This is a genomic window from Streptomyces sp. NPDC003327 (assembly GCF_053589515.1).
The window spans coordinates 1-51,578 of sequence record NZ_JBSFSA010000045.1; the positions used below are offsets into that span (position 1 = coordinate 1).

A 51,578-nucleotide genomic window follows, 5' to 3' on the forward strand; every position below is an offset into this window, starting at 1 on the left:
CGGCGCCAGTGCCCGAGGGGCCAGGCGATCACGACGGCGCGGCCCACGACCTGCTCTTCCGCGACGGTGCCGTGGTCCTTCTCGTCGAGTGGCCGGCCCCTGCCACCGAGGAGAATCCCCATGGCGCGACGCCCCGAACCCCGCAAGCCCGTGAAGTCCCGGCCCAACCCGCTCGACGCGGCCGGGATCACGTACATCGACTACAAGGACACCGACCTGCTCCGGAAGTTCATCTCCGACCGCGGCAAGATCCGCAGCCGTCGCGTCACGCGCGTGACGGCCCAGCAGCAGCGGGCCCTCGCCGCCGCGATCAAGAACGCCCGCGAGATGGCCCTGCTGCCGTACGCCGGGCGCTGACGGCGACGCCACCGCCGCGGAAGGACCGTGAGGGTCCGGTTCCTCCGCGGCGCACCGCCGGGTGAACGCCCGGCAAGTGGGGGCCGCACAGGGGTTGTCAGTGCAATTTCACATTACTATGTTACACCGCACACGGATTGATGAGTCTCCGTCAAGTTCCGTGCGAAGCACAACGGTTCCCGGTTCTCACGCCTTCTGGGCGTACCCCCACGACCTCTGGAGCTCTGTTGTCCATCCACAGACGTGTGCGCTCGACCCTGCTCACCTCGACCCTCACCTCGACCCTGCTCACCTCCGCCCTCGCGGTGACCCTCCTGGCCGCGTCCCCGCAGACGGGTGCCCTCGCCGCAGACGCGGACGCTCACACTTCGGCCGCGACGACCGCCGTACCGACCGCCGTTGCCGCCGCCGCGCGATCCGGCGCCCCCGGCCCCCTGGCCGGACGCGGCAGCCACCCCTTCGACGAGGTGGAGCACTTGGCCGTCGCGCCCCGCGCCACCGTCGCGCCCGCGCCCGCCCCCGGCGGGCACGCGGCCGGCCGGATCCCCGGCCGCGCCCCGGCCGCCGTCACCGTCTCCCGGGCCGGCGCCGGGCCCGCGACGACCGCGACCGGTGTCCCCTGCACCCTCGACGGGATCACGGGCCTCGCCCCCGAGCGGTTCGCCGACTTCCTCGCCGACCCCGCCGTCACCGCCGACGGCTGTCTGCGCGGGCTCGTCTGGACCTGGGACGCCCGCCTCGCGCCCGTCCTGTCCGACGCGCACGTCCAGGCCGTCGCCCGCCGCATATCCGGCCTCGCCGCCACCCACGACGGCCGCAACTCCTCCCACCTGGAGGAGATGTTCACCGTTCTGCACGCCGCCGCGTACCACGACTTCTCGCGCCCGGAGATCGACCTCACCGACGCGCCCACCGTGGACGCGATCCGGCGGGCCGTCGCCGCCTTCGGCGCCGCGCCCCGCACCTTCGACGTCACGCGCAGCAACGCCGCCACCCTGCGCGAGGCCCTCTACGCGGCCAGCGCCCCGGGGCTGCGCCAGCACCAACTCGGCCTGATCAAGCGGGTCCTCGCCACCTTGGACCCGGCGCACCCCGCCACCCACCTCGACCCCACGTGGGCGGGGGCCGCGCTCGCCGCGCTCTCCGTCAACTACCTGGGCGTCTACCCGGGCAACCAGGACGCCGCCTTCCACGCGGCGGCCGCCGCCGACCCCTCGTACCGCGCCGCGTTCAAGGCCTTCGCCGGATACGCCCACCTCAAGGGCACCGCCAACGACTGGGTCGCCCGCGACGCCCTGAGCGAGTACGGCCGCTTCGGCCAGATCACCGGCCTGCGGACGGAGATCACCGCCGAACTCGGCGTGGTCCTGGGCCAGGTGGTGAACACCTTCGGCCGCGGCAGCGCCCCCTGGGCCGCCGTCGTCTCCTGGCTCAACGTCTACGAGGCGTGCAAGCCGTACGGCGTGTGCAAGGAGGACATCGAGGCGCAGATCTTCCCGTACACGTACACCTACGACAACGGCGCCCTCAAGGTCCGCACCGGCCTCGACCGGGCCACCGTCGACCAGCTCTACTACGCGAGCAAGCAGGTCAAGGCGCAGTTCCACCGGGTGCTCGGCACCGAGCGGCCGCTCGCCGGCGACCCCAACACCACCCTCACGGTCGTCCTGTACGCCTCGCGCGCCGACTACGAGAACTACCACCCCGTCCTGACCGGGATGGACACGAACAACGGCGGCATCTACATCGAGCGCGGCGCCACCTTCTACACCTACCAGCGCCGCGTCCCGCAGGACTCCTCCCTCACCCTCGAGGAGCTCTTCCGCCACGAGTACACGCACTACCTGAACGGCCGGTGGGCGGTCCCCGGCTTCTTCGGCGAGGGACCCTGGTACCAGGGCGACCGCACCACCTTCATGGACGAGGGCACCGCCGAGTTCTTCGACGGCGCCACCCGCGACGACGGCATCGCGGTCCGCAAGTCCCTCGTCCGGTCCGTCATGAACGACACGGCGGGCGGCGGCCCCCGGATGACCCTGCGGCAGATCCTCAACGCCACGTACGACGGCGACGGCTTCCGCTTCTACGCCTACGCCGGGACGTTCTTCGAGTTCCTGTGGACCGAACGCCCCTCGCTGATCCGCGAGATGTACACCCACCTGCGGAACAACGACGTCGCCGCGTACGACGCCTGGCGCGCCCGCCTCGGCGCGGACGCCGCCCTCCAGAGCGGCTACGACCGGTTCCTCGACGCCCAGATCGCCCGGGTCGACGAGCTCTTCGTGCCGCACACCACCTTCACGCCCAACGAGCGGCTGCGCGACGCGGCCGTGGAGGCGGTGCGGTCCTCCTTCGCCGCCGCCACCTCCAACACGCCCACCTGCGCCGAGACCGGCGACCCCGGCAAGCGCCGCTTCCTCTGCACCGGCCGCATCACCGCGAACCTGGCCAACTGGGCCAGCGCCGACCAGAACTTCAAGGACATGTCCGAGACGGTCGACTACTTCATACTCGACCGTGCGGGCGCCGCGTCCACGAACCTGGCCGACATGAACTGCTCCTTCGGACCCGTCGAGATCTGGTCCACCAAGGTGGCGGGCACGTCGTCCTACAGCTGTGAGGGCCCCCTCCGCAGCTGACCCGCACGCGCCGGGCCGGCCGCGCCTCCCAGGAGCGGCCGGCCCCGGCGTCCGTCCCGTCCGCGCACCCACCGCCCCGGAGGCCGTACGCCATGCGCACCACCCCGCACCCCCCGCCGCCGCGACCGGGACGGGGGGTGCGGCCGTGACCCGGCCCCTCGCCCTCGACGGCCCGGCCCTGGCCCGGCTGCTCGGCCCCGCGGGCGGCGCCAGGGCCGGCGCCGCGGCCGATGTCACGACCCGCGCCGCGCCCGGCTTCCTGGTGGACGTCCTCGCCGACGTCCTGCGTGCCGGACTCGACCCCGACGCGGGACCGGCGCGCGCCGCCGTTCCCGTACCGGCCGGCCACCTCCTCCTCATGCCCGCCGCCCTCGGGTCCTTCACGGGCGTGAAGGTCGCCGGTGTCGCCCCCGGCAACCCGGCCCGCGGTCTGCCCCGGATCATCGGCTCCTACCTCCTCCTCGACGGCGCCACCCTGGAGACGCTCGCCGTCCTCGACGCCGCCACCCTCACCGAGCTGCGGACCCCGGCCGTCTCGGCCCTCGCCGTCCGCCTGCTGACGCCCGCCGACCGGCCCCTGCGCCTCCTCCTCTTCGGCACCGGCCCCCAGGCGTACGGCCACCTGGCGGCGGTCCGCGCCGTGCGCGAGGTCGCCGAGGCCGTCGTCGTCGCCCGCGACCCGGCCAAGGGGCGCGCCCTCGCCGCCCACGCGCGGTCCCTCGGCGTCCCCGCCCGCACCGGCACCGCCGACGAGGTCGCGGAGGCCGACCTCGTCGTCTGCTGCACCTCCTCGCGGGCACCGCTGTTCGACGGCGCCCTGGTGGCGACCGGCGCGACCGTGGTGGCGGTCGGCTCGCACGAACCGGACGTCCGGGAGACCGACTCCGCGTTCGTCGCCCGCGCCGAGGTCTGGGTCGAGGCCCGAGGGGCGGCGCTCCGCGAGGCCGGGGACCTCGTCCTGCCCCTGGCGGAGGGCGTGATCGGGCCCGACCACGTGGCGGGCGACCTCGCCGACCTGGTCAACGGCCGCCGCGAGCCGTCGGCCGGGCGCCCCCGCTTCTTCAAGAGCGTCGGCATGGCCTGGGAGGACCTGGCGGTGGCGGCGGCCCTGTACCGGGCCCACGGGGAGCGGGGCGCCGCCCCAACGGGCGAAGAAGCCAAGGGTCTTGGCACACGGAGTGCCATGTGAAATATTACTGAGGTGCCCACGGGAGAAACCTCGGACGTCATCGTCGTCGGCGCCGGTGTCGTCGGCGCGGCCTGCGCCCACTACGCGGCCCTCGCCGGTCTGACCGTCACCGTCGTCGACCGCGGTTCCGTCGCGGGGGGCACGACCGGAGCGGGCGAGGGCAACCTCCTCGTCTCCGACAAGGAGCCGGGTCCCGAACTCCAACTCGCCCTCCTCTCCACGGCGCTGTGGCGAGGCCTGGCCGAGCGGCTCCCCCCGTCCGTCGAGTACGAGGCGAAGGGCGGCCTCGTCGTCGCCTCCGACGAGACGGGGCTCCGTGCCCTCCGCGCGTTCGCCGCCCGCCAGGAGAAGGCGGGCGTCGTCACGCACGAGGTGCCGGGTGACCGGCTCCACGACCTGGAGCCCCACCTCGCACCGGGCCTCGCCGGCGGCGTCCACTATCCCGAGGACGCCCAGGTGATGCCCGCCCACGCCGCCGCGCGGCTGCTCCGAGCCGCCGGCGACCGTGTCCGCACCGCGCTGGGCGAGGAGGTCACCGGCCTCCTCACCGGCGCGGGCGGAGTGGTCCGCGGCGTGCGGACCACCACCCGCGACCTCCACGCCCCGTACGTCGTGAACGCGGCCGGCACCTGGGGCGGCGCCCTCGCCGCACGCGCCGGCGTCCACCTGCCCGTGCTGCCCCGCAGGGGCTTCGTCCTCGTCACCGAACCCCTGCCGCGGGTGGTGCGCCACAAGGTGTACGCCGCCGACTACGTGGCCGACGTCGCCAGCGGCTCCGCCGCCCTCCAGACCTCCGCCGTCGTCGAGGGCACCCCCGCGGGGCCCGTCCTCATCGGCGCCAGCCGCGAACGCGTCGGCTTCGACCGGACCCTCTCCACCGAGGCCCTCCGCCGCCTCGCCGCCGGAGCCCTCGCGCTCTTCCCCGTCCTCGGCACCGTGCGGGCCGTCCGGACCTACCCCGGCTTCCGCCCCTACCTGCCCGACCACCTGCCCGCCATCGGACCCGACCCGCGCCTCCCCGGACTGCTGCACGCCTGCGGCCACGAAGGCGCCGGCATCGGACTCGCCCCCGTCACCGGACAGATCGTCGCCGCCTGCCTCACCGGCGCCGAACCTCCCCTCGACATCCACCCCTTCCGACCCGAGCGCTTCACCGCCACCGCCACCGCCACCGCGGACTGAACCGCCCGCCCCGACCCGAGAGGAGCGCCCGTGGCCCGCACCCCCGCCGACCTCGTCGGGGCCCGGACCCAGTCGCCGTTCGAGATCACCTTCGACGGCCGGCGCGTCACCGCCCTGCCCGGCCAGAGCATCGCCGCCGCCCTCTGGGGCGCGGGCATCCTCGCCTGGCGCACCACCCGGAACGGCGGCAGACCGCGCGGCGCCTTCTGCGGCATCGGCCAGTGCCACGACTGCCTCGCCACCGTCAACGGCCGCCCCAACCGGCGCGCCTGCCTGCTCCCCGCCCGCCCCGGCGACACGGTCACCACCCAGGAGGGCCACGGCCATGACCGCCTCGGCGACTGAACCGGACGGCGACCGCCACCCCGCCACCCCTTACGACCTCGCGGTCGTCGGCGCGGGCCCCGCCGGACTCGCGGGCGCCGTCACCGCCGCCGAACTCGGCCTGCGCGTCGCCCTGGTGGACTCCGCCGAGCGGCCCGGCGGCCAGTTCTACCGCCATCCGGCGCCCGCCCTCGGAGCCGTACGGCCCGAAGCCCTGCACCACGACTGGGCCGCCTTCACCGCGCTGCGCCGACGCCTCGCGACCGGCCGCGTCGACCATCTGGGCGGACACCACGTCTGGACCCTCGTCCGCGAGGCCGACGCCACCTGGACCGCGCACGCGGTGACCGGCGCCGACGGAACCGCCGAGGCGCCCGTACGGATCAGGGCCCGCGCCGTGCTCCTCGCCACCGGCGCGCACGAGCGCCACCTCCCGTGCCCCGGCTGGACCCTGCCCGGCGTCGTGGCCGCCGGGGGAGCGCAGGCGATGCTGAAGTCCGGGCTCGTCCTGCCCGGCAGGCGGGTCGTCGTCGCGGGCGGCGGCCCCCTGCTGCTCGCCGTCGCCGCCTCGCTCGCGGCGGCGGGCGCCCGGATCCCCGCGGTCGTGGAGGCCGCCGGATACCTGCGGTACGCCCGCGCGCCCCGGGCCCTTCTCGCCAACCCGGGCAAGGCCGTCGAGGCCCTCGTCCACGGCGCCGCCCTCGCCCGCCACCGCGTGCCCGTACGGCTCCGCAGCGCGGTGACCGAGGTGCACGGCACCGACCGGGTGGAGGCCGTCACCGTCGCCCGCCTGGACCGCGACTGGCGGCCCGTACCGGGGACGGGCCGCCGGATCGCCTGCGACGCGCTCGCCGTCGGCTACGGACTCGTGCCGCAGATCGAACTGGCCACGGCCGTCGGCTGCGCCACCCGGACGCTGCCCGACGGCACCGTGGGGCTGGCCCTCGACGACCTCCAGGAGACCACCGTGCCCGGCCTGTGGGCGGCGGGCGAGACCGGCGGCGTCGGCGGGGCCGCGCTCGCCCGCACCGAGGGCGAACTCGCCGGCCGGGCGATCGCGGCCCGGCTCCTCGGCCGCCCCCTCGACGCCCGGACGCTCGCCGGACCGCGCCGCCGCCGGGACCGGATGCGCGCCTTCGCCGACGTGATGGCCGCCGCGCACGCCCCCGGGCCCGGCTGGACCGGGTGGCTCGGCGACGCCACGGAGGTGTGCCGCTGCGAGGAGGTCCCGGCGGGCCGGGTCCGCGAGGCGGTCGCCGAACTCGGCGCGCACGACGCCCGGACCGTCAAGCTGCTCACCCGGGCCGGCATGGGCTGGTGCCAGGGACGGATGTGCGGTGCGGCCGTGGCATGTCTCGCGGCGGGCGGCGGCTGCCCCGAACCGGCAGCCGAACGCCGCCCCCTGGCCGTCCCCGTACCGCTGGCGACGCTCGCCGCACTCGACGGACCGTCGGAGACCCCGACGGAGAACCGGAAGGAGCCCCCGGCCGGGCCGCAGGTCGGCGAACTCGCCTGACCGCCCACGCTGTTCGGACCCGAAAGTCGGCGACGACCTCTTGTGGAGGTGCCGCCGCCTCTTAGTAAAATGTCACACACTACAGAAAGGTCGTCCGCGATGAACGCCACCACCTGGAGCGCCGAACGTCCCTGGCGCGGCATCATGGTCGCCACCGCCCTGCCCTTCAGGGAAGACCTCTCCGTCGACCACGACGCCTACGCCGAACACGTCGCCCGACTCGTCGCCGACGGCTGCGACGGCGTCGTCCCGAACGGCTCCCTCGGCGAGTACCAGACCCTCACCGACGACGAGCGGGCCCGCGTCGTCCGCACCGCCGTCGAGGCCGCCGGCGACGGCGCCCGCGTCATGCCGGGCGTCGCCGCCTACGGCAGCGCCGAGTCCCGCCGCTGGGCCGAGCAGGCCGCCGAGGCCGGCTGCGGCTCCGTCCTGCTCCTGCCGCCCAACGGGTACCGCGCCGACGAGACCGCCGTCCTCGCCCACTACGCGGAGGTCGCCGAGGTCGGCCTCCCCGTCGTCGCGTACAACAACCCCATCGACACCAAGGTCGACCTCACCCCCGGCCTGCTCGCGCGGCTCCACCGCGAGTGCGGCGTCGTCGCCGTCAAGGAGTTCAGCGGCGACGTCCGCCGGGCCTACGAGATCGCCGAACTCGCCCCCGAACTCGACCTGTTGATCGGCGCCGACGACGTCCTCCTGGAACTCGCCCTGGCCGGCGCCGTCGGCTGGATCGCCGGCTACCCCAACGCCTTCCCGGCCAGCTGCGCCGCGCTCTACCGGGCCGCCGTCGCCGGCGACCTCGCCACCGCCCGGCCGCTCTACTCCTCCCTGCACTCCCTGCTGCGCTGGGACTCCAAGGTGGAGTTCGTCCAGGCCATCAAGTTGTCCATGGACATCACCGGCCGCCGCGGCGGGCCCACCCGGCCGCCGCGCCACCCGCTCACCGGCGCTGCCGAGGCCGCCGTGCGCACCGCCACCGAGAAGGCCGTCGCCGCGGGCCACCGCTGACCACCCGCCCGAACCCCTCCGAACGGCCGCCGCGCCCACCGCGGGCCCCGGCCCCCCGGCCGTCCGGCGCCCGCCCCCCTTCCGCCCACCGAGAGGAACCCCGTGCGCACGCGTCACGTCTTCCACGCCGTCGACTCGCACACCGAGGGCATGCCCACCCGGGTGATCACCGGAGGCGTCGGTGTCATCCCCGGTGCCACCATGGCCGAGCGCAGACTCCACTTCCTCGCGCACCTGGACCACCTGCGGACGCTCCTCATGTACGAGCCCCGCGGCCACGCGGCGATGAGCGGCGCGATCCTCCAGCCGCCCACCCGCCCCGACTGCGACTACGGGGTTCTCTACGTCGAGGTCTCCGGGCTCCTCCCGATGTGCGGCCACGGAACGATCGGCGTCGCCACCGTCCTCGTCGAGACCGGCATGGTCCCCGTCACCGAACCCGTCACCACCGTCCGGCTCGACACCCCGGCCGGGCCGGTCGCCGTCGACGTCCGGGTGGAGGACGGCGCCGCCACGTCCGTCACCCTCACCAACGTCCCCGCCTTCTGCGCGGGCCTGGACCGCGCCGTCGACGTCCCCGGCCTCGGCAAGGTCCGCTACGACCTGGCGTTCGGCGGCAACTTCTACGCCTTCGTCTCCCTCGACGACCTCGGCCTGCCCTTCGACCGCGCCCGCAAGGACGACCTCCTCGCCGCCGGACTCGCGATCATGGACGCCGTCAACGCGTCCCCCGACCGGCCCGTCCACCCCACCTCGCCCGAGATCGCCGGACTCAAGCACGTCCACCTGACCGCGCCGGGCTCCGACGCCCACCACTCCCGCCACGCCATGGCCATCCACCCCGGCTGGTTCGACCGCTCCCCGTGCGGCACCGGCACCAGCGCCCGCATGGCCCAGCTCCACGCCCGGGGCGAACTCCCGCTCCACCGCGACTTCGTCAACGAGTCCTTCATCGGCACCCGGTTCGTCGGACGGCTCACCGCGGAGACCGAGGTCGCCGGGATGCCCGCCGTCGTCCCGACGGTCACCGGCCGCGCCTGGATCACGGGCACGGCCCAGTACTTCCTCGACCCCGACGACCCCTTCCCCGCCGGCTTCCTCCTGTGAGAGGTCAGCCGCCCGCCTGGGGTGCGGCGGCGGGCAGGGGCGCCGTCAGCGCCGACCGCACCTCGGCGGCGAGGGCGACCGGGTCGCCCGTCGGACGGGTCGGGTACGTGCCGTGGCCCCGCGCCCAGGCGTCGTCCCGCGCGAACCAGTCGATCGGGACCGGCGCCGTACCGGTGGCGAGGGCGTGGTCGAGGCCCTCGAAGTAGGCCGCCCAGCGCGGGGCGTACACGTCCCTGACCAGCCCCGCCCACTCGCGGTTGGCGTAGTCGCGCAGTCCGCCCGTCTCGCTCGGACCCCGGTCACCCCAGGTCGTCAGGATGGAACGGGCGTCGTACTCCAGCCGGTCGCTCTCGGCGGTGTCCGCCCCCCACGAGCGGGCGGCCGCGAGCCACGGCCCGAGGAGGAACCGCCGGTCGGAGGCGACCAGCCGCCCGAGCAGCTCCGCGTCCGCGTTCCACCGGCGCACCAGGGCCCGGAACCCTTCCAGGTCACCCGACTCGTACGCGGCCCGGACGCGCGGCAGCAGCACCCGCCCCCGGTTGGTGAGCGCCTGGCGGGCGACGTCCACCAGGTCGAAGCGGTACGCGTCCGTGCCCCGCAGCTTCGGGGCCACCCGCAGCAGCTCGTCGAGCGCGCGCTCCACCGTCGCCGCGTCGTACCGCATCGCCGTCGGGCTCCAGCGCGCCGCCCGCGTCGCCGTCAGGCTCGGCCGGGCGGCGATCAGCCCGTCCTGCGGTTCGCTCCACGTGCCGGACGGGGTGCTGTACGGGCCGCGGCGCAGTTGCTCCCACGCGGCGGCGGCGTGCGGGTCCGCCCCGCCGTAGCGCCGGGCCGCGTACCCGGCGAACCAGCTCTCCTGGTCGATCGGGCCGGGCTCCCAGGCGAGTTCGGTGAACAGGTCGAACGCCGCCGGGTTCCCGCCGGTGCCCTCCGGGAGGTACGCGATCCCGCGCAGCGCGCTGCCGGGTTCGCTCCGCCAGGCGTGGAAGCGGCTCACCCACACCGCCGTGTTGGCCCCGAGGGTCGTGTGGCCGCCGAAGTTCGGGATCGCGCCGAAGGCGTACGGCGCTCCGCCCCACTGGGCCTCGCGGTCCAGCCCGTCGTAGCGGTCGGAGAGCCCGTCCACGATCAGCACCCGGGCGCGGTCGACGCCGCTGAGCAGGGCGGCCGTCGGGTTCTTCTGCCAGCCGAGCATGACCCAGGTGGCGCCGGGGCGCGCGGTGTCCAGGGCGCGCTGGACGGCCCCGGCCGCCGCCGCGACGTTCACGGACCCGGCCTGTCCGCCCTCGTGCAGCATGTCCATCTTGAACATGTCGGTGTCCCCGAACCGCTCCCGCTGGTGGCGGTAGTAGGCCGCGGCGAGCCGGTCGAAGACCGGACCGGTCGGATCCAGCCAGTCGGGCCGGTCGAACCCCACCCACCGGCCCTGCGGGACCGTCACCGCGCCCTCGTTCCGGGCGGCGAAACCCGGCGGCACGGTCCCGAAGAACCCCGGCAGGACCGGCGTCATGCCGAGCGAGCGCAGATGGTCCGCGATGCGCGCGCCCAGCTCCGCGCGGGCCTCGACGAGCCGTGCCGAGACCGGTCCCGCGAACCCCGACATGTTCTGCAGCAGCCACCAGGCCTGGTGCGCGGGGCCGGGGATCCAGCCGCGCAGCTCGGCGGCGTCGTAGTCGAACTCCTGGAGCGCCCGGTAGGAGGAGTACTCGGCTCCCGTCGGGACGAACACCTCGTTCACCCCGTGCAGCGCCATGAGGTCGATCTCGCGCCGGTACGTCGCGAAGTCGCGGTACGCGCCGGAGTAGCCCTCGTCGGTGTCGTTCAGGGCGTACCGGTGCGGCACGGTCGCCGACCGGGTCAGCGTGCCGGGGACGGCCGGCAGCGTGGCCGGCAGCCGGCCCAGGCTGTCGCCCGGCCATCCGATGTCGACCCCGGCGACCCGCTCCAGGTACCAGCCGACCCCGGTGAGCAGCGTGGCCGGCGAGGTGCCCCGCACCCGGATCGCCCCGGCCGGGCCGGAGACCGTGAAGGAGTCGGCCGCGGCGGGCTCGTCGTGCGGCAGCAGGGTGAACTGCCCGGCGGCCCGCGGCCCGAGCAGCCGCTCCAGGGCCGCGCGGGCCGGTCCCGTGTCGAAGCCGGGCGCGGCGACCGGCCGGGGGGAGGGGATCGGCCCGGAAGCGGGACGGGGCCCGGGGGCGGCGCCGCCCCGTGGGGACAGAGTGCCGGGCGCGGCGACCGTCACGGCGGCGACCGCCAGGACGACGAGGACGTGACGGCATCGGAGGAGGAGGCGGCGGCCCATCTGGCTCCCTGCGGGACGGTGACGAGGCATCGCCGCCCACTGTGCGCGCCGCCGCGCCGCCGGGGACGCAGGCGGAGCCGACGATCGCCGGGCACTCATACGGACGGGTGCGGCCGCCGCTCGTCCGGCGCCCGCACCCGGTCCCGTACGACCGCGTGCCCTCCGCGGCCCGCTCCGTGCGGCCGCGCCGGTGTCGTGCCCCCGCGGCCCGCTCCGTACCGCCGCGGTCGGTGCCGCGGTCGTCAGCTCATGACGCGGGGCCGAAGCGGAACACCCGCTCCGACCAGGAGCCGTCCGTCTCCGCCGCGTCGAGGGCCGCGGTGATCGTCCGCTCCTCGAAGGCGAAGTGCGACTCCATGATCGCGGTCAGGCCGTCGAGCTCGCCCGCGACGGCCCGCAGGTCGGCGCCGCTCGACGCGGCGGCCCCGTCGGCGAGTGCGCGCACCCGCGTCAGGATCGAGGAGATCAGCTCGTGGTCCTCGACGAGTTTCGCGATCGTCGGTGCGAGGTCGGGGCGTTCGCGGACGAGGTCGGCGAACATGCCCTCGTCCTCGCCCTCGTGGTGGGTGGTCAGCGCACTGCAGAAGGCCAGGCAGTGCGTGCGCAGGGCGGCGTCGTCGAAGCCGCTCCGGCCGAGGTTCGACCGGATGTCGCCGATGCGGCGACGGAGTTCCTGATGCGCGTGGGTGAGCTGGCGGCTCAGGGCAGCGGCACGGCTGCCGTCAGGGGATGCCACGGAGGTGGCCCTTTCGTTCCGCACCTCCATGCCTGACGCGGTCCGCCACCGGCACGCGATGCCGACGCCATCCGATCACGCCGCCAGCGGCCCTCGCAAGGTCGGGAACCAGCCGGGGATCAGGCCTCCTCGGAGCCCCGCGGGCCGAGGATCCTCCGGTCCTCCGCGGTGATGCGGACGTCGTTGATGCTGGCCTCGCGGCGCCGCATGAGGCCGTGGTCGTCGAACTCCCACTGCTCGTTGCCGTGGCTGCGCCACCACTGGCCGTCGGCGTCGTGCCACTCGTACTCGAAGCGCACCGAGATGCGGTTGCCGGTGTAGGCCCACAGCTCCTTGCGCAGCGCGTACTCCTGCTCCTTGGCCCACTTGCGGGTGAGGAACGCGACGATCTCGGCGCGGCCGGTCAGGAACTCGTCGCGATTGCGCCAGACCGAGTCCGGTGTGTAGGCGAGCGAGACCCGCTGCGGATCGCGGCTGTTCCACGCGTCCTCGGCCGCCTGGACCTTGGCCGCCGCGGTCTCCGCGGTGAACGGGGGGACGGGCGGACGGAGTTCGGGCACGGGTTGCTCCTTTGACGGCCGGTCAGGCGGGCTCCAGGCCGAGCCTAGGCCGCCCGGATCGGGGCGGTCAACACCGTTCAGTCGCGGAACTGTACGGTTCAGTGCATGCTTCGGGCCGGGTGAAGGTGGCGACCGCCGACCCCTCGCCAGTTACTCGCCGGTACGAAATGATGGAGGCGACCATCCACACGGCCCGGAGGCTGAGGCAGCGGTGACGACATCCGACGAACGACCCACCACGGTGCACGCCTTCCGGGACGACGCGCTGGGCGAGCACGACGCCGTCGGCCTCGCCGAGGCGATCCGGCGCCGCGAGGTCGGCGCCGCCGAGGCGGCCAGGGCCGCGGCCGCACGCGTCCGCGCGGTCGAGGACCGGCTCCACGCCGTGCAGGTGCACACCGACGTGCCCGACGGCGCCACCGCCGAAGGCGGGGTTTTCGCCGGTGTCCCGACCTTCGTCAAGGACAACACCGACTACGCGGGACTCCCCACCGGCCACGGCAGCGCCGCCTTCACCCCGAGGTCCGCCCGTCGCCACGCCCCCTTCGCCCGCCAGCTCCTCAGCACCGGCGTCACCGTGCTCGGCAAGACCCGGCTGCCCGAGTTCGGCTTCAGCCCGACCACCGAGTACGAGGACGCCGAGCCGGTACGCAACCCGTGGCACACCGGCCACTCCGCGGGCGGTTCCTCCGGCGGCAGCGCCGCGCTCGTGGCCGCCGGAGCCGTCCCCCTCGCCCACGCCAACGACGGCGGCGGCTCCATACGCATACCCGCCGCCTGCTGCGGGCTCGTCGGCCTCAAACCGACCCGCGGCCGCGTCGTCCCGAACGCCCAGAGCCGCCAACTCCCCCTGGACATCGTCTCCGACGGCATCGTCAGCCGCTCCGTACGGGACGCCGCCGCGTTCCTCGCGGGAGCGGAGACGTACTGGCGCAACCCGAAACTGCCGCCCCTCGGCCGTGTGGAGGGCCCCACCGGGCGCCGGCTGCGCGTCGGCTTCCTGGTGGACTCGCCGACCGGCGTCCGCGTCGACGACGCCACCCGGACGGCCGTCACGGAGACCGTGGCGACCCTCGAACGCCTCGGCCACACCGTCGAACCCGTCGAGGTGCCCATCGACCCGCGCTTCACCGACGACTTCCTCACCTACTGGGGCATGCTGTCGTTCCTCCTCGGCGCCACCGGCCGCACCCTCGCCGCCGACTTCGACCGGCACCGCATGGACGGACTCAGCCGGGGGCTGCGCGAGCAGTACCGGCAGGCCTGGCGGCGCACCCCGGGAGTCCTGCGCCGACTGGGCCGCACCAAGGTGGCGTACGCGGCGGCGTTCCGCGGCCACGACCTCCTGCTGTCGCCCGTCCTCGCGCACACCGCGCCCCCGATCGGGCACCTCTCGCCGAACGTCCCGTACCCGGCCCTGATCGAGCGGATCCTCGCCTACGTCGCGTTCACGCCGGTCGACAACGTCGTCGGCACGCCGTCGGTCTCGCTGCCCTCCGCCACCGCGACCGACGACGGACTGCCGGTCGGCGTCCTGTTCTCGGGCCGCCCCGGCAGCGAGCGGACCCTCCTGGAGATCGCGTTCCAGCTGGAGGCCGACCGCCCCTTCCGGCGCATCCAGGACGTGGCCGCCGTTCGGGACGGCGTCGGATAGCCGGCGCCCTTCCCGGCGGACGCGGGTGCGGGTGGCTCCCGGGGCGCGAGCACGGGCGTACGGTGGAGCACCCGTTCGGACCAAGACGACCGGGCGCGGCCGTGTCCGCCGGCGCCGCGGGTCCGTTGGGGAGGGTATGACCACGTCACGACGCCTCTCCTCCGTCCTCGCCGTCGCCGCCGCCTTCTCCTGCATCGGTGCGACCGCCTCCACCGCCGTCGCCGCCACGAGCCCGCTCGGACCGCCGATCAGCCCGGTCGCCGAGCTGGACGCCCTCACGACGACGGGAATCCCCGAGGAGTCCCGCGGGGAGTTCCCCGGCATCGCCGAGCAGCTGGGCGGTCTGAGCCGGGTCCACGAACTGCACCAGCTCCACCAGCTCACGGACCAGGCCGCGCCGGTGATGGGCCTGCTGCCGGAGATCTCCGCCTGACCGTCGGCGCCCCCGTCCCCGACGGACGGGCCGCCGCGTTCGACGCGTGCCCGCGACGGGCCGCCCCTCCCTGGGGGCGGCCCGTCGCCGCGTGGCGGCGTGCCCGTGTCCCCCGTCTCCTTCACGGAGGGCCGGTCTCCTTCGTGGAGGCCGCCCTCGACCCGGCTCCTCGTGATGGGCATGTCACCGGGACCGCATAGCATGACCGCCCATGAGCACCAGTGACGACGACGGAAGACCCCTGGTCGACGGACGGTTCCGGCTGATCTCCCGGCTCGGGAGCGGTGGCATGGGCACCGTCTGGCGGGCGCGGGACATCGCCCTCGACCGTGACGTCGCCCTCAAGGAGGTGCGCCCGCCCGACCCCGCCGTCGAGGAGGCCGATCCCGGGCTCGCCGCGCAGCTGCGGGAGCGTGCCGTGCGCGAGGCGCGGGCCCTGGCCCGGCTCTCCAACCCGCACGTCGTGACGATCCACCACATCGTGGACCCGCTGGACGGCTCGCACCCGTGGATCGTGATGGAACTCGTCGAGGGCCGCTCGGTGTACGAGCGCCTCGCCGAAGGGCCCATGTCCGTCCCGGAGGCCGTCACCCTCGGCCGGCAGGTGCTGTCCGCGCTGCGCGCCGCGCACGCCGCCGGCATCCAGCACCGCGACGTGAAGCCCGCCAACGTGCTGCTGCGCCCCGACGGCAGCGCCGTGCTCACCGACTTCGGCATCGCGGTGCTCAACGAGGCGACGTCCCGCCTCACCTCGACCGGCGACCTCATCGGCTCGCCCGAGTTCATCGCCCCCGAACGGGTCCGCGGCGAGGAGGGCAACCCGGCATCCGACCTGTGGTCGCTCGGCATGCTCCTGTACGTGGCGGCCGAAGGCCACCATCCGCTGCGCCGGGCCACCAGCCTCGCGACCGTGGTCGCCGTGCTCGACGACCCGATCCCCCCGCCCGTGCGCTCCGGAGCCCTCGCGCCCGTCCTCGGCCGGCTCCTGGTGCGCGACCCGGCCCTGCGGCCCGACGGCGCCCTCCTTGAGCAGCTGCTCGCCGAGGCCGCGGCCCGCGAGGACGGCACGGCGGCCCCGGCCGACGCGGTGCCGCGGGTCGCGCCGCCCGCGGGGGCCTTCGGCCCGGCTCCGTACGCGCGGCCGGTCGCCCCCGCCCTCCCGTACCCCTCCTACGGCATGCCCGCGACGCCCTCCGGGGGCGGCTTCGGCCCGCCCGTGCCGCCGGCCGCCCGGGCGCGGCGGCGCGGCGTCCTCCTCGCCCTGGCGCTCGTGCTCGCGGCCGCGGCCGTGGTGACCGTCGTCAAGACCCTGCCCGACGGCGGCACCGGGGGCGACGGGGCGAAGGGCGGCACGACCCCGACGGGCGGCTCCACGGCGACCAGCGGTACGAAGCCGAACGGCGAGCCCTCGTCGTCGCGCTCGGAGGCCCCGCCCGCGACCACCGGGAGCCTGCTCACCCCGGCGAACGCCCGCGCCGTCATCGGGGCCTTCCGCGACGCGGCCGGCGGGACCACCACCATCGCCGACCTGACGCTCTACGAGGACTACGCCCTGGCGTCGATCCCGACCAGGCCGGGGGCCAAGAGCTACGACCGGTACGAGTACCGCGACGGCGCCGTCCGCAACCTCGGCCCCGGCGGCACGATCGGCGACCAGCCCGACGACCAGGTCTTCGACGTCGCCACCATGCCGTGGGGCGACCTGACCACCCTGGGCAAGCGGGCCGACCGCGAACTCGCCGTGGAGGAACCGAACCTGCGGTACGTCCGCGTCGAGCGCTGGAGCTTCAACGACAACCGGCCGACCCTCATGTACTACCTCACCAACGAGTACAGCGCCGTCGGCTACCTGGCCGTCGACGCCAACGGCAAGGTCGTCCACACCCTGAAGGGCGACTGACGGACCCGCTGAAGAGCCGGGGGCCCTCGGGCTGACAGGTCAGGGGGGCGGAGCCCGCATCGTCCGCTCCGCTCCGGGCGTTCACTCGTCACGGTGGACGCGGGCGCACCCGCCCTCCGCCGCCGGGGCCTTCGGGCACGGTGGGGCCATGCGCCTTCGCCGTACGACGGTCGTCCTCCTCGCCGCTCTCGTGACGAGCGGCTGCACGGCCGTCCCGCACAGCCCCGAGCCCCGCCCGACCGCGGCGCGGCCCGCAGCGCTGGCGCCCGCCGGTGACCGGACGGCCGAGCCGACGACCGCACCGACGACCGCGCCGCTCACCGAGGCCCCGGCGCGCGAGGAGCTCGCGACGACGGGGCCGAGCCCCGGCACACCGATGCCGTCGAACCGGCCCGCGCGCACGGGGGAGACGGGCGGGCACGGGGCCGGAGCCGGGCAGCCGGACGCGCGCAGGACGCCGGCGACGGCCCGCCGCGGCAGCGCGACCACCGCCCAGGCGCCCGTACCGTCGCACCGGTCCGTGCCCGCGCCCGTCCGTACGCACCGCCCGACCGGCGGCCCCGTCCTGCCGCCGGAGATGCGGAGGCTCTGCCGGCAGGCGGAGGCGATCGGGGCGCCCATGGGGGCGGCCGAGCTGTGCCGGAGGACCTACGGATGAACGGATCGGCGCCTGGCCGGATGAGGTGAGCCGCGTCTCACCGGAGCCCGTCGATCTTGCTATGCAACGAGTTGCATAGCAAGATCGGGGCCATGGCGCTCGAACACGCGATCCTCGTGTCACTCCTTGAGAAGCCCGGATCCGGATACGAACTGGCCCGGCGCTTCGAGCGGTCCATCGGCTACTTCTGGACCGCCACCCACCAGCAGATCTACCGCGTGCTCAAGCGCATGGAGAACGACGGCTGGGTCGAGGCGCGGGAGGTCCCGCAGCAGGGCCGCCCGGACAAGAGGGAGTACTCGGTCGCCGACCTCGGGCGGGCCGCGCTCTCCAGCTGGCTGCACGAGCCGATCGAACCCGAGAGCGTCCGGCACGACCTGGCCGTCAAGATCCGCGGCGCCGCGTTCGACGATCCCGCCGCGCTCGTCCGCGAGGTCCTCCGGCACCGGCAGGCGCACACCGACCGCCTCGACCACTACCTCTCGGGCGAGGCGCGTGACTTCCCCGCGCCGCCGACGGGCGCCTTCGAGGGGGTGCCCCTCGACGCCGAGCGGGAGCTGCAGCACGTCGTGCTGCGCGGCGGCATCGCGTACGAACGCATGATGATCGCCTGGCTCGACGACGTCCTCGCCACGCTCGGCCGCTTCGGTCCCGCGACCTGACGCCCACGGCGTCCACCCAGCGCCACCGCGTCCACCGCGCGCACCCGTCCGTCACACCCACACCCACACCCGCACCCTCACCCTCACCCTCAGCCGAAAGGCGGCACCCATGGCCGACGCGCTGCTCTTCAACCCGCGCACCTACGACCCCGCGCACTTCGACCCCGCGACCCGCAGGCTGCTGCGCGCCACCGTCGACTGGTTCGAGGAGCGCGGCAAGCGCCGGCTGATCGAGGACTACCGGACCCGGGCCTGGCTCGGAGACTTCCTCGCCTTCGCCGCCGAGGAAGGGCTCTTCGCGACCTTCCTCACCCCGGCCTCGGCCGCCGGCGAGGGGGAGGGCGACGGCGCGGGCGACAAGCGCTGGGACACCGCCCGCATCGCCGCGCTCAACGAGATCCTCGGCTTCTACGGACTCGACTACTGGTACGCCTGGCAGGTCACGATCCTCGGACTCGGCCCCGTCTGGCAGAGCGACAACGGTGCGGCGCGCGCCCGGGCCGCCGAACTCCTCGACCAGGGCGAGGTGTTCGCGTTCGGCCTCTCCGAGAAGACCCACGGCGCCGACATCTACTCCACCGACATGCTCCTCACGCCCGACGGCGAGGGCGGCTTCCGCGCCACCGGCTCCAAGTACTACATCGGCAACGGCAACGCCGCCGGTCTCGTCTCCGTCTTCGGCCGCCGCACCGACGTCGAGGGCCCCGACGGCTACGTCTTCTTCGCCGCCGACAGCCGCCACCCGGCGTACCACCTGGTCAAGAACGTCGTCGACTCCTCCAAGTACGTCAGCGAGTTCCGCCTGGAGGACTACCCGGTCGCCGCCGAGGACGTCCTGCACACCGGCCGCGCCGCCTTCGACGCCGCGCTCAACACCGTCAACGTCGGCAAGTTCAACCTCTGCACCGCCTCGATCGGCATCTGCGAGCACGCGATGTACGAGGCCGTCACGCACGCGCAGAACCGGATCCTGTACGGCCGTCCGGTCACCGCGTTCCCGCACGTGCGGCGCGAGCTGACCGACGCGTACGTCCGTCTCGTCGGCATGAAGCTGTTCAGCGACCGCGCCGTCGACTACTTCCGCACCGCCGGTCCCGACGACCGCCGCTACCTCCTCTTCAACCCGATGACGAAGATGAAGGTGACCACGGAGGGCGAGAAGGTCATCGACCTGATGTGGGACGTCATCGCCGCCAAGGGCTTCGAGAAGGACAACTACTTCGCCCAGGCGGCGATCGAGATCCGCGGGCTGCCCAAGCTGGAGGGCACGGTCCACGTCAACCTCGCGCTGATCCTGAAGTTCATGCGCAACCACCTCCTGGAGCCCGTCGCCTACGAGCCCGTGCCGACCCGCCTCGACGCGGCCGACGACACGTTCCTGTTCCGCCAGGGACCGGCCCGCGGCCTCGGCTCGGTCCGCTTCCACGACTGGCGCCCCGCCTTCGACGCGTACGCCCACGTCTCCAACGTGGCCCGCTTCCGCGAACAGGCCGACGCCCTCTGCGCGTTCGTGACCACGGCCGCCCCCGACGAGAAGCAGAGCCGCGACCTCGACCTGCTCCTCGCCGTCGGCCAGCTCTTCGCCCTCGTCGTGCACGGCCAGCTCGTCCTGGAGCAGGCCGCCCTCACCGGCCTCGACGAGGACGTCCTCGACGAACTCTTCGCCGTGCTCGTACGGGACTTCTCCGCGCACGCCGTCGAGCTGCACGGCAAGGACTCCGCGACCGAGCAGCAGCAGACCTGGGCCCTGGGCGCCGTCCGCCGCCCGGTCGTCGACGAGGCCCGATCGGACCGCGTCTGGCAGCGCGTCGAGGCCCTGTCGGGCGCCTACGAGATGGCGCTCGAGCCCCGCTCCGACGTCTCCTGACGCTACTCACCGCGTCTGGCGTCGAGCACCTCGTCGAGCGTCGTGGCCGCCATGATCAGCGACAGGTGGGTGAAGGCCTGCGGGAAGTTGCCGAGCTGCTCTCCCGCGGGCCCGATCTCCTCGGCGAAGAGCCCCACGTGGTTGGCGTACGTGAGCATCTTCTCGAAGGCGAACCGGGCCTGGCGGACCCGCCCGGCGCGGGCCGCCGCGTCCACGTACAGGAAGGTGCAGAGGCTGAACGTGCCCTCGCCGCCCGCCAGGCCGTCGGGGGAGGCGTGCGGGTCGTAGCGGTGGACGAGGCTGTCCTTGACGAGCCCGGCCTCGATCGCGTCCAGGGTGCCGAGCCAGACCGGGTCGGTCGGGCTCAGCAGCCCGGCGCGGGGGATCAGCAGCAGCGAGGCGTCCAGGACGTCCCCGCCGAAGTACTGCACGAGCGCCCGGCGCCGGTCGCTCCAGCCGCGGTGCATGACCTGCGCGAAGATCTCGTCCCGCATGGCGCGCCAGGTGTCGAGCGCGGCGGGGCGGCCGAACTCCTCCGCGAGGCGCAGCCCCCGGTCGAAGGCGACCCACGACATCACCCGGCTGAACGTGAAGTCCCGCTGCCCGCCCCGGGTCTCCCAGATGCCCTCGTCCGGCGTGTCCCAGGACTTCGCCAGCCAGTCGAGCAGCGCCGACACGGCCTGCCAGCCCTCGTACGTGGGCTGGGTGTCGAGGCCGCGGCCCTGCGCGAGGGCGTAGAGCACCTCGCCGTAGATGTCGAGCTGGAGCTGGTCGGCGGCGGCGTTGCCCACGCGTACCGGCGCGGAGCCGCGGTACCCCTCGAAGTCCTCCAGGATCTCCTCCTGGAGCCACGGGTCGCCGTCCACCCGGTACATGATCTGGAGCGGTCGGCCGCCGGCCGTCGGCGCGGCGGACCGCTCCGCCACGCGGTCCGTGAGCCAGGAGGTGAAGGCCGCGGCCTCCTCGGTGAAGCCGAGGTCGAGCAGGGCCCGCACGGCGAGGGAGCCGTCGCGGATCCAGGTGTAGCGGTAGTCCCAGTTCCGTTCGCCGCCGACGGACTCGGGCAGTCCGAGGGTGGCGGCGGCCACGGGCGCGCCCGTCGGCAGGTAGGTGAGCAGTTTCAGGGTGATGGCCGAGCGGTGCACCATGTCGGGCCAGCGGCCCCGGTACCGCGCGGTGCGTACCCAGCCCTGCCAGTAGTCCACGGCGTCCCAGAGCGCCGCCTCCACCTCGTGCGGTTCCGGCAGCGGCGGGGCGGGCGCGGCGGGGCCCGCCACCGTGAAGGCCGCGCCGGCCACCTCGCCCTCGGTGAGCGTGAGGCGGCCGCGCACGTCGTACGGGCCGTCCCGCTCCATCGGGATGTTCGACTGGAGGAACGCCGAGATGCCCGGGGCCCGGAAGGAGGCCGTACGGCCGTCGAGGCTCGTCTCGTGCGGGTCGTGGCCGAAACCGAACCGTGGCCGGCACTCCATCGTGAAGGTCACGGCGCCGCGGGTGCACCGCATCACCCGGAGCAGCGCGTGGCGCTCGGTGGGCCGCCCCACCCGGTCGGGCGGCATCCAGTCCATCAGCTCGCCCACGCCGTCGGGCGACATGAACCGGGTGACGAGGACGGCGGTGTCCGGGTAGTAGAGCTGCTTGACCGTCACATCGGGTGCCACGACGGCGAGTTGGAAGTGGCCGCCCCGGTCGTGGTCGAGCAGCGAGGAGAAGATCCCGGGCGAGTCGAAGCGCGGGGCCGCGAACCAGTCGACCACGCCCTCGTCGGAGACGAGCGCGGCGGTCTGCAGATCGCCCACGAGGCCGTGGTCGGCGATGGGCGGGTAGCGCCTCATGCCCTCCACTATCGGTGAGAACGCGCGCGCGGGCTCGGCGGCCGCCCCGGGATGCCGGGGCGGCGGGGGAGGCGCACCATGACGGGGGAGGGCCCAGCAGGTGGCGGCCCGCCGTTGTGGGGCCCCGCGGGCCGAGGGGCTCAGTAGGGCTGTCCGAGCGCCCGCACCTCCCTCAGCAGCGTGGCGCGGTCGATGGCGTCGCACCCGGTCGCCGGTACGGTGCAGGCGTAGGCGCCTGCCACCGCCCCGTACAGGGCGCAGCGGTCGAGGCTCTCGCCGGTCAGCCGCCCGTAGAGGAACCCGGCGGCGAAGGCGTCCCCCGCGCCGTTGGAGTCCACCACGGGGGCGCGGGGCGTGACGGCCGGCACGTGCACCGGGCGGCCCCCGGCGGAGGTGAGCAGGTGGGCGCCCTCGGCCCCCGCGGTGACGACCACGACCTCCGCCCGGCCGCGCTCCAGGACGTCCCGCATGGTCCGCTCCGGGTCCTTCAGCGCGGCGGCGGAGACGAAGACGATGTCCGCGGCGAGCGCGAAGGGCTCGTGGTACGGGTTCTCGCCGTCCCAGTCGTGCAGGTCCGTGGAGAGCGTGAGCCCCGCCTCGCGCAGGACGGGCAGGGCGTGGGCGCAGGGCTGGGTGAGGGAGACGTGGGCGTGGCGGCTCGTCGCGGCGAGGGCCCGCACGGTCTCCTCGGGCAGCCGGTCCGAGTCCCGCCAGCGGTCCGCGTCGTAGAGGGAGAGCCGTCGGCCGTCGGGCGCCACGAGGTTGACCGCGCGCTTCGTGCCGGCGGGCAGCGGCACCTCGGTGAACGGGATGCCCCGCTCGCGGTGGAAGGCGCGGACGAGGTCTCCGGCCGGATCGTCGCCGATCATGTCGATGTGGTGGGTCCGCAGGCCGAGCGAGCCGAGCCCGAGGGCCACGAAGTCCCCGGTCTGCCCGGCGCGCGTCTCGATGCCCGGCCGGATCATGTAGCTGTCGGCGTACGGCAGCGGAAGCTCGGGGACGTACACGATCGTGTCGACCCCCGCTCCGCCGAGGACGAGGACGTCGTACGTGCTGCCGCTGCTCATCGCTGCCCCTCTCGTCCGCGCCCGGGCGGGCGCGACAACCGGCCGTGGCCACGGGCGAGTCAAGCAGCCGCCCCCGAGCGGGGCAAGAACATGCGGAAAATTGCCGCAAAGCTTTGCGCGGGGGCAGGCGTTGCCGGGTGGCGGGCCGGGAGTCCCCGCAGCTCAGACCGTGGATGGGGGCGGGACGGGGCACCTCTGCGGACCTGGTAGATTGATCCATGTCGCCGCGCGGGAACACCCCGAACGGATGACGAAACACCTGTCCGGGTGGCGGAATGGCAGACGCGCTAGCTTGAGGTGCTAGTGCCCTTTATCGGGCGTGGGGGTTCAAGTCCCCCCTCGGACACGATCGGTTCGCCGACGTCGTGGTGGTCGAGAGCGGTCTCGGCCACCACGTCGCTTTTTCCGGTGCTTCGCGGACCTGGCCGGGCCCTTCGTATGAGTGTGCGCTTGTCGGTCGTGCGTCGCGGGCGACGCCCGGCTCTGGGCCCGCGTCGCCGCCCGCCTCGACGACGGCACCGCCCCGCACGACGAGGCGACCGGCCCCGAGGAACTGCTGCGGGCGGAGCTCGCCGAGCTCGTGCGCGAGGCCGGGAAGCTGCTGGCTGACGTCCCCCTCGACGGGGAGCCCCGCGGCGACGCCGAGGCCGTGTTCGGTGCCGACCTCGCCGCCGAGCGCACCCCCGCGTACCTCACGGTGCTCCACGCCTCCCTCTTCGCCGCCTACCAGGAGCTGGTCGGCGGCCCGGCCGGGCCCGGCGCGGACGCTGCCGGAAGGACCGGCGGCCGAGGCCGTGGAGCGGTTCGAGGAGCGCGCCGCGCGGCTGCGCGCCGAGGCGCGGCCAGGAGGCGCGCGCTCGGAGCTCGTTGCTCCACGAGGAACGGTCGCGCCTGTGGTACTGCCTTACGGAGACTCCGTCTCGTTTGTCCCGTAAGCGTAGGAAAGGTGCGTCTGTGTCGCAGCACGAGCAGGGTCCGGACCGCCGTCCGGACGGCACCGCGCGGGGCAGTGGGGTGGGCCTGCCGGTGACGGCGGACCTCCTCCCCGGCCGCCCCGACCACCACGGCGCCCGCACCGACCGGATCGTGTTCGGTGTCAGCGCCGTCCTCACCCTGGCCTTCGTGGTGTGGGGCGCCACAGCCACCGACAGCCTGCAGAGCGTCTCGGGCTCGCTCCTCGACGGCCTGATCCGCGACGGGGGATGGGCGTTCATGCTCGCCGCCTCCGGCTTCGTCGTCTTCGCCCTCTGGCTGGCCGTCAGCCGCTACGGCCGGATCACCCTCGGCCGGGAGGGCGAGGGCCCCGAGTTCCGGACCGTGTCCTGGATCGCGATGATGTTCAGCGCCGGCATGGGCATCGGCCTGATGTTCTACGGGGTGAGCGAACCCCTCGCCCACTACGCCACCCCGCCGCCGGGCACCCGGCCCCTGGACTCGGCCGAGCGCATGCAGACCGCCATGGCGACCACGCTGTTCCACTGGACGCTCCACCCGTGGGCGATCTACGCCGTGGTCGGACTCGCCATCGCCTACTCGACGTTCCGGCGCAGGCGCCGCCAGACCATCAGCGCCGTCTTCGTCCCGCTGATGGGCGAGCGGCTCGCGTACGGCGGTCCCGGCCGGTTCATCGACATCCTGGCCATCTTCGCCACCCTCTTCGGCTCCGCCGCCTCGCTCGGCCTCGGCGCCCTGCAGATCGGCAGCGGCTTCGAGGAGCTGGGCTGGATGGCGAAGGCGGGCACCGGGCTGCTCGTCGGCATCATCGCCGTCCTGACCGTGGCGTTCGTCCTCTCCGCCGTCTCCGGTGTGGAGAAGGGCATCCAGTGGCTCTCCAACATCAACATGGTGCTCGCGGCGCTGCTCGCCGTCTTCGTCTTCGTGGCGGGGCCGACCGTCATCGTCCTCGACCTGCTGCCCACCTCCCTGGCCGCCTACCTCGGCGACCTGCCGCAACTGGCCGGCCGCACCGAGGCGACCAGCGGCGAGAACATCCACGACTGGCTGGGCGGCTGGACCGTCTTCTACTGGGCGTGGTGGATCTCCTGGACGCCCTTCGTCGGCATGTTCATCGCCCGCATCAGCCGGGGCCGGACGATCCGGCAGTTCGTCGGCGGCGTCATCCTCGTGCCGAGCACGGTCAGCCTCGTCTGGTTCGCCGTCTTCGGCGGCACGGCGATGAAGGTCAGGGAGGAGGGCGGGCTCGCGGCCGAGGCCACCCCCGAGGGGCAACTCTTCGGGCTGCTCCAGGAGTTCCCGATCGCGGGGACGACGAGCGTGCTGGTGATGGTCCTGGTCGGCATCTTCTTCGTCTCGGGCGCCGACGCGGCCTCCATCGTGATGGGCACGCTCTCGCAGCGCGGCGCGTTCGAGCCCACCCGGCCGGTGGTGGTCTTCTGGGGCGTCGTCACCGGAGCCGTCGCCGCGATCATGCTGCTCATCGGCGACGGCCAGGGTGACGCGCTCGCCGGCCTGCAGAACCTCACGATCCTGGTGGCGGCGCCGTTCGTCGTCGTGATGGTCGGCATGTGCGTGGCGCTGATGAGGGACCTGCGCGAGGACCCGCTCATCGTCCGGGGCGAGGTGGGGGAGGAGGTCGTCGAGCTGGCCGTGATCGCGGGCCACAAGCGGTACGGCGGCGACTTCGAGCTGCGCATCGGACCGGGCTCCCCGCCGTCCCGCGGGGCCTCGGGCCCGGGTGCTCCACCGGGGCCGGACGGCCCCGCCGGTTCCGGCGCGCCGACGGGCTCCCCGGGCGTCGGGGGCCTCTGACCGCCGTCACCCGGCGGGCGGGGCGGCGCCGGGAGCGGAGGCGGAGGCGGGAGATCGGTGCACCACCCGGAAGCGGTGACGCTCGCGGGCCAGCTCGTGGCCCTCCCCGTCCGTGAAGCGGCCCGTCACCTCGTACACCGCGCAGCCCTCCCGCCCCACCGGCAGCCGTTCGGGCGGGAGCCGCAGCTCGTACGGGCCGCCCGCCCGGAAGCCTCCCAGCACCGTCCGCGTGGCGGAGAGCGACTCCCCCTCCACGGACAGTGCCCATGCGCGGGTCCGGGTCTCCTCGAAGGCGAGCCCGTCGACGTCCCGGCCGAGCCGGAACCGGAGCCCGACCCCGAGGACGGCACCCTCCGGCAGGTCGAGCGTCGGCGGCTCCGCGCCGCCGCCCCGGAGCCGGGCGAGCGGCACCGCGAGGCGTCCCAGCTCGTCGGTGTAGAGCGAGACGTCCAGCAGGGTGAAGTCCCCCGGTGTCCTGGTCATGGTCGCGCTCCTCGGGCCCGATCCGCGTCCTCACCGCAGGCGTCTGCCCAGACCGGCGCGGCGCACGCACGGCCGGGCCGGGCGCCGGGGCGGGGCGCCCCCGCGGACAGGACGCCGCGCCGGGGGCGGGCGGACAATGGGGGGAGACTCCACGGACGGAGAAGGCCATGCCCGCTGCCCCGCCCGCGTACTGGATCGGTTCCGTGCCTCCCGCCCCCGACCGCCCCCCACCGGCCGGCGACCTCACCGCCGACGTGGTGGTCGTCGGGGCCGGGATCGTCGGGCTGAGCACCGCGCGCGAACTCGCGCGCGCCGGGTGCGACGTCGTGGTCCTGGAGGCCGACCGGATCGGTTCCGGCGTGACCGGACACACCACCGGCAAGGTCACCTCCCTGCACGGGCTGTGCTACGGCCGGCTCCGGAGGGAACACGGAGCGGAGGCGGCCGGGCTGTACGCGGACGCCCAGGAGGACGCCCTGCGCACGGTGGAGCGGCTGTGCGCGGGGTTCGAGGACGACGCCGAACTGGAGCACCTGCCCGCCTTCACGTACACCACCGAGACGGGACGGATCCCCGACATCACGGCGGAGGCCGCCGCGGCGTCCGCCGCCGGGCTGCCCGCCGCCATGGTCGCAACGAGCGCCGACACCGGCCTGCCGTACCCGGTCGCCGCCGCCGTACGCGTCGAGAACCAGCTCCAGTTCCACCCGGGCCGCTTCCTCGCGGGGCTCGCCGCCGACGTGACCGCCCACGGCGGGCGGATCCACGAGCACACCCGCGTCACGGAGCTGCACGACGGCGCCGAGTGCCGGCTCACGACGGAGGACGGCCACACCGTGCACGCCCGGGACGTCGTGCTCGCCACCCAGTACCCGCTGCGCTGCCACAGCACCCTGCTCGTCAAGCTGGGCGTCCGCCGCGAACTCGTCCTCGCCGCGCCGGTCCCCGCGGACCGGGCGCCCCGGGGCATGTACCTGGCGCCCGAGCTCTCGACGCGCTCCGTGCGCACCGCGCCGCTCGACGGAAACCGCCGGCTGCTGATCGTCGCGGGGGAGAGCCACCCGCCGGGCACGGGCGGTGTCCGGGAGCGCTTCGCGCGCCTGGAGGCGTGGGCCCGCCGGTCGTTCCCGGCGCTCGGCGCGGGCCCGCTGCCGTACCGCTGGACCGCGCAGGACGTGACGACGCCGGACGGGCTCCCGTACGTCGGTCACGAGCACCCCGACACCCAGCACGTGTACGTCGCGACCGGCTTCGACGGCTGGGGCCTGAGCAACGGCGTGATGGCGGGGCGGCTCGTCACCGCGCACGTGACGGGCGCCCCGCGGCCCGCCTGGACCGAACTCTTCGACCCGCGCCGCAGGTTGCCCTGGCGGGACGTGCCCGCCGTCGCCAGGTCCCAGGTCGCCACCGGCCGCCACTTCCTCGCGGGCCTGACCGGGGGCCGCTCCGGCGGCACCGCTCCGGGACCGGAAGCGGGCGCCGGGGCCGCCGGCCCCGGGACCGTGGGCGGACGGCCCCGCTGCACCCACATGGGCTGCGAGCTCGGCTGGGACGACGCGGAGGAGACCTGGGAGTGCCCGTGCCACGGCTCGCGCTTCGCCGCCGACGGGCGGGTGCTCCAGGGCCCGGCGACCCGGCCGTTGGGCACGGAGTGACGCGGGGGCGCGCGGGGACGCGCGCCCCCGGGGCCGCCGGGGGAGGTGCGCGCGGGGTCAGGCGGAGGTGCGCGCGGGTGCTTCCCGTACGGGGTGCTTGCTGAGGATCGAGACGCGGTTGAAGGCGTTGATCGTGATCGCCACCCAGATCACCGCCGCGATCTCGGCGTCGTCCAGCGCCTCCCGCGCCTCGGCGTAGGCCTCCTCCTGGGCCCGGGCGTCCGCCGGGGTCGTGGTGGCCTCGGCCAGCGCGAGCGCGGCGCGCTCGCGGGCGGTGAAGACCTCGGTGTCGCGCCAGGCGGCGAGCACGCCCAGGCGCCGGGCCGTCTCGCCGGAGCGCAGGGCCGCGCGCGTGTGCACGTCGAGGCAGGACGCGCAGCCGTTGATCTGCGACACCCGGAGGTTGACCAACTCCACGAGGATCCGGTCCAGTCCCGCGTCGTCGGCGGCGGCGCGGACCGTTTCGGCCGTCCGCACGAGGGCGTGATAGGCCTGGGGGGTCTGCTTGTCGACGTACACCCGTCGCCTCGCGGGGGCTCCGGCCGGGTCGTTCATGACGCGCTCCTGATCGTCCGGCCCGTGCGTGTCACGGGCGCGGAAGCTATGATCCACCATGATGGTTGAAAATGGAACTATTATGTTCCTTGGCCCGAGGGGTACGGCATGAGCATTCCAGAGATCCAGCAGGTCGAGGTCCTGACGGCGCGGGACGTGCCGTTGGGCGGCCCCCGCGCGATGACCGTACGCCGCACCCTGCCGCAGCGGGCCCGGACCCTCATCGGCGCCTGGTGCTTCGCCGACCACTACGGGCCCGACGCGGTCGCCGCCTCCGGTGGCATGGACGTCGCCCCCCACCCCCACATCGGCCTCCAGACCGTGAGCTGGCTCTTCGCCGGCGAGATCGAGCACCGCGACAGCCTGGGCAGCCACGCCCTCGTCCGCCCCGGAGAGCTCAACCTCATGACGGGCGGCCACGGCATCAGCCACTCGGAGGTCTCGACCCCCACCACCACCGTCCTCCACGGCGTCCAGCTCTGGGTGGCCCTCCCCGCCGAACACCGCGACACGCCACGCGACTTCCGGCACTACGCACCCGGCACCGTCCGCCGCGACGGCGTCGACATCCGGGTCTTCCTCGGCACGATCGCGGGCGACACCTCCCCCGTCCCCACCTTCACCCCGCTGCTCGGCGCCGAACTCCTCCTCGACCCCGGGGCCACCGTGACCCTCCCCGTCGACCCCGCCTTCGAACACGGCCTGCTCGTCGACGAGGGCGAGGTCCGGCTCCTGGACACGGTCCTGCGCCCGGCCCAACTCGGATACGTCCCCACCGGACGGGCCGGCCTCACCCTCACGAACGAGTCGGACCACCGGGCCCGCGCCGTGCTCCTGGGCGGGACGCCGTTCGAGGAGGAGATCATCATGTGGTGGAACTTCATCGCCCGCACGGACGAGGAGATCCGCGGCGCCCGCGCGGAGTGGGAGCGCGCCTCGGACCGCTTCGGCGAGGTCGAGGGCTACCCCGGAGACCGCCTCCCGGCCCCGGAGCTCCCCACCACCCCGCTGAGGGCCCGCCGCAACCCGCGCTGAGCTACAGTCCCGGGCCGTTGTACGCGCCGCGGTGCGGCTTCGCGGTCGCGGACACCGGGTTGCCCCAGTAGTCGCGGCCGCCGTTGCCGGTGATCACCGAGCCGTTGCCCAGCGCGGGGGACGTGGCGCGCAGCCGGTAGCCGCCGGCCGAGTCGAGCGTCGTGCCGCCGGTGCCGGGGGCCACGAAGTGCGGGTCGCCCGCGATGCCGTTGGCGGTGGGCCGCGGCACGTTCTCGAAGACGTTCCACAGCCAGGAGATCCCCGGCCCGGTGGGCAGCCGGGAGTCGGTGGTGCCCACCCAGACGTTGTTCTCGACCACGCTCTCCTCCGGGAGCGTGATGTCGAACCTCCGGTCCGTGCAGTACACGACGTTGTTGTACATGTGGAGGGCCGACCGCCCCGCGCTGACGCTGCTCATCCGGCAGTCGTTCTCGGAGACGTTGAAGCGGATGACCTGCTTGGCGCCGCCGATGGTGCCGCAGCCGTCGCAGTCGAGGAAGAAGCCGCCGATGTTGTCGCGGCTGAAGTTGTACTGGACGGTGCAGGTGCCGGTGTTGCCCCAGTCGCAGTCGAAGGCCTGGCTGTCGGCCACGGACATCCGCGTGATGCCGTACACCACGTTCTTCTGGATGGTCGGGTTGTGGTCGCCGAGCACCCATATGCCGGCGAAGTTGCCGCCGGAGAACGGGTAGACGCCGTTGCCGACTCCGGCGGCGGTGTTGTACTGGATCAACGGGCCGTCGGCGAAGCTGGCGATGATGCCGTCACCGCCGACGTCCTTGACGACGTTGTGCTCGATCAGCACGCCGGAGCCCTTCGCGGCCATCGAGCCGACCCGGATCTTGAGGCCGCCGCCGCCCGTGTTGCTGATCTGGTTGTGGTGGACGCGGATGTCGTGCAGCGTCGAGTTCGTGCCGCTCGCACCCGTGACGACGCCGGCGGACTGCACGAAGTCCTCCGTGGTCGGGCTGGTCTTGTTCGTCTGGCCGGCCACCCGGTCGACGACCAGCCCGCCGATGTCGAAACCGCGGTGCGCCGTCCCGTCGGTGACGGAGATCCGCAGCCCGGTGCGGCGGGCGAGGGTGCTCGCCGGGTTGGTGAGCTTGAGGCCGCTGACCCGCCAGTGGTCCTGGTTGGTGAACGAGACGACGTTCGCCGCGCCGTCGCCGTCGAGGACGGGCAGCGCCCCGGTGCCGTACCCGGTCAGCGTGACGGGCGCGGCGGCCGTCCCGCTGCCGCGGGGCGCGAGGGACCCCGTACACGTCGTACCGGCCGCGAACGCGAGCGTGTCCCCGGGGCCGTACGTCCTCCCGTTGGCCTGAGCGACGCTGTTGAACGGCGCGCCCTGGCTGCCGTCCCCGGCGACCGCGCGCGAGCAGTCCACGTACGTGACGCTCCCCGCGGCGGCGACGGCGGAGGCGGGTGACGCGTCGCCGAGGGCGGTCGCGCCCGAGAGGGCGAGGACGACGGCGACGAGCCCTCTGCTCGTCGCCCGGCGCCCCGGGCGGGCTCCGATGTTGGTCATGGCACAACACCTTCCTGAAGGTCCGGTGGCGCCAGAAGCTAGGGGCGCCCGCTGATCGAGTCAATGCAATTCGCTCGAATGATCGAATTTCGATCAGAAGGTGGGTGATTGGTCGACTTGTGAACGGTCCTTCGCGGCGGCACGGTGCCGAGCGGGTGACCGTGGTGCGAGGTGCGGAGATTCGGCGCCGGGGGCCCTCGCGGGCCGCGCAGAGTGGGCGGGTGGATGTCGAGCAGATCGCCGGGGAGTTGTACGGGCTGAAGCCGTCGGAGTTCACCGCGGCGCGGGACGCGTACGTCGCCGAGGCGCGCCGGGCGAAGGACACGGTGGCGGCGAAGGCGATCGCCGCACTGCGGAAGCCGGCGCTCGCGGCGTGGGCCGCCGACCTGCTGGCCCGTCAGCGGCCGGAGGAGGCGGAGCGGTTCCTGGCCCTGGGGGAGGCGCTGCGGGAGGCCCACCGGACGCTCGACGCCGAGCGGCTGCGGGCGGCGAGCCGACAGCAGCACCAGCTCGTGGCGACGCTCGCCCGCACCGCCGCCGACCTGGCGCGCGAGGCGGGGCAGCCGGTGAGCGACGCCGTCCTCGGCGAGGTCGAGCAGACCCTCCACGCCGTGCTCGCCCACCCGGACGTCGCCGACCTGTGGGCCGGGGGCCGACTGGTGAAGGTGCCGGAGGCCGCGGTCGGCTTCCCGGACGTCAGCCCGGAGGCCGTACCGCCGAAGCCCGCCCGCGAGAAGGCCGAGAAGGTCGAGAAAAGGGCAGAGAAGGAGGCGGAGAAGGCGGAGAAGGAGGCCGAGGAGCGGCGGAGGCGGGACCTCGCAGCCGCCCGTGCCGCGGCGGCAGCGGCGGCCGCCGCCGAGGTCGAGCGGTGCGAGCGGGCGCTCGGCGAGGCGCGCGAGGCCGAGCGGGACGCCGCGGACCGGGCCGAGGCGGCCACCGAGCGGGTCCGCGCCCTGGAGCGCGACCTCGAGGAGGCCCGGCAGGGCGCGCAGCGGGCCGGGGCCGACGCGGCGGAGGCGCGCGAGGCGCGCGGGGCGGCGGAGACGGCGCTGAGCGAGGCCCGCCGGGCCGCGACCCGCCTGCCGTGATCGGGACCGAGCCGTACGCCCCCGCGTCCTGGTCGTCCGCCCCGCCGTCGTACCGTGCCGCCGCCCTCGTCCCCCGCGTAGTACCTGCGCGGGCGAGCCCGGCCCTTCGCGCGCGCAACCCCCGCGCGCCCTTGCTGTGCGCCGCGCCGGCGGCGGGGCTACTTGACGGAGCCGGCGGTCAGGCCGGAGACGACCTTGCGCTCGATCAGCGCGAAGAGGACGACGACGGGCACGATGGCGATGACCGAGCCGGCGAAGAGGTAGTTCCACTGGACGGTGTAGTTGCCGATGAAGCTGTTGATGCCCACGGTGAGGGGCTGGCTCTCCGGAACGGTGGAGAGGGTCAGACCCATGACGAACTCGTTCCACGCCGCGATGAAGGTGAAGATCATCGCGGTGACGACGCCCGGCATCGCCAGCGGAAGGGTGATCCGCAGGAGTGCGCCGCCGCGCCCGAGGCCGTCGATCAAAGCGGCTTCCTCGAGCGCTTCGGGGATCGAGGAGAAGTACGCGGTGAGGATCCAGATCGCGAACGCCAGGTTGAAGGCGGCGTTGCACAGGATCAGGGTCCAGACCGAGTTGAGCATGCCGAGCTGGTAGAACTCGCGGTAGAGGCCGACGAGCAGCGAGGTCGGCTGGAACATCTGGGTGACGAGCACCAGCAGCAGGAAGAGCGCGCGCCCGCGGAACCGCATGCGGGCGGTGTAGTACGCGGCGGGGATCGCCACCAGCAGGACGAGCAGGGTCGATCCGGCGGAGACGAGCAGGGTGACGCGGAGGTTGTCCGCGAGGTGGGACTCGCGCCACACGTCGACGAAGTTCGACCACTCGAAGTCGCCCGGCAGGTAGGTGGCGTCGCGGAGTTCGTGCGCCGGCCGGAGCGCGGTGACGACCATCTCCAGGTACGGGGCCAGGAACACCGCGGCCACGAGCCACGCGGCCGCCGTGATCAGCAGGGTGCGGGGGGCGAGCGCGCGCCGCGTCATCGGTCTTCCTCCTGGTTCCAGCGGCTGGCCTTGAGGAAGACGACGACCATGACCACGACGAGGGCGAAGTTGACCACCGACATCGCCGCCGACTGGCCGATGTCCGCGTTCTTGAGCTGGTACATGAAGACCGTGGTGGTGGCGGTGTCGCTGTCGGGCCCGCCGCGGGTCATGCTCCAGATGATGGGGAAGGAGTTGAAGACGTTGATCAGGTTGATCACCATGCCGACCAGCAGCGCGGGACGCAGCAGCGGCAGGGTGATCCGCAGGTACGTCTGCCAGGCCGTCGTGCCGTCGACGCGGGCGGCCTCGTAGACCTCGGCCGGGACGGTCTGGAGACCGGCGAGCAGGGTGTACGTGGTGAACGGCAGCGAGACGAAGACGGCCACGAACATCATCCACGGCCAGGCGGTGGACGGGTCGCCGAGCCAGTCCTCGGGGCCGTCGATGACGCCGAGGTCGGTCATGACGGTGTTGAGGACGCCGGCGGTCCGGTTGAGCATCCACTTGAAGCCGATGGCGGTCATCACCACGGAGGCGGCCCACGGGGCGATGAGCGCCCACCGGGTGACGCGGCGCCCGGGGAACCGCTGGTTGAAGAGTTGGGCGAGCGCCAGGGAGAGCACCATCGTGGCGGTGACCACGACGAGGGTCCACACGACGGTGTTGACGATGACCGAGGGGAGCGACGGCTCCTCGAAGAGCTGCGCGTACTTGTCGAAGCCGGCCGAGCCGCGGACGAAGCCGCTGCTGCTGATCTTCAGGAACGAGGTGCGGACCATCTCGTAGACGGGCCAGAGCACGACCAGGACGATGAGCAGGACCGCGGGGCCGATCCAGGGCAGGGGGCCCAGGCGGGCCAGGCCGCCCCGGCCCTTGCGGGCGGGCCGGGCGGCGGGGGCGGCGGGGGAGCTGGGGGACACGAGGGTGCCTTCCGTGACGGTGCGGAGCGCGGGCCTACTGGTCGGCGACCGCCGCCTCCGCCTTCTTCTGGAGTGCGCCCAGCACCTTCGCGGGGTCGTTCACGGCGGTGCCGCCGCTCTTCTTGATCTCCGCGGAGACGGCGTCCCAGGTGGTGTCGCCCAGCGGGTAGAAGGCGGCGTTCGGCAGCAGGGCGAAGAACGGTTCGAGGTCCTTGTGCTTGCCGTTGGTGGTCATCTCCTGGAGCGTGTCCTCGGTGACCGGCATGAGGTTGTAGGTCTCGTCGAACTTCAGCGTGTTCTCCTTGGCGTACGCGAAGTCGAGGAAGGCGCGGACCTCTTCCTTGTGGCCGCCGTCCTTGAACGCCATCATCCAGTCGGCGACGCCGAGGGTGGACGTCAGCGCCCCGGAGCGGCCGGGGATGGGCGCGACGCCGTAGTCGACCTTTCCGTCCTTGGACATCTGGATCAGCGACGGGTGGCCGTTGAGCATCGCGGTCTTGCCGGCGGCGAAGTCGGCGAAGGCGGTCTTGCGGTCGGTGGTGGCGGGGTTGGCGTACGTCAGGCCGGGCCCGACGAGGTTCTCCTTCAGCCAGGAGAACGCCTCCACGTTGGCCTTGCTGTCGAGCGTGTACGCGCCCTTGGCGTCCGTGTAGCCGCCGCCGTTGCCGAGCTCCCAGATGAGGGACTCGCCCTGGGCCTCCTCGGGGCCGAGGGGGAGCGCGTAGGGGGTGACGCCCGGCACCTTGGCCTTGATCTTCTGGGCGGCGGCCTTCACCTCGTCCCAGTTCTTGGGCGGCCCGGTGAGGCCGGCCTTGGCGAACAGCGTCTTGTTGTAGAAGAAGGCGCGGGCGGAGGAGACGAACGGGATGCCGTACTGCGTGCCGTCCACCTCCCCGGCCTCGGCGAAGCTGTCGATGAGGTTCGCCCGTGTCTTCTCCGACAGCACCTCGTCGGCCCGGTACAGGAGGTCGTCGGCGACCTTGTCGGCGTAGCCGCCCGTCTGGAGGACGTCCGGCACGTTGCCGCTCTGGATCATCGTCTTCACCTGGGCGTCGATGTCGTTCCAGTTGATGACCTGGACATCGACCTTGATCTTCGGGTGGGCGGCGGTGAAGCGCCGGGCCACGTCCTGCCAGTACGCCGTCGAGCTGTTCGACGCCTTGTCCCCGTAGTCGGCGGCGACGAGCTTCAGCGTCACCTCGCCGTTCGCCGAACCGCTGCCGTCCTCGGTGCCGCCGCCGCAGGCCGTGAGGGTGAGCACGCCGAGCGTGCAGGCCGCCACGAACATCCGCTTGTTCATCGTGAGTACCGCCTTTGTTTCAACCGGCCGCCGGGACGACGCGGCCGGTGGGATGCAGGAAGGACAGCAGCTCGGAGCGTGCTTGAACCTGGGTGGGCAACCAGGATTGCGCTCAGTAACGAGCATCTGCTGTGGGCAAAGTAAACACGATGACGGGGCTTCCGTACCAGGGGCCGTTACGCGAACGATGCCGAAGAGGCCGGAAGTCGGGTAAGGCGCGGGGGCCGGACAGCGCGACGCCCCCCGTGCGTCCTCGGTGCACGGGGGGCGTGGGCCTGCGGCGGCAGGGGGTCAGACGGTGACCACCTCGATGCCGGCCTCGGTGAGCCGGGCGGCCATCTCCGGGGCGATCGCCGCGTCGGTGACGAGGGTGTCGATGCGGTCGAGGCCGCAGATCCTGGCGAAGGCGCGCTTGCCCATCTTGGACGAGTCGGCCACCAAGACGACCCGGCGGGCGCGTTCCGCGAAGAGCCGACTGATTCCGGCCTCGTCCTCGTGGTGCGTCATGACGCCCAGATGGGGGTCCACACCGTCGACGCCCAGCACGGCGACGTCCAGCACCACCTCGTTCAGCACCCCAGCCGTGAGCGGTCCCACCAGCTCGTACGTCTGCGGCCGCGCCACGCCGCCGGTGACCACGATCTTGAACTGCGGGCGGACCGCCAGCTCGCCCGCGATGTTCAGCGCGTTCGTCACGACGGTGTACGCGGGCCCGGACTGCCCCTCGCCCGGCTCGCCGCGCCCTCCCCCCGCCCGCAGGGCCAGGGTGCGGGCCACCTCGGTGGTCGTCGTCCCTCCGTTGAGGCCGATCACGTCGCCCTCGGTCAGCAGGTCCGCCACCGCGCCCGCGATGCGCTGCTTCTCGGAGGCCCGGCGGGACGACTTGTAGCGCAGGGGGAGTTCGTACGAGACGCCGTGGGCGATCGCCCCACCGCGCGTGCGGACGAGGAGGCGCTGTTCGGCCAGTTCGTCGAGGTCGCGGCGGATGGTGGCGGGCGACACGTCGACGGCCACGGAGGCCTGCTCCACGTCGAGCTTGCCCTCGACCGCGAGCAGTTCCAGCAGCCTGCTCCACCGCTCCTGCTTGGACATGTGACCGCGCCCCTTCCCTGTCTGTGAGACCTGCGCAGACGTGATCGTAGCGCGACAACATCGAGCACGGCTCCGAACCCGGGGTTACCGCACGCGACATGCGGTCCGGGCGGCACCAGGCGGCTGTGGCGCCTACTTGCGCGAACTTTTTCCTCCATCTGGACTGATTGATTGTGCTCTGTTTATGCTCGCACTGAACATCATCGGTCACTCTGAATGGTCGCCAGCTCATGGACGTCAGTGCCTCGCGTGTCCCGCCCCCGGGTGGACCGTCCTCCTGTGTGCTCGCCCTGGATGTCGGCGGGACCGCGATGAAGGGCTCCGTGCTTGACCCCGTCCTGCGCCCGGTCGCGTCCCTGCGCCGCCCGACACCGCGCGCCGAAGGACCGGACGCCGTCGTCGCCGCCGTCGCGGAGACCCTCCTCGACCTGGAGCGACGGGCCGGGGAACGCGGACTCAGGGTCGAGCACGCCGGAGTCGTCGTCCCCGGCATCGTCGACGAGGACCGGCAGCGGGCGGTGTGGTCGGCCAACATCGGCTGGCGCGACCTGCCGCTCGCCGCCCTCCTCGCCTCCCGCACCGGCCTCCCCGTGACGCTCGGCCACGACGTCCGGGCGGGCGGCGCCGCTGAGTGCGCCCTCGGCGCCGCCCGCGGGGCGCGGGACGTGCTCTTCGTGGCCGTGGGGACGGGCATCGCCGCGGCGCTCAGCCTCGACGGCCGCCCGGTCAGCGCGGGCGGATTCGCCGGGGAACTCGGCCACATCAGGGTCCCCGGGGGGACGGCGTGCCCCTGCGGCGGCGACGGCTGCCTGGAGACCGTGGCGTCCGCGCACTCCGTCGCGCGCGCCTACACCGCACGCAGCGGACGCCCGGCCGCCGGGGCCGCCGACGTCGCCGCACGCCTCGGCGCGGGCGACCCCGTCGCCCGCGCCGTCTGGACGGAGGCCACCGAAGGGCTGGCCGAGGCGCTGGCCACGGCCGTCTCCCTCGTCGCCCCCGAACTCGTCGTCCTCGGCGGCGGCCTGGCCGAGGCCGACCGGCTCCTGCTCGACCCCGTACGGGACGGACTCGACGCGCGCCTCACCTTCCAGCGGCGCCCCGCCCTCGTCCGCGCCGCCCTCGGGGACCGCGCGGGCTGCCTCGGCGCCGGCCTGGCCGCCTGGCGGGCGGCGGGCCGGCCCGCACCCGGAGCACCCGGGCCCGCACGCGCCGCCGGAGCGACCGAAGCCACCAGAGCCGCCGGAGCCACCGGAGTCACCGCACGATGATCGTCACACTCACCCTCAACGCCGCCCTCGACGTCACCTGGGAGGTCGCCGCGCTGCGGCCCCGGACCTCCCACCGCGTCCTCGCGGCCCACGAACGCGCCGGGGGAAAGGGCATCAACGTCGCCCGGGTCCTCACCCACCTCGGCCACGCGCCGCTCGTCACCGGCCTCGCCGGGGGCCCCACCGGCCGCGCGATCCACGACGGCCTGCGCTCCGCCGGCATCCGGGCCTCCCTCGTCGCCGTCGCCGGGGACTCGCGGCGCACGGTCACCGTCGTCTCGCGCGACGACGGTGACGCCACCGTCTTCAACGGCACCGGGCCCGTCGTGACCGCCGCGGAATGGGCCGCCTTCCTCGGGCACTACACCGAGACGGTCCGGGGCGCGAGCGTCGTCGTCCTGAGCGGAAGCACTCCGCCGGGGCTGCCCCCGGACGCGTACGCGGTCCTCGTCAGGATCGCCGCGAGCGCCGGGGCCCTGACCGTCCTCGACACCTCCGGGGCCTCCCTCGCCGCCGCTCTGGCGGCCGGACCCGATGTGATCAAGCCGAACGCGGCCGAACTCGCGGAGGTGACCGGCCACGCGGACCCGGCCGAGGCCGCCGCGGAACTGCTCCGCCGCGGCGCCCGTGCGGTCGTGGCGTCGGCGGGCCCGGACGGTCTGCACGCCGTCACGCCGGAGGGTGCCTGGCGTGCCGTGCCTCCGGAACTTCTCTCCGGCAACCCCACGGGCGCGGGCGACGCCTGCGTCGCGGCCCTCGCGGCCGGGCTCGCCGCCCGCGCGACCTGGCCGGACATCCTGCGCGAGGCCGTCGCCCTCTCCGCCGCCGCCGTGCCGTGCGCGGTCGCCGGCGAGGTGGACGCCGCGGTCCACGCCCGGTTCCGGCCGGGGGTCCGCGTGGACGCCCTCACACCGCCGCCCGCCCGATGAGGCACGCCCCGCCCCGCAACCGCCCGGCGCGTCACGGCCCGTCCGACGCGCCACCCGTAACGAACCCCGACCGCCGCCGTACGACCCCCGACCGAGCCACCCCACGACCCCGAGGACTTCGCATGACCACCTTCGAGACCTCCCGCACCTCCGTCGAGATCGACTCCCAGCCGGACACCTGGCGCCGCGCCGCCGCCTCGGTCGCCGACCTCGCCGATGCCCTGCCCCGCCGCGGCGAGCGCGTCGCGGTCGTCGGCTGCGGCACGTCCTGGTTCATGGCCCACGCCTACGCGCGGCTGCGCGAAGCCGGCGGCCACGGCGAGACGGACGCCTTCGCGGCCTCCGAGTTCCCCGACGGCCGCGGCTACGACCGCGTCCTCGCGATCACCCGCTCCGGCACCACCACCGAGGTCCTCGACCTGTTGGCCCGCGTCAAGGGCACCCTCGCCACCGGCGCTCTCACCGCCGACCCCGCGACGCCCGTCATGGCGGCCGCCGACGCCGTCGCGGTCCTCGACTTCGCGGACGAACAGTCCGTCGTCCAGACCCGGTTCGCCACGACGGTCCTCGCCCTCCTCCGCGCCCACCTGGAGGCCGAGAACGCCCTGCCCGCAGGCGTACGGCCGATGGCGCAGGCGGCCGAGGACGCCGAGCGCGCCCTCACGGAACCCCTTGGCGACGCCGTCCGCGACGCCGGGCAGTTCACCTTCCTCGGCTCCGGCTGGACCTACGGCCTCGCCCTCGAAGCCGCGCTGAAGATGCGGGAGGCGGCGGGCGCCTGGACCGAGGCGTACCCCGCCATGGAGTACCGCCACGGCCCGATCAGCATCACCGGACCCGGCCGGGTCGCCTGGCTCTTCGGCCCCGCGCCCCAGGGCCTCGCCGACGACATCGCGCGCGTCGGCGGTCTGTACTCCGCCCGCTCCGGCGACGAGCCCGGCGCCCTCGACCCGCTGGCCGACCTCGTCCGCGCCCAGCGCCTCGCCGTCCTCCTCGCCGAGGCCCGCGGCTACGACCCGGACCGCCCCCGCAACCTGACCCGCTCCGTGATCCTCGACGGCCCCGACGCCTGACCCCGACGCCTGACCCCGACGTCTCCTCCGCCTCCCTCCCCGCCCCTCTCCCCGCCTCCCGGAGAACTGCCATGCCCCTCAGCCCCACCGACGACATCGTCGGGCCCGCCCGCGCCGCGAACACGGGCGTCGGCGCGTTCAACGTCGTCCAGATCGAGCACGCCGAGGCCATCGTCACCGGCGCCGAACAGGCCGGCCTGCCCGTCATCCTGCAGATCAGCGAGAACACCGCCCGCTACCACGCGGCGCTCGCCCCCCTCGCCCTCGCGACGCTCGAGATCGCCCGTACCGCCGCCGTCCCGGTCGCCGTCCACCTGGACCACGCGGAGTCCGCCGAACTGGTCGAGCAGGCCGTCGCCCTCGGCTTCACCTCCGTGATGTTCGACGCCTCGAAGCTGCCCTACCAGGCGAACGTCGTCGCCACCCGGATGGTCACCGACCTCTGCCACCGGGCCGACGTCTGGGTCGAGGCCGAACTCGGCGAGGTCGGCGGCAAGGACGGCGCCCACGCCCCCCACGTGCGTACGGACCCGGACGAGGCCCGCGACTTCGCCGCGGCGACGGCGGTGGACGCGCTCGCCGTCGCCGTCGGCAGCTCGCACGCCATGACCGTCAGGGACGCCTCGCTCGACTTCGACCTCATCGCGCGGCTGAAGGACGCCCTCGACATCCCCCTCGTCCTCCACGGCTCCTCCGGGGTCGACGACGCGGACCTGGAGAAGGCCGTCGCCGCCGGCATGACGAAGGTGAACATCTCCACCCACCTCAACAAGCTCTTCACCCGCACGGTCAGGGAGCGGCTCGACGCCTCCCCGTCCGTCACCGACCCGCGGACGTACCTGGGCCCGGCACGGGAGGCGGTCGCCGCCGAGGTGGCGCGTCTGCTGCGCGTCCTCGCGGGCCGCTGACCCGGAGGAAGCGGGACGAGCAGGCGACGCGAGCACGCGACACCAGGAAGCGATACGGGGAGGGCCCGGCTGCCGCCGCAGCCGGGCCCTCCCCTTCCGTCGCGACGGAACCGGTGCTATCCGACGGTCCAGCGCTGCAACGCCGAACCGTTCGCGGGCTGCTGGCTGACGAGCGCGCCGTTGGCCGTGGAGGCGGTGGTCAGCAGGAGGCCGCTCTTGACGGAGGTCAGGGTGTGACCGCCGCCGGTGACGGGGGCGATCCGCCAGCGCTGGTTGGTGTTGCCCGTGCAGGTCCACTGGACGACGGCCGCGCCGGCGGAGAGGGACCCGCCGCTCACGTCGGCACAGAGCCCCGAGGCGAGGTTGGTCAGCGTGTAGGAGCCGTCCGGCTGCTCGGTGAGGGTCCACTTCTGGTTCGCGCCGCCGTGCAGCGCCCAGGTCGCGAGCCGGGTGCCGGGCGACGTCGAGCTCCCGGGCACGTCGAGTGCCTGGGTGCCGGTGGTCAGGGTGTGGACGCCGCTCAGGCCGCCGCCCCCGCCGGGGGAGCCGCTCCAGGGCACGTCGGGGGCGGCGTAGTAGCCGATGCCCGCCGCGGTCCAGCGCGGTCCGTGGGTGCCCAGCCGGCGGCTGAAGTCGGTGTAGTCGTGGGTGGACAGCGGCGACCAGCCGATCTCCGCGACGGCCGGCAGCCGCGGGAACGTCATGTGCTCGGCGTACACGTACGGCTCGGGGAACTGGCTGGTGGAGGTGGGCAGCTGGCTGCTGCCGGAGTAGGCGCGGTCCGCCCACAGCGCGGCCTCGACGCCGAGGATCCGGTCGGCGGGGACGAGGGAGCCGGTGCCGTTGGGCTTGGCCGTGGAGGTGGTGGGGTCCCAGCCGTACGCCTTGCTCAGCGGGACGTGTCCCTGCCACGACAGGCCGTAGGGGGTGGTGGAGTCGTACTTCATGTCCAGGTAGGCGTGGTCCGAGGGGGACATGACGAACCGGGCGTTCTGCCGGACCGCGTTGCGGACGAACTGCACGTCCTCGGTCTCGCCGGAGGTGCCGATGCTGGCCCGGTCGTCGGCGTCACCCCACCACTGCATGACGCTGTCGGCCGGGATCGTCGACTGCCCGAGCTGGTGCCAGCCCATCACGGTCTTGCCGCGCGCGGTGGTGGCCGAGGTCGAGGCGGAGACGTACGCGGCGTACTGCGAGGAGGTCGCCTGCGGGGTCTCGTCACCACCGAGGTGCACGTAGGGCCCCGGCGTCATCGCCGCCACCGTGTCGATGACCGTGGTGAGGAAGGAGCTGACGTCGGAGACGTGCTGGGCGTCGCTCAGACAGTAGAGGCTGATGCCGACCTCGAAGCCCGAGTACGGCTTGATCGCCTTGTTGTCGCAGTTGAGGTTCGCCACGGACGCCAGCGCTGCGCTGGTGTGACCCGGACCGTCGATCTCCGGAACCACGGTCATGAAGCGGGACTTGGCGTACGCCACGATCTCCTGGTACTCGGCCGCGGTGTAGTACCAGGACGTGCCGCCGGTGAAGCCGCTCTGCGTGCCGGCGCCGACCGTCGTCAGGCTCGGTATCGCACCGATCGCGATCCGCCAGCCCTGATCGTCCGTCAGGTGCAGGTGCAGCGTGTTGATCTTGTAGGTGGCGGCCTGGTCGATGTACCGCTTCAGCTGCGCCACCGGGAAGAAGCGCCGCGCCACGTCCACCATCACGCCCCGGTAGGAGTACCGGGGCGAGTCGGAGATCTGTACCGGCGCCACGGTCCACGGGCCCGGCTTGACGGTACGGGACTCGATCTCGGCCGGGAGCAGCTGCCGCAGCGTCTGTACGCCCCGGAACAGACCCTGCGCTCCGTGCGCGGTCACCGTCACGCCGGTGCCGGACGACGACAGGGTGTACCCCTCGGCGCCGAGGGCGGCCGGGCCGTTCGGGTCCAGGACGATGGCCTGGGCGACCGGCTGGGAGGTCGAGGTCACCGGCAGCGTGTAGCCGGTCGCCGGCGCGAGCAGCGAGGCGAGGTACGTGCCCACGCCCGCCGCGTCGGGGTCGGCGGACGGCACGACGTTCACCGTCGTCTGCGCGGTCAGCGCGAAACCGCTGCCGGTCGGGTTCGTCTGGGAGACGGGCTGGGGCACGACGGCCGGGGCGGTGGACCCGGCGACCGAGTCCGACGCCGCGGTCGCCGTGGGCGTCATCGGCGCGGGCGCGGCGAGCGCGAGGACGAGCGCGGCGAGGGCGGAGAGTTTCCCTCTCCGTCTGCGCGACGAGCGCATGGGCGACTCCTTGGGGTTTGGGGGAGGGGGACGCACCCCGGGGGCGCGGCAGGGTGCCGCGGTGGGTCAGGGGTGGCGAGCGAGGAAAGGAGCGGGGGAGAGCATGGCGAGTGCGTGCGTACGCACGCGAGACTCGGCTTCCGAGCGCTTTCGATCGAACGGTCGCAGTCGGGTTCCGAGGGCGTCAAGTCCTACCCGTTCGTAGCTTCGTCGTGCGCCGAGGTTGCCGCACAGGCGACGGTTCGGGGGTGAATTTCAGCCAAACTCCGTGCAGGAAATGCTGTGTTCACGTAACCATGCCACTCTTCTGGTCAATCTGACGCAGCCGAGATGCGCACAACGCGCATGGCCCCCACGTCAGTTGACGAGGCACCACCTCGACGCACCACGTCATCGGTTCCCCCACCAAGGAGCTCAGAGTGAGACGTTCCCCCCACAAGGCCGTCACCGCGGGAGTGCTGATAGCCGGCGCCGCGCTGTTCGCCGCCGCCCTGCCCGCCGGCGCCGCCACCGACCCCACCGGCTCGGCCGCCCCGACCCCCACCCGGGCGGCCGCCGCGAGCCCGGCCCCGCGGGCCGGAGCGCTGCAGGTCAGGCTCAGCCCCGCCGAGCGGGCCGACCTGCTCGCCGACGCCCACGCCGGCCGCGCCGCCACCGCCAAGGCCCTCGGCCTCGGCGCCCAGGAGGAGTTGGTGGTCCAGTCCGTCCTCAAGGACGCCGACGGCACGGTGCACACCCGCTACGACCGCACCTACGCCGGCCTGCCGGTCCTCGGCGGCGACCTGATCGTGCACGGGCACGCGGACGGTGCCGTCAGGGACGTCACCAAGAACGTCAAGGCCACCATCGAGGTCGCCTCCACCAGGGCCGCCAAGAGCGCCGAGTCGGCGAAGTCCGTCGCCCTGCGCAAGGCCGGCGCCGAGAGCTCCACGGCCCCGAAGGCCGAATCGGTACGCAAGGTCGTCTGGGCCGGCTCCGGCAAGCCGGTCCTGGCCTGGGAGACCGTGGTCGGCGGTGTGCGGCACGACGACACCCCCAGCCGCACGCACGTGATCACCGACGCCACCACCGGCGCCGAACTCTTCTCGTACGACGAGATCCACACCGGCACCGGCCACAGCCAGTACGGCGGCCAGGTCACCCTCGGCACCTCCGGGTCCGCCGGCAACCACACCCTGAGCGACGCCGGCCGCGGGGGCAACAGGACCCACGACATGGGCCACTCCTCCAGCGACAGCGAGCAGGGCACGCTGTTCACCGACGCCGACGACGTCTGGGGCGACGGCCTGCCCGGCCACCCGCAGACCGCCGGCGTGGACGCGCACTACGGCGCCCAGCTGACGTGGGACTACTACAAGAACGTCCACGCCCGCAACGGCATCCGCAACGACGGCGTGGCCGCCTTCTCCCGCGTCCACTACGGCGACGCCTACGCCAACGCCTTCTGGGACCCGTCCTGCTTCTGCATGACGTACGGCGACGGCCAGAACAACGCCCGCCCGCTCACCTCGATCGACGTGGCCGCCCACGAGATGACCCACGGCGTCACCGGCAACACCGCCCGCCTGATCTACGCCGGAGAGTCCGGTGGCCTCAACGAGGCCACCTCGGACATCTTCGCCGCCGCGGTCGAGTTCTGGGCGAACAACCCCTCCGACCCCGGCGACTACCTGGTCGGCGAGAAGATCGACATCCGCGGCGACGGCAAGCCGCTGCGCTACATGGACCAGCCCTCCAGGGACGGCAGGTCCAAGGACTACTGGTACTCCACCATCAGCCAGGAGAACGTCCACCACTCCTCCGGTCCGGCGAACCACTGGTTCTACCTGGCCTCCGAGGGCAGCGGTGCCAAGACGGTCAACGGCGTCGCCTACAACAGCCCGACCTCCGACGGCCTTCCGGTGACCGCGATCGGCCGGGACGCCGCGATCAGGATCTGGTACCGCGCGCTCACCACCTACATGACGGGCTCCACCAACTACGCGGGCGCCCGCCTCGCCACCCTCCGGGCCGCCGCCGACCTGTACGGCAACGGCAGCGCCACCTACGTCCACACGGCCAACGCCTGGGCCGCCGTCAACGTCGGCACCCGGCTCGCCGAGGGCGTCCGGATCAGTGACCCGGGCAACCAGTACACGGCGGTCAACACCGCCGCGAACCTCCAGATCCAGGCCGTCAGCACCAACGCCGGACCGCTGACGTACTCGGCCGCGGGCCTGCCCGCGGGTCTCTCGGTCAACGCCTCCACCGGCAAGATCAGCGGCACCGCCACCACCCTGGGCACGAGCACCGTCACGGTCACCGTGAAGGACTCCGCCCACGCCTCCTCGACCGTCACCGTCCCGTGGAAGGTCTACACGCCGGGCCCCTGCAACCCGGCCCAGCTGCTCGGCAACCCCGGTTTCGAATCCGGTACCACCGCGTGGACCGCCACCGCCGGAGTCATCGACAACGGCGTCAGGACGCAGCCGCGCACCGGAGCCTGGAAGGCGTGGATGGCCGGCTACGGCCAGACGCAGACCGACACGCTGGCGCAGACGGTGACGATCCCGGCCGGCTGCCCGGCCACGCTGACGTACTGGCTGCACATCAACACCGACGAGATCATGAACACCGTCTACGACACGATGAAGGTCCAGGTGAACGGCACCACCCTGGCCACGTACTCCAACCTCGACAAGAACACGGACTACGTGCAGAAGACCCTCAACCTCTCCGCCTACGCGGGGCAGACCGTGACCCTGAAGTTCACGGCCGTGGAGGACTACGGCTTCCAGACGTCCTTCCTGCTCGACGACCTCGCCCTCACCGTCACCCCGTGACCGCAGCCCAGGAGCTCACCGTGAGACGTTCCCCCCGCAAGGCCGTGGTCGCGGGCGTCCTGACGGCCGCCGCGGCGATGGTCACCGCCGGGCTGCCCGCCACCGCCGCCACCCCCGGCCCCACCCACGACCCCGTCCCGACCCGGGCCGCCTCCGCCGCACCGGCACCCCGCGCCGGTGCGGCGGAGGTCAGGCTCACCCCCGCCCAGCACACCGCGCTCCTGGCCGAGGCGCGCGAGCGGCGCACCGCCACCGCCCGCGCCCTGGGCCTGGGCGAGCGCGAGGAGTTGCTGCCGAAGTCCGTCCTCAAGGACGCCGACGGCACCCTGCACACCCGCTACGAGCGCACCTTCGCCGGCCTGCCGGTCCTCGGCGGCGACCTGATCGTGCACGCGGCGGCCGACGGCGCCACCCAGGGCGTCACCCGGGCCACCCGGGCGACGATCACCGTCGCCACCACCGCCGCGGAGAGGACCGCCGACTCGGCGAAGTCCGCCGCCCTGGCCCGCGCCGAGGCGCAGGGCGCCTCGTCACCGAAGGCCGACTCGGTCCGCAAGGTCGTCTGGGCCGCCGACCACCGGCCCACCCTCGCCTGGGAGACCGTCGTCGGCGGGCTCCAGCACGACAGGACGCCCTCCGAGCTGCACGTCGTCACCGACGCGAAGACCGGCGCCACGCTGTTCGAGTACCAGGCCGTCAAGAACGGCACCGGCCACAGCCAGCACTCCGGACAGGTCACCCTCGGCACCTCGGGGTCCGCGGGGAACCACAGCATGGTCGACGCCACCCGCGGCGGCCACAAGACCACCGACCTCGACCACGCCTGGGACGACCCCTTCGGCGGCAACATCCCCGTCGGCACGACGTTCACCGACGCCGACGACGTCTGGGGCACCGGCTCGCCCGGCAACGCGCAGACCGCGGGCGTGGACGCCGCCTACGGCGCACAGCTGACGTGGGACTACTACAAGAACGTGCACGCCCGCAACGGCATCCGCAACGACGGCGTCGCCGCCTACTCCCGGGTCCACTACGACAACGTCTACCGCAACGCGTTCTGGTGGGACGCCTGCTTCTGCATGACCTACGGCGACGGCTACTACAACGCCAACCCGCTCACCTCGATCGACGTCGCGGCGCACGAGATGACCCACGGCATCACCTCGAACACCGCCGGCCTGTACTACGGCAACGAGTCCGGCGGCCTGAACGAGGCCACCTCGGACATCCTGGCCACCGCCGTGGAGTTCTGGGCGAACAACCCACAGGACGCGGGTGACTACCTCATCGGGGAGAAGGTCAACTTCGACCTCGACGGCAAGCCCCTGCGGTACATGGACAAGCCGTCCAGGGACGGTGCCTCCAAGGACTCCTGGTACGCGGGGATCGGCGACATCGACGTCCACTGGTCCTCCGGCCCGGCCAACCACTGGTTCTATCTGGCCTCCGAGGGCAGCGGCGCCAAGACGGTCAACGGCACCGCCTACAACAGCCCCACCTCCGACGGGCTGCCGGTCAACCCGATCGGCCGCGACGCCGCCGCGAAGATCTGGTACCGGGCGCTGACCACGTACATGACGAGCAACACGAACTACGCCGGTGCCCGCACCGCCACGCTCCAGGCCGCCGCGGACCTGTACGGGACGAGCAGCCCCACGTACAAGAACACGGCCAACGCCTGGGCCGCCGTCAACGTCGGGCCCCGCATCACCCAGGGCGTGACGCTCACCAACCCCGGCAACCAGGTGTCCCCGACGGGCACGGCGGTGAGCCTCCAGGTGCAGGCCGTCACCAGCACCTCGGGGGCCTCGCTGACGTACACGGCGACGGGCCTGCCCGGGGGGCTGAGCCTCAACGCCACCACCGGCAGGATCACCGGTACGCCCACCACGGCCGGCACCGGCACCGTCACGCTGACCGTCACGGACTCCACCGGCGCCCACGACGTCGTCTCGTTCTCCTGGCTGACCTACACGGTCGGCGCCTGCGCCACGACGCAACTGCTCGGCAACGCGGGCTTCGAGTCCGGGAACACCGGGTGGACCACGACCGGCAGCGGCGTCGTCATCAGCGACGACAACTCCTGGCTGCCGGCCCGCACGGGCACCTGGAAGGCGCTGGTGGGCGGCAACGGTGCCAGGACCTCCGACACCGTGACGCAGACGGTGGCCGTCCCCTACGGCTGCAAGGCCACGGTCAGCTTCTGGGTGCGCGTGGTCACCAGCGAGGGCACCACGAGCGTCCCGTACGACAAGATGACCGTCACGGCCAACGGCACCACCCTGGCCACGTACTCGAACCTGAACCAGGGGAGCGGATACGTCCAGAAGACGGTCTCCCTGGCCCCGGTCGCGGGGCAGAACGTCACGCTGACGTTCAAGAGCGAGGAGGACTCGGCCGCGCCGACGTACTTCCTCGTCGACGACGCCGCTTTCACCGTGCACAACTGACGGGCCGACATGAGGAGGGGGAGCGGACGGTCGCTGTAGCGGCCGCCCGCTCCTTCTCCCCGGGCCGCGGTCGGAGGTGGCTCAGAGGCTGCGGGCGGTGATGTCGCCGTGGGACGTGGTGGCGCGGATGTCCAGGTCGGCGGTGCCGTCGTTCCTCAGGGCGTTGGTGACGCGGCCGTAGGCGGTTCCGGCGTCCAGGGAGGCCGAGACGCCGCGGGCGGCGCCGACCGAGATGTCGCCCTGCTGGGTGGTCAGGCCGACCGTCCCGCGCACGGCCTCGGTGATCCGGATGTCGCCGCGCGTGGTGCTGATCTCCGCGGTGCCGTTCAGGCGACCGATCTCCACGTCGCCGTCGAGCGCGGTGAGCCGGACGCTTACGGCCTCGTCGATCTTGGTGCGGCGGTAGGAGCCGTCGAAGGTGACGTCGCCCAGGCGGCCGACACCGCGGAGTTCGGCGCCCGCCGCCTTGGCCTCGACATGAGAGCCGGCGGGCAGTTGGACGGTGACCTCCAGCGCACCCGAGGGGCCGAGGAGCCGGTTCCCGGCGGACGGGGTGGCGATCCGCAGGACACCGTCGGTGTACGTGACGCTGGTCTGCTAGGCGGCCCTGACGTCGCGGCTCTTGGCGGGGTCGGCGGGCAGGACCTCGGCCGTGGCGTCGGAGCGGTCGGCGGCGATGAACCGGACGCGACCGGCCGGGATGTCCAGGACGGCGGAGATCGGGCCCTGGGTGGCGAACTTCTGCATCGTGCTTCTCCTTCTTCCGGTGCGGGCTCTGGGCGGCCCGTCGTTTCCGATGAGTGAAAAGCTACGTTGCGTTCATAGTTCTGGCAACAAGCTTGTTGCAGCAAAACTTCATCGCTGCAGGTGAAAGGAGCAATATCATTGCAATGAGGATCCGAGGTAATGCAACGTGACTCAGAGGCCCGTTGCAATGGAAGGCAACTGAAAGCTAGGGTGGCGGCACCACGAACCGCCGAAGGAGGCCCCGATGCCGGGAGGCAGACTCACCCAGCAGGAACGTCAGCAGATCGCGCTGGGACTGGCCGAGGGCCTCGCCTACGCGGAGATCGCCCGGCGCCTGGAGCGACCGACCTCGACGGTCACCCGCGAGGTCATGCGCAACGGCGGCCCCACCGGCTACCGGGCCGACCTCGCCCACCGCGCCACGGAGCGCCGCGCTCACCGCCGCCGGCAGCCCGTCCCCCGGAACCGCCCTGCCCGGGAGCAGCCGTACGGGCGTGACGCCGAGGCGGTGCGCGCGTACGAGGAGCTGTTCACCACCGTCATGACGGCGTCGGGCATGCCCACGATGATGGCCCGGGTCATGGCGGCGCTCACCCTCGCCGACTCCGGCAGCCTCACCGCCGCCGAGCTCGTCGAGCGCCTCCAGGTCAGCCCCGCCTCCGTCTCCAAGGCGATCGCGTTCCTGGAGGGCCAGGGCATGGTCCGCCGGGAGCGGGACGAACGCCGTCGCGAGCGCTACGTCGTCGACGACGACGTCTACTATCAGTCGATGATGGCCAGCGCCCGCTCCACCGCCCACATCGTGGAGACCGCACGGCAGGGCGTGGCCGTCCTCGGCCCCGGCACCCCGGCCGCCGACCGGCTCGAAAGGACCGCCCGCTTCCTGGACTTCGTCTCCGAGAGCATCGCGCGCGCGGCGGACCAGGCCCGCGAGATCCTCCACACCCAGGCCCCGGCGCGGGAGGACGCCCCCGCGCCGGAGCCGCCCGAGGCGTAGGGCCCGCCGGGCGTCCCCGTGGGCGTTCTTGCGGGCGTTCCTGTGGGCCGGATGGCGCAGGCGGGGCGCCGTGGAGTGTCGCCGTCGCCGTCGGCGCCGGATGCTGGGGCAGGGCCGCCCGGTGGCCGACGCCGCGCGCGGCGAGGACCGGGCGGGCCGGTCGTCCCACCGGACCGCAGGCGCCGTCCGCGGCCCCCGGTGCCCCCAGCCGAGGAGGTTTCACATGCCCGGACCCGCCCCCGTCGCGTACGGCCCGGAGGAGGCCACGAGCCCCGCCCGCGGCCGTACCCGCCGCCGCCCCGGGCGCCGTCCGCGTACCGCGGCCGCCGCCGTCGGCGCGCTCGTCGCGGCCGCCGTCCTGAGCGGCGCGGCCACCGCGCCCGTCGCCGCGGGGACGTCGGCGCCGCACGGCGCCGCGGCGGACCGGGCAGCCGCCCGGGGCGGCCCCGAGCCGCACGACGCCCATCCCGACGCCCATCCCGACGCCCACCCCGCCGACCCGGCCCTGCAACGCGCCCTCGCCGACCTGGTGGCGGCGCCGGGCGGCCCGCCCGGCGCCATCGCCGTCCTGACCCGGGACGGCGAACGGCAGGTCTACCGCGCGGGCACCGCCGAAGTCGGCACCCAGCGCCCGCCCCGGCCCCACGACCACATGCGCATCGCGAGCGTCGCCAAGGCCTTCAGCGGCGCCGTCGCCCTCAGCCTGGTCGACCGGCACGCCCTGCGGCTCGACGACACCCTCGGCAAGCGGCTGCCCCACCTGCCCACCGCCTGGCACGCCGTGACGCTGCGCCAGCTCCTCCAGCACACCAGCGGCATCCCGGACTACAGCAAGAGCGAGGCGTTCCTCGACATCGTCCGGGCCGACCCCCGCCACCGGTTCGACTCCCGCCGCCTCCTCGACTTCGTGGCCGACCGGGACCTGCTCTTTCCCCCGGGCAGCCGCTACGCCTACTCCAACTCCGACAACATCGCCGTCGCCCTGATGGCCGAGCAGGCCACCGGCGTCCCGTACGAGTCACTGCTGCGCAAGCTCGTCTACCGGCCGCTCGACCTGCGCTCCACCAGCCTCCCCCAGGGCTACCGGATGCCGCGCCCCCTCCTGCACGGCTACGCCACCGCCCCCGGGGAGCAGCCCGAGGACGTGAGCGAGGTGGTCGGCGCGTCCGGCGCCTGGGCGTCCGGCGGCATCGTCTCCACCCCGGCCGACCTGAGCAGGTTCATCGGCGGGTACGCCGGTCCCGCGCTGCTCTCGCCCGCCACCCGCCGTGCCCAGCAGGACTTCCTCCCGGGCGGCGCCTCCGAACCGGCAGGCCCGGGCGCCAACGCGGCCGGCCTCGGCCTGTTCCGCTACACCACCCGGTGCGGCACGGTCCTGGGCCACACCGGCAACACCCTGGGATACACACAGTTCGCCGCCGCCACCCCCGACGGCCGCCGCACGGTCACCGTCTCCGTCAACAGCCAGGTCGTGCTCGACCCGGCGCTCCTCGCCCGGCTGCGCGCGGCCGAGGAGAAGTTCGTCTGCGCCCTGCTGCGCGGCGGCCACTGACGTACCGCCGCACCACGCACCATCCCGGCGGCGCCGCGCTCACCCAGCCGTCCGGCCGGAGCCCTCCGGCCGGACGGCGGCCCCGGTGGGGCGGGGCGGCGGAACAGCCCACCGGTGGAAGCCAAGAGCAAGAACAACGATCGAGGTATTCCTGA

The 51,578-nt window shown here is 73.7% G+C and carries 39 protein-coding genes, 1 tRNA gene and 2 pseudogenes; 27 read left to right on the top strand and 15 right to left on the bottom strand.

Annotated elements, in window-relative coordinates:
• Window positions 1–89 (bottom strand): annotated as a pseudogene (locus tag ACWDVG_RS26365) (signal peptidase I); the annotation flags it as partial.
• Window positions 90–120: 31 nt separating this feature from the next.
• Here ACWDVG_RS26365 and rpsR point away from each other — a divergent pair.
• The 8 genes from rpsR (at window position 121) to ACWDVG_RS26405 (ending at window position 9,322) form a co-directional block, all read left to right on the top strand.
• Window positions 121–357, top strand: a complete 237-nt coding sequence (gene rpsR, locus ACWDVG_RS26370; protein ID WP_451702538.1) for a 30S ribosomal protein S18 — start codon at window positions 121–123, stop codon at window positions 355–357.
• A gap of 245 nt (window positions 358–602) precedes the next feature.
• Window positions 603–2,996: a collagenase gene (locus tag ACWDVG_RS26375; protein WP_451702540.1), complete on the top strand. Its 2,394-nt coding sequence runs from the start codon at window positions 603–605 to the stop codon at window positions 2,994–2,996.
• Window positions 2,997–3,141: 145 nt separating this feature from the next.
• Window positions 3,142–4,185: an ornithine cyclodeaminase family protein gene (locus ACWDVG_RS26380; RefSeq protein WP_451702542.1), complete on the top strand. Its 1,044-nt coding sequence runs from the start codon at window positions 3,142–3,144 to the stop codon at window positions 4,183–4,185.
• A 12-nt stretch (window positions 4,186–4,197) separates the two neighbouring features.
• Complete coding sequence (locus ACWDVG_RS26385) at window positions 4,198–5,367, top strand: NAD(P)/FAD-dependent oxidoreductase (protein WP_451702543.1); 1,170 nt, start codon at window positions 4,198–4,200, stop codon at window positions 5,365–5,367.
• A gap of 30 nt (window positions 5,368–5,397) precedes the next feature.
• Window positions 5,398–5,712 (top strand): (2Fe-2S)-binding protein, encoded by a 315-nt coding sequence (locus tag ACWDVG_RS26390; RefSeq protein WP_451702544.1) that lies wholly within the window; start codon window positions 5,398–5,400, stop codon window positions 5,710–5,712.
• The gene (locus ACWDVG_RS26395) at window positions 5,693–7,207 is read left to right on the top strand and encodes an FAD-dependent oxidoreductase (protein WP_451702547.1); all 1,515 of its coding nucleotides are present in this window, start codon (window positions 5,693–5,695) and stop codon (window positions 7,205–7,207) included. Before ACWDVG_RS26390 ends, ACWDVG_RS26395 begins: the two co-directional genes overlap by 20 nt.
• Window positions 7,208–7,306: 99 nt before the next feature.
• Window positions 7,307–8,215: a dihydrodipicolinate synthase family protein gene (locus ACWDVG_RS26400; protein ID WP_451702548.1), complete on the top strand. Its 909-nt coding sequence runs from the start codon at window positions 7,307–7,309 to the stop codon at window positions 8,213–8,215.
• 102 nt (window positions 8,216–8,317) lie between these two features.
• Complete coding sequence (locus ACWDVG_RS26405; protein ID WP_451702549.1) at window positions 8,318–9,322, top strand: proline racemase family protein; 1,005 nt, start codon at window positions 8,318–8,320, stop codon at window positions 9,320–9,322.
• Between the two features lie 4 nt (window positions 9,323–9,326).
• Here ACWDVG_RS26405 and ACWDVG_RS26410 read toward each other — a convergent pair whose 3' ends face one another.
• The 3 genes from ACWDVG_RS26410 to ACWDVG_RS26420 all read right to left on the bottom strand — a co-directional run bounded on the left by ACWDVG_RS26410 (window position 9,327) and on the right by ACWDVG_RS26420 (window position 12,920).
• A complete protein-coding gene (locus ACWDVG_RS26410) occupies window positions 9,327–11,654 on the bottom strand; it encodes an alpha-N-acetylglucosaminidase (RefSeq protein ID WP_451702550.1) in 2,328 nt (775 codons plus the stop codon).
• A 217-nt stretch (window positions 11,655–11,871) separates the two neighbouring features.
• Window positions 11,872–12,360 carry a hemerythrin domain-containing protein gene (locus ACWDVG_RS26415; RefSeq protein ID WP_451702551.1) on the bottom strand — a complete coding sequence of 163 codons (489 nt, stop codon included), beginning with the start codon at window positions 12,358–12,360 and terminating at the stop codon, window positions 11,872–11,874.
• A 119-nt stretch (window positions 12,361–12,479) separates the two neighbouring features.
• A complete protein-coding gene (locus tag ACWDVG_RS26420; RefSeq protein ID WP_451702552.1) occupies window positions 12,480–12,920 on the bottom strand; it encodes a nuclear transport factor 2 family protein in 441 nt (146 codons plus the stop codon).
• Window positions 12,921–13,131: 211 nt separating this feature from the next.
• Between ACWDVG_RS26420 and ACWDVG_RS26425 the strand changes: the two genes are divergently transcribed.
• From ACWDVG_RS26425 to ACWDVG_RS26450, 6 genes are all read left to right on the top strand, one after another.
• Entirely contained in the window at window positions 13,132–14,574 is a 1,443-nt protein-coding gene (locus ACWDVG_RS26425; protein WP_451702554.1) for an amidase, read from the top strand.
• Window positions 14,575–14,710: 136 nt separating this feature from the next.
• Window positions 14,711–15,007 carry a hypothetical protein gene (locus ACWDVG_RS26430; protein ID WP_451702556.1) on the top strand — a complete coding sequence of 99 codons (297 nt, stop codon included), beginning with the start codon at window positions 14,711–14,713 and terminating at the stop codon, window positions 15,005–15,007.
• A gap of 211 nt (window positions 15,008–15,218) precedes the next feature.
• Window positions 15,219–16,907 carry a protein kinase domain-containing protein gene (locus tag ACWDVG_RS26435; protein ID WP_451702557.1) on the top strand — a complete coding sequence of 563 codons (1,689 nt, stop codon included), beginning with the start codon at window positions 15,219–15,221 and terminating at the stop codon, window positions 16,905–16,907.
• Between the two features lie 148 nt (window positions 16,908–17,055).
• Window positions 17,056–17,565 (top strand): hypothetical protein, encoded by a 510-nt coding sequence (locus ACWDVG_RS26440; protein ID WP_451702559.1) that lies wholly within the window; start codon window positions 17,056–17,058, stop codon window positions 17,563–17,565.
• A gap of 92 nt (window positions 17,566–17,657) precedes the next feature.
• On the top strand, window positions 17,658–18,227 hold the full coding sequence (locus ACWDVG_RS26445) for a PadR family transcriptional regulator (protein ID WP_451702561.1): 570 nt from the start codon (window positions 17,658–17,660) through the stop codon (window positions 18,225–18,227).
• Window positions 18,228–18,336: 109 nt separating this feature from the next.
• Entirely contained in the window at window positions 18,337–20,094 is a 1,758-nt protein-coding gene (locus ACWDVG_RS26450) for an acyl-CoA dehydrogenase family protein (RefSeq protein ID WP_451702563.1), read from the top strand.
• Between the two features lie 2 nt (window positions 20,095–20,096).
• Here the strand turns inward: ACWDVG_RS26450 and ACWDVG_RS26455 are convergent, their stop codons facing one another.
• Together ACWDVG_RS26455 and ACWDVG_RS26460 are read right to left on the bottom strand one after the other, a co-directional pair.
• Entirely contained in the window at window positions 20,097–21,929 is a 1,833-nt protein-coding gene (locus ACWDVG_RS26455) for a glycoside hydrolase family 15 protein (RefSeq protein WP_451702564.1), read from the bottom strand.
• Window positions 21,930–22,069: 140 nt separating this feature from the next.
• Window positions 22,070–22,996 carry an adenosine kinase gene (locus ACWDVG_RS26460; protein ID WP_451702566.1) on the bottom strand — a complete coding sequence of 309 codons (927 nt, stop codon included), beginning with the start codon at window positions 22,994–22,996 and terminating at the stop codon, window positions 22,070–22,072.
• Window positions 22,997–23,257: 261 nt separating this feature from the next.
• Between ACWDVG_RS26460 and ACWDVG_RS26465 the strand changes: the two genes are divergently transcribed.
• Together ACWDVG_RS26465 and ACWDVG_RS26470 are read left to right on the top strand one after the other, a co-directional pair.
• Window positions 23,258–23,342: transfer RNA gene (locus tag ACWDVG_RS26465), tRNA-Leu, on the top strand.
• 608 nt (window positions 23,343–23,950) lie between these two features.
• Window positions 23,951–25,765, top strand: coding sequence for a BCCT family transporter (locus ACWDVG_RS26470; protein WP_451702567.1), 1,815 nt, complete (start codon window positions 23,951–23,953; stop codon window positions 25,763–25,765).
• Window positions 25,766–25,771: 6 nt separating this feature from the next.
• Here ACWDVG_RS26470 and ACWDVG_RS26475 read toward each other — a convergent pair whose 3' ends face one another.
• Window positions 25,772–26,248 (bottom strand): hypothetical protein, encoded by a 477-nt coding sequence (locus ACWDVG_RS26475; RefSeq protein ID WP_451702569.1) that lies wholly within the window; start codon window positions 26,246–26,248, stop codon window positions 25,772–25,774.
• 167 nt (window positions 26,249–26,415) lie between these two features.
• Here ACWDVG_RS26475 and ACWDVG_RS26480 point away from each other — a divergent pair, with 167 nt between their 5' ends.
• Entirely contained in the window at window positions 26,416–27,903 is a 1,488-nt protein-coding gene (locus ACWDVG_RS26480) for an FAD-dependent oxidoreductase (protein WP_451702570.1), read from the top strand.
• A 57-nt stretch (window positions 27,904–27,960) separates the two neighbouring features.
• Here the strand turns inward: ACWDVG_RS26480 and ACWDVG_RS26485 are convergent, their stop codons facing one another.
• Window positions 27,961–28,458, bottom strand: a complete 498-nt coding sequence (locus ACWDVG_RS26485) for a carboxymuconolactone decarboxylase family protein (protein WP_451702571.1) — start codon at window positions 28,456–28,458, stop codon at window positions 27,961–27,963.
• A gap of 108 nt (window positions 28,459–28,566) precedes the next feature.
• Between ACWDVG_RS26485 and ACWDVG_RS26490 the strand changes: the two genes are divergently transcribed.
• Complete coding sequence (locus ACWDVG_RS26490; RefSeq protein ID WP_451702573.1) at window positions 28,567–29,493, top strand: pirin family protein; 927 nt, start codon at window positions 28,567–28,569, stop codon at window positions 29,491–29,493.
• A gap of 1 nt (window position 29,494) precedes the next feature.
• Here ACWDVG_RS26490 and ACWDVG_RS26495 read toward each other — a convergent pair whose 3' ends face one another.
• Window positions 29,495–31,018: a right-handed parallel beta-helix repeat-containing protein gene (locus tag ACWDVG_RS26495; protein WP_451702575.1), complete on the bottom strand. Its 1,524-nt coding sequence runs from the start codon at window positions 31,016–31,018 to the stop codon at window positions 29,495–29,497.
• Window positions 31,019–31,239: 221 nt separating this feature from the next.
• Between ACWDVG_RS26495 and ACWDVG_RS26500 the strand changes: the two genes are divergently transcribed.
• Window positions 31,240–32,106 carry a hypothetical protein gene (locus ACWDVG_RS26500; RefSeq protein WP_451702577.1) on the top strand — a complete coding sequence of 289 codons (867 nt, stop codon included), beginning with the start codon at window positions 31,240–31,242 and terminating at the stop codon, window positions 32,104–32,106.
• A gap of 158 nt (window positions 32,107–32,264) precedes the next feature.
• Here the strand turns inward: ACWDVG_RS26500 and ACWDVG_RS26505 are convergent, their stop codons facing one another.
• The 4 genes from ACWDVG_RS26505 to ACWDVG_RS26520 form a co-directional block, all read right to left on the bottom strand.
• Window positions 32,265–33,092: a carbohydrate ABC transporter permease gene (locus tag ACWDVG_RS26505; protein ID WP_451702579.1), complete on the bottom strand. Its 828-nt coding sequence runs from the start codon at window positions 33,090–33,092 to the stop codon at window positions 32,265–32,267.
• Window positions 33,089–34,015 (bottom strand): carbohydrate ABC transporter permease, encoded by a 927-nt coding sequence (locus ACWDVG_RS26510; protein WP_451702581.1) that lies wholly within the window; start codon window positions 34,013–34,015, stop codon window positions 33,089–33,091. Before ACWDVG_RS26510 ends, ACWDVG_RS26505 begins: the two co-directional genes overlap by 4 nt.
• A 34-nt stretch (window positions 34,016–34,049) precedes the next feature.
• On the bottom strand, window positions 34,050–35,315 hold the full coding sequence (locus tag ACWDVG_RS26515; RefSeq protein WP_451702582.1) for an extracellular solute-binding protein: 1,266 nt from the start codon (window positions 35,313–35,315) through the stop codon (window positions 34,050–34,052).
• A 291-nt stretch (window positions 35,316–35,606) separates the two neighbouring features.
• Complete coding sequence (locus tag ACWDVG_RS26520) at window positions 35,607–36,407, bottom strand: DeoR/GlpR family DNA-binding transcription regulator (protein ID WP_451702583.1); 801 nt, start codon at window positions 36,405–36,407, stop codon at window positions 35,607–35,609.
• A gap of 230 nt (window positions 36,408–36,637) precedes the next feature.
• Between ACWDVG_RS26520 and ACWDVG_RS26525 the strand changes: the two genes are divergently transcribed.
• From ACWDVG_RS26525 to ACWDVG_RS26540, 4 genes are all read left to right on the top strand, one after another.
• Complete coding sequence (locus tag ACWDVG_RS26525) at window positions 36,638–37,675, top strand: ROK family protein (protein WP_451702584.1); 1,038 nt, start codon at window positions 36,638–36,640, stop codon at window positions 37,673–37,675.
• Entirely contained in the window at window positions 37,672–38,604 is a 933-nt protein-coding gene (locus tag ACWDVG_RS26530) for a 1-phosphofructokinase family hexose kinase (protein ID WP_451702586.1), read from the top strand. Before ACWDVG_RS26525 ends, ACWDVG_RS26530 begins: the two co-directional genes overlap by 4 nt.
• A gap of 122 nt (window positions 38,605–38,726) precedes the next feature.
• Window positions 38,727–39,677, top strand: a complete 951-nt coding sequence (locus ACWDVG_RS26535) for an SIS domain-containing protein (protein WP_451702588.1) — start codon at window positions 38,727–38,729, stop codon at window positions 39,675–39,677.
• Window positions 39,678–39,748: 71 nt separating this feature from the next.
• A complete protein-coding gene (locus tag ACWDVG_RS26540) occupies window positions 39,749–40,585 on the top strand; it encodes a class II fructose-bisphosphate aldolase (protein ID WP_451702590.1) in 837 nt (278 codons plus the stop codon).
• Window positions 40,586–40,701: 116 nt separating this feature from the next.
• Here ACWDVG_RS26540 and ACWDVG_RS26545 read toward each other — a convergent pair whose 3' ends face one another.
• Window positions 40,702–42,855: a family 20 glycosylhydrolase gene (locus tag ACWDVG_RS26545; protein ID WP_451702593.1), complete on the bottom strand. Its 2,154-nt coding sequence runs from the start codon at window positions 42,853–42,855 to the stop codon at window positions 40,702–40,704.
• Between the two features lie 419 nt (window positions 42,856–43,274).
• On the opposite strand from ACWDVG_RS26545, the gene ACWDVG_RS26550 reads away from it, so the two are divergent.
• Both ACWDVG_RS26550 and ACWDVG_RS26555 read left to right on the top strand, forming a co-directional pair.
• Window positions 43,275–45,677 carry a M4 family metallopeptidase gene (locus tag ACWDVG_RS26550; protein WP_451702595.1) on the top strand — a complete coding sequence of 801 codons (2,403 nt, stop codon included), beginning with the start codon at window positions 43,275–43,277 and terminating at the stop codon, window positions 45,675–45,677.
• Between the two features lie 20 nt (window positions 45,678–45,697).
• Window positions 45,698–48,127 carry a M4 family metallopeptidase gene (locus ACWDVG_RS26555; RefSeq protein ID WP_451702597.1) on the top strand — a complete coding sequence of 810 codons (2,430 nt, stop codon included), beginning with the start codon at window positions 45,698–45,700 and terminating at the stop codon, window positions 48,125–48,127.
• Window positions 48,128–48,208: 81 nt separating this feature from the next.
• On the opposite strand, the pseudogene ACWDVG_RS26560 reads toward ACWDVG_RS26555, so the two are convergent.
• Window positions 48,209–48,874 (bottom strand): annotated as a pseudogene (locus ACWDVG_RS26560) (DUF4097 family beta strand repeat-containing protein).
• A 244-nt stretch (window positions 48,875–49,118) separates the two neighbouring features.
• Here ACWDVG_RS26560 and ACWDVG_RS26565 point away from each other — a divergent pair.
• The gene (locus ACWDVG_RS26565) at window positions 49,119–49,871 is read left to right on the top strand and encodes a helix-turn-helix domain-containing protein (protein ID WP_451702599.1); all 753 of its coding nucleotides are present in this window, start codon (window positions 49,119–49,121) and stop codon (window positions 49,869–49,871) included.
• 223 nt (window positions 49,872–50,094) lie between these two features.
• Window positions 50,095–51,423: a serine hydrolase domain-containing protein gene (locus tag ACWDVG_RS26570; protein ID WP_451702601.1), complete on the top strand. Its 1,329-nt coding sequence runs from the start codon at window positions 50,095–50,097 to the stop codon at window positions 51,421–51,423.
• The last annotated feature ends 155 nt before the right edge of the window (window positions 51,424–51,578 follow it).

Bases quoted from the DNA above. Each gene is read 5' to 3' on its own strand.
- rpsR (WP_451702538.1), top strand. From the start codon at position 121: ATGGCGCGACGCCCCGAACCCCGCAAGCCCGTGAAGTCCCGGCCCAAC.
- ACWDVG_RS26395 (WP_451702547.1), top strand. From the start codon at position 5,693: ATGACCGCCTCGGCGACTGAACCGGACGGCGACCGCCACCCCGCCACC.
- ACWDVG_RS26400 (WP_451702548.1), top strand. From the start codon at position 7,307: ATGAACGCCACCACCTGGAGCGCCGAACGTCCCTGGCGCGGCATCATG.
- ACWDVG_RS26410 (WP_451702550.1), bottom strand. From the start codon at position 11,654: ATGCCTCGTCACCGTCCCGCAGGGAGCCAGATGGGCCGCCGCCTCCTC.
- ACWDVG_RS26430 (WP_451702556.1), top strand. From the start codon at position 14,711: ATGACCACGTCACGACGCCTCTCCTCCGTCCTCGCCGTCGCCGCCGCC.
- ACWDVG_RS26435 (WP_451702557.1), top strand. From the start codon at position 15,219: ATGAGCACCAGTGACGACGACGGAAGACCCCTGGTCGACGGACGGTTC.
- ACWDVG_RS26440 (WP_451702559.1), top strand. From the start codon at position 17,056: ATGCGCCTTCGCCGTACGACGGTCGTCCTCCTCGCCGCTCTCGTGACG.
- ACWDVG_RS26445 (WP_451702561.1), top strand. From the start codon at position 17,658: ATGGCGCTCGAACACGCGATCCTCGTGTCACTCCTTGAGAAGCCCGGA.
- ACWDVG_RS26450 (WP_451702563.1), top strand. From the start codon at position 18,337: ATGGCCGACGCGCTGCTCTTCAACCCGCGCACCTACGACCCCGCGCAC.
- ACWDVG_RS26455 (WP_451702564.1), bottom strand. From the start codon at position 21,929: ATGAGGCGCTACCCGCCCATCGCCGACCACGGCCTCGTGGGCGATCTG.
- ACWDVG_RS26460 (WP_451702566.1), bottom strand. From the start codon at position 22,996: ATGAGCAGCGGCAGCACGTACGACGTCCTCGTCCTCGGCGGAGCGGGG.
- ACWDVG_RS26475 (WP_451702569.1), bottom strand. From the start codon at position 26,248: ATGACCAGGACACCGGGGGACTTCACCCTGCTGGACGTCTCGCTCTAC.
- ACWDVG_RS26480 (WP_451702570.1), top strand. From the start codon at position 26,416: ATGCCCGCTGCCCCGCCCGCGTACTGGATCGGTTCCGTGCCTCCCGCC.
- ACWDVG_RS26485 (WP_451702571.1), bottom strand. From the start codon at position 28,458: ATGAACGACCCGGCCGGAGCCCCCGCGAGGCGACGGGTGTACGTCGAC.
- ACWDVG_RS26490 (WP_451702573.1), top strand. From the start codon at position 28,567: ATGAGCATTCCAGAGATCCAGCAGGTCGAGGTCCTGACGGCGCGGGAC.
- ACWDVG_RS26495 (WP_451702575.1), bottom strand. From the start codon at position 31,018: ATGACCAACATCGGAGCCCGCCCGGGGCGCCGGGCGACGAGCAGAGGG.
- ACWDVG_RS26505 (WP_451702579.1), bottom strand. From the start codon at position 33,092: ATGACGCGGCGCGCGCTCGCCCCCCGCACCCTGCTGATCACGGCGGCC.
- ACWDVG_RS26515 (WP_451702582.1), bottom strand. From the start codon at position 35,315: ATGAACAAGCGGATGTTCGTGGCGGCCTGCACGCTCGGCGTGCTCACC.
- ACWDVG_RS26520 (WP_451702583.1), bottom strand. From the start codon at position 36,407: ATGTCCAAGCAGGAGCGGTGGAGCAGGCTGCTGGAACTGCTCGCGGTC.
- ACWDVG_RS26525 (WP_451702584.1), top strand. From the start codon at position 36,638: ATGGACGTCAGTGCCTCGCGTGTCCCGCCCCCGGGTGGACCGTCCTCC.
- ACWDVG_RS26530 (WP_451702586.1), top strand. From the start codon at position 37,672: ATGATCGTCACACTCACCCTCAACGCCGCCCTCGACGTCACCTGGGAG.
- ACWDVG_RS26535 (WP_451702588.1), top strand. From the start codon at position 38,727: ATGACCACCTTCGAGACCTCCCGCACCTCCGTCGAGATCGACTCCCAG.
- ACWDVG_RS26540 (WP_451702590.1), top strand. From the start codon at position 39,749: ATGCCCCTCAGCCCCACCGACGACATCGTCGGGCCCGCCCGCGCCGCG.
- ACWDVG_RS26545 (WP_451702593.1), bottom strand. From the start codon at position 42,855: ATGCGCTCGTCGCGCAGACGGAGAGGGAAACTCTCCGCCCTCGCCGCG.
- ACWDVG_RS26565 (WP_451702599.1), top strand. From the start codon at position 49,119: ATGCCGGGAGGCAGACTCACCCAGCAGGAACGTCAGCAGATCGCGCTG.
- ACWDVG_RS26570 (WP_451702601.1), top strand. From the start codon at position 50,095: ATGCCCGGACCCGCCCCCGTCGCGTACGGCCCGGAGGAGGCCACGAGC.